At 73.8% G+C, this 57358-nt stretch carries 52 protein-coding genes and 1 pseudogene (1 of these 53 cut by a window edge); 40 read left to right on the forward strand and 13 right to left on the reverse strand.

Annotation, left to right across the window (positions count from 1 at the left end):
* The 7 genes and pseudogenes from amrb99_RS29795 to amrb99_RS29825 all read left to right on the forward strand — a co-directional run.
* Positions 1 to 324 (forward strand): annotated as a pseudogene (locus amrb99_RS29795) (cell division protein FtsZ); the annotation flags it as partial.
* Positions 321 to 1082, forward strand: coding sequence for a peptidoglycan editing factor PgeF (gene pgeF / locus amrb99_RS29800; RefSeq protein WP_190862280.1), 762 nt, complete (start codon positions 321 to 323; stop codon positions 1080 to 1082). The pseudogene amrb99_RS29795 and the gene pgeF, both read left to right, overlap by 4 nt.
* A complete protein-coding gene (locus tag amrb99_RS29805; protein WP_190862281.1) occupies positions 1079 to 1810 on the forward strand; it encodes a YggS family pyridoxal phosphate-dependent enzyme in 732 nt (243 codons plus the stop codon). The genes pgeF and amrb99_RS29805 overlap by 4 nt, the downstream gene beginning before the upstream one ends.
* Positions 1811 to 1914: 104 nt before the next feature.
* Positions 1915 to 2451 carry a cell division protein SepF gene (sepF, locus tag amrb99_RS29810; protein WP_190862283.1) on the forward strand — a complete coding sequence of 179 codons (537 nt, stop codon included), beginning with the start codon at positions 1915 to 1917 and terminating at the stop codon, positions 2449 to 2451.
* Between the two features lie 21 nt (positions 2452 to 2472).
* Positions 2473 to 2757, forward strand: coding sequence for a YggT family protein (locus amrb99_RS29815; protein ID WP_151547235.1), 285 nt, complete (start codon positions 2473 to 2475; stop codon positions 2755 to 2757).
* A 49-nt stretch (positions 2758 to 2806) separates the two neighbouring features.
* Complete coding sequence (locus tag amrb99_RS29820) at positions 2807 to 3757, forward strand: DivIVA domain-containing protein (protein ID WP_190862285.1); 951 nt, start codon at positions 2807 to 2809, stop codon at positions 3755 to 3757.
* A 139-nt stretch (positions 3758 to 3896) separates the two neighbouring features.
* The gene (locus tag amrb99_RS29825) at positions 3897 to 5378 is read left to right on the forward strand and encodes a hypothetical protein (RefSeq protein ID WP_190862287.1); all 1482 of its coding nucleotides are present in this window, start codon (positions 3897 to 3899) and stop codon (positions 5376 to 5378) included.
* A 99-nt stretch (positions 5379 to 5477) separates the two neighbouring features.
* On the opposite strand, the gene amrb99_RS29830 is transcribed toward amrb99_RS29825, so the two are convergent.
* Both amrb99_RS29830 and ileS read right to left on the reverse strand, forming a co-directional pair.
* The gene (locus amrb99_RS29830) at positions 5478 to 6257 is read right to left on the reverse strand and encodes a DUF1707 domain-containing protein (RefSeq protein WP_347256917.1); all 780 of its coding nucleotides are present in this window, start codon (positions 6255 to 6257) and stop codon (positions 5478 to 5480) included.
* Positions 6258 to 6510: 253 nt separating this feature from the next.
* Positions 6511 to 9687 (reverse strand): isoleucine--tRNA ligase, encoded by a 3177-nt coding sequence (ileS, locus tag amrb99_RS29835; RefSeq protein ID WP_190862289.1) that lies wholly within the window; start codon positions 9685 to 9687, stop codon positions 6511 to 6513.
* 898 nt (positions 9688 to 10585) lie between these two features.
* Here ileS and amrb99_RS51525 point away from each other — a divergent pair.
* The 3 genes from amrb99_RS51525 to amrb99_RS29850 all read left to right on the forward strand — a co-directional run bounded on the left by amrb99_RS51525 (position 10586) and on the right by amrb99_RS29850 (position 12584).
* Entirely contained in the window at positions 10586 to 10915 is a 330-nt protein-coding gene (locus amrb99_RS51525; protein WP_347256925.1) for a TraR/DksA C4-type zinc finger protein, read from the forward strand.
* Positions 10916 to 10983: 68 nt separating this feature from the next.
* The gene (gene lspA / locus amrb99_RS29845) at positions 10984 to 11649 is read left to right on the forward strand and encodes a signal peptidase II (protein WP_347256918.1); all 666 of its coding nucleotides are present in this window, start codon (positions 10984 to 10986) and stop codon (positions 11647 to 11649) included.
* Entirely contained in the window at positions 11649 to 12584 is a 936-nt protein-coding gene (locus amrb99_RS29850; RefSeq protein WP_190862295.1) for an RluA family pseudouridine synthase, read from the forward strand. The genes lspA and amrb99_RS29850 overlap by 1 nt, the downstream gene beginning before the upstream one ends.
* 63 nt (positions 12585 to 12647) lie before the next feature.
* Here the strand turns inward: amrb99_RS29850 and amrb99_RS29855 are convergent, their stop codons facing one another.
* Positions 12648 to 13043 carry a chorismate mutase gene (locus amrb99_RS29855; protein WP_190862297.1) on the reverse strand — a complete coding sequence of 132 codons (396 nt, stop codon included), beginning with the start codon at positions 13041 to 13043 and terminating at the stop codon, positions 12648 to 12650.
* Between the two features lie 475 nt (positions 13044 to 13518).
* On the opposite strand from amrb99_RS29855, the gene dnaE reads away from it, so the two are divergent.
* On the forward strand, positions 13519 to 17049 hold the full coding sequence (dnaE, locus tag amrb99_RS29860) for a DNA polymerase III subunit alpha (RefSeq protein ID WP_190862420.1): 3531 nt from the start codon (positions 13519 to 13521) through the stop codon (positions 17047 to 17049).
* 119 nt (positions 17050 to 17168) lie between these two features.
* Here the strand turns inward: dnaE and amrb99_RS29865 are convergent, their stop codons facing one another.
* On the reverse strand, positions 17169 to 17882 hold the full coding sequence (locus amrb99_RS29865; RefSeq protein ID WP_190862299.1) for a DUF6882 domain-containing protein: 714 nt from the start codon (positions 17880 to 17882) through the stop codon (positions 17169 to 17171).
* A 142-nt stretch (positions 17883 to 18024) separates the two neighbouring features.
* Here amrb99_RS29865 and amrb99_RS29870 point away from each other — a divergent pair, with 142 nt between their 5' ends.
* Positions 18025 to 18627 (forward strand): hypothetical protein, encoded by a 603-nt coding sequence (locus tag amrb99_RS29870; RefSeq protein WP_347256919.1) that lies wholly within the window; start codon positions 18025 to 18027, stop codon positions 18625 to 18627.
* Here amrb99_RS29870 and ybaK read toward each other — a convergent pair.
* Positions 18511 to 19023, reverse strand: coding sequence for a Cys-tRNA(Pro) deacylase (ybaK, locus tag amrb99_RS29875; RefSeq protein WP_190862302.1), 513 nt, complete (start codon positions 19021 to 19023; stop codon positions 18511 to 18513). The two genes, amrb99_RS29870 and ybaK, sit on opposite strands and share 117 nt — an antisense overlap.
* A gap of 82 nt (positions 19024 to 19105) precedes the next feature.
* On the reverse strand, positions 19106 to 19768 hold the full coding sequence (locus amrb99_RS29880; RefSeq protein ID WP_190862304.1) for an LON peptidase substrate-binding domain-containing protein: 663 nt from the start codon (positions 19766 to 19768) through the stop codon (positions 19106 to 19108).
* 200 nt (positions 19769 to 19968) lie between these two features.
* Between amrb99_RS29880 and amrb99_RS29885 the strand changes: the two genes are divergently transcribed.
* The 9 genes from amrb99_RS29885 (at position 19969) to amrb99_RS29925 (ending at position 27169) form a co-directional block, all read left to right on the forward strand.
* Positions 19969 to 20784: a PhzF family phenazine biosynthesis protein gene (locus tag amrb99_RS29885; RefSeq protein WP_190862306.1), complete on the forward strand. Its 816-nt coding sequence runs from the start codon at positions 19969 to 19971 to the stop codon at positions 20782 to 20784.
* 91 nt (positions 20785 to 20875) lie between these two features.
* A complete protein-coding gene (gene hisD / locus amrb99_RS29890; protein ID WP_190862308.1) occupies positions 20876 to 22183 on the forward strand; it encodes a histidinol dehydrogenase in 1308 nt (435 codons plus the stop codon).
* Positions 22180 to 23280 (forward strand): histidinol-phosphate transaminase, encoded by a 1101-nt coding sequence (locus amrb99_RS29895; protein WP_190862310.1) that lies wholly within the window; start codon positions 22180 to 22182, stop codon positions 23278 to 23280. Before hisD ends, amrb99_RS29895 begins: the two co-directional genes overlap by 4 nt.
* Complete coding sequence (hisB, locus tag amrb99_RS29900) at positions 23277 to 23870, forward strand: imidazoleglycerol-phosphate dehydratase HisB (protein ID WP_190862312.1); 594 nt, start codon at positions 23277 to 23279, stop codon at positions 23868 to 23870. Before amrb99_RS29895 ends, hisB begins: the two co-directional genes overlap by 4 nt.
* A gap of 2 nt (positions 23871 to 23872) precedes the next feature.
* Positions 23873 to 24058: a hypothetical protein gene (locus amrb99_RS29905; protein ID WP_190862437.1), complete on the forward strand. Its 186-nt coding sequence runs from the start codon at positions 23873 to 23875 to the stop codon at positions 24056 to 24058.
* Positions 24055 to 24693, forward strand: a complete 639-nt coding sequence (gene hisH, locus amrb99_RS29910) for an imidazole glycerol phosphate synthase subunit HisH (RefSeq protein ID WP_190862315.1) — start codon at positions 24055 to 24057, stop codon at positions 24691 to 24693. Before amrb99_RS29905 ends, hisH begins: the two co-directional genes overlap by 4 nt.
* A gap of 71 nt (positions 24694 to 24764) precedes the next feature.
* Positions 24765 to 25484: a bifunctional 1-(5-phosphoribosyl)-5-((5-phosphoribosylamino)methylideneamino)imidazole-4-carboxamide isomerase/phosphoribosylanthranilate isomerase PriA gene (priA, locus tag amrb99_RS29915; RefSeq protein ID WP_190862316.1), complete on the forward strand. Its 720-nt coding sequence runs from the start codon at positions 24765 to 24767 to the stop codon at positions 25482 to 25484.
* A 16-nt stretch (positions 25485 to 25500) separates the two neighbouring features.
* Positions 25501 to 26277 (forward strand): imidazole glycerol phosphate synthase subunit HisF, encoded by a 777-nt coding sequence (gene hisF, locus amrb99_RS29920; RefSeq protein ID WP_190862318.1) that lies wholly within the window; start codon positions 25501 to 25503, stop codon positions 26275 to 26277.
* A 31-nt stretch (positions 26278 to 26308) separates the two neighbouring features.
* Positions 26309 to 27169 carry a hypothetical protein gene (locus amrb99_RS29925; protein ID WP_190862326.1) on the forward strand — a complete coding sequence of 287 codons (861 nt, stop codon included), beginning with the start codon at positions 26309 to 26311 and terminating at the stop codon, positions 27167 to 27169.
* Between the two features lie 4 nt (positions 27170 to 27173).
* On the opposite strand, the gene amrb99_RS29930 is transcribed toward amrb99_RS29925, so the two are convergent.
* Positions 27174 to 28877 (reverse strand): CocE/NonD family hydrolase, encoded by a 1704-nt coding sequence (locus amrb99_RS29930; RefSeq protein WP_190862334.1) that lies wholly within the window; start codon positions 28875 to 28877, stop codon positions 27174 to 27176.
* 160 nt (positions 28878 to 29037) lie between these two features.
* On the opposite strand from amrb99_RS29930, the gene amrb99_RS29935 reads away from it, so the two are divergent.
* On the forward strand, positions 29038 to 29745 hold the full coding sequence (locus tag amrb99_RS29935; protein WP_190862336.1) for a hypothetical protein: 708 nt from the start codon (positions 29038 to 29040) through the stop codon (positions 29743 to 29745).
* Positions 29746 to 29775: 30 nt separating this feature from the next.
* Here the strand turns inward: amrb99_RS29935 and amrb99_RS29940 are convergent, their stop codons facing one another.
* The gene (locus amrb99_RS29940) at positions 29776 to 30930 is read right to left on the reverse strand and encodes an acyl-CoA dehydrogenase family protein (protein ID WP_190862338.1); all 1155 of its coding nucleotides are present in this window, start codon (positions 30928 to 30930) and stop codon (positions 29776 to 29778) included.
* A 154-nt stretch (positions 30931 to 31084) separates the two neighbouring features.
* Entirely contained in the window at positions 31085 to 32260 is a 1176-nt protein-coding gene (locus tag amrb99_RS29945; protein WP_190862340.1) for a winged helix DNA-binding domain-containing protein, read from the reverse strand.
* Positions 32261 to 32338: 78 nt separating this feature from the next.
* Between amrb99_RS29945 and amrb99_RS29950 the strand changes: the two genes are divergently transcribed.
* Positions 32339 to 32911 carry a 1-hydroxy-2-methyl-2-butenyl 4-diphosphate reductase gene (locus tag amrb99_RS29950; protein WP_190862342.1) on the forward strand — a complete coding sequence of 191 codons (573 nt, stop codon included), beginning with the start codon at positions 32339 to 32341 and terminating at the stop codon, positions 32909 to 32911.
* Between the two features lie 12 nt (positions 32912 to 32923).
* Here the strand turns inward: amrb99_RS29950 and amrb99_RS29955 are convergent, their stop codons facing one another.
* The 4 genes from amrb99_RS29955 to amrb99_RS29970 form a co-directional block, all read right to left on the reverse strand.
* A complete protein-coding gene (locus amrb99_RS29955; protein ID WP_190862344.1) occupies positions 32924 to 33373 on the reverse strand; it encodes a hypothetical protein in 450 nt (149 codons plus the stop codon).
* 75 nt (positions 33374 to 33448) lie between these two features.
* Positions 33449 to 34516, reverse strand: a complete 1068-nt coding sequence (locus amrb99_RS29960; protein ID WP_241756066.1) for a hypothetical protein — start codon at positions 34514 to 34516, stop codon at positions 33449 to 33451.
* Between the two features lie 473 nt (positions 34517 to 34989).
* Positions 34990 to 36771, reverse strand: coding sequence for an ABC transporter transmembrane domain-containing protein (locus amrb99_RS29965; protein ID WP_190862346.1), 1782 nt, complete (start codon positions 36769 to 36771; stop codon positions 34990 to 34992).
* Entirely contained in the window at positions 36768 to 38588 is a 1821-nt protein-coding gene (locus amrb99_RS29970) for an ABC transporter ATP-binding protein (protein WP_347256920.1), read from the reverse strand. The genes amrb99_RS29965 and amrb99_RS29970 overlap by 4 nt, the downstream gene beginning before the upstream one ends.
* A 164-nt stretch (positions 38589 to 38752) precedes the next feature.
* On the opposite strand from amrb99_RS29970, the gene amrb99_RS29975 reads away from it, so the two are divergent.
* The 17 genes from amrb99_RS29975 to gltB all read left to right on the forward strand — a co-directional run.
* Positions 38753 to 39433, forward strand: coding sequence for a TIGR03085 family metal-binding protein (locus amrb99_RS29975; protein ID WP_190862350.1), 681 nt, complete (start codon positions 38753 to 38755; stop codon positions 39431 to 39433).
* A 252-nt stretch (positions 39434 to 39685) separates the two neighbouring features.
* Positions 39686 to 39892, forward strand: a complete 207-nt coding sequence (locus amrb99_RS29980; protein WP_018657218.1) for a cold-shock protein — start codon at positions 39686 to 39688, stop codon at positions 39890 to 39892.
* Positions 39893 to 40029: 137 nt separating this feature from the next.
* Positions 40030 to 40413: a phosphoribosyl-AMP cyclohydrolase gene (gene hisI / locus amrb99_RS29985; protein WP_190862352.1), complete on the forward strand. Its 384-nt coding sequence runs from the start codon at positions 40030 to 40032 to the stop codon at positions 40411 to 40413.
* A complete protein-coding gene (locus amrb99_RS29990) occupies positions 40410 to 41120 on the forward strand; it encodes a TIGR02234 family membrane protein (RefSeq protein ID WP_190862354.1) in 711 nt (236 codons plus the stop codon). Before hisI ends, amrb99_RS29990 begins: the two co-directional genes overlap by 4 nt.
* Positions 41117 to 41776, forward strand: coding sequence for a winged helix-turn-helix domain-containing protein (locus tag amrb99_RS29995; protein ID WP_190862356.1), 660 nt, complete (start codon positions 41117 to 41119; stop codon positions 41774 to 41776). Before amrb99_RS29990 ends, amrb99_RS29995 begins: the two co-directional genes overlap by 4 nt.
* A 34-nt stretch (positions 41777 to 41810) precedes the next feature.
* The gene (locus tag amrb99_RS30000) at positions 41811 to 42266 is read left to right on the forward strand and encodes a DUF2752 domain-containing protein (RefSeq protein ID WP_347256921.1); all 456 of its coding nucleotides are present in this window, start codon (positions 41811 to 41813) and stop codon (positions 42264 to 42266) included.
* 133 nt (positions 42267 to 42399) lie between these two features.
* Positions 42400 to 43206 carry an indole-3-glycerol phosphate synthase TrpC gene (gene trpC, locus amrb99_RS30005; protein WP_190862358.1) on the forward strand — a complete coding sequence of 269 codons (807 nt, stop codon included), beginning with the start codon at positions 42400 to 42402 and terminating at the stop codon, positions 43204 to 43206.
* A 133-nt stretch (positions 43207 to 43339) separates the two neighbouring features.
* Positions 43340 to 44572, forward strand: coding sequence for a tryptophan synthase subunit beta (gene trpB, locus amrb99_RS30010; RefSeq protein ID WP_190862360.1), 1233 nt, complete (start codon positions 43340 to 43342; stop codon positions 44570 to 44572).
* Positions 44569 to 45381: a tryptophan synthase subunit alpha gene (trpA, locus tag amrb99_RS30015; protein ID WP_190862362.1), complete on the forward strand. Its 813-nt coding sequence runs from the start codon at positions 44569 to 44571 to the stop codon at positions 45379 to 45381. The genes trpB and trpA overlap by 4 nt, the downstream gene beginning before the upstream one ends.
* Before the next feature lie 178 nt (positions 45382 to 45559).
* The gene (locus tag amrb99_RS30020; RefSeq protein ID WP_190862364.1) at positions 45560 to 46048 is read left to right on the forward strand and encodes a vitamin K epoxide reductase family protein; all 489 of its coding nucleotides are present in this window, start codon (positions 45560 to 45562) and stop codon (positions 46046 to 46048) included.
* Between the two features lie 56 nt (positions 46049 to 46104).
* A complete protein-coding gene (locus amrb99_RS30025; RefSeq protein WP_190862366.1) occupies positions 46105 to 46887 on the forward strand; it encodes a thioredoxin domain-containing protein in 783 nt (260 codons plus the stop codon).
* Between the two features lie 137 nt (positions 46888 to 47024).
* Positions 47025 to 47825, forward strand: coding sequence for a thioredoxin domain-containing protein (locus amrb99_RS30030; RefSeq protein WP_190862369.1), 801 nt, complete (start codon positions 47025 to 47027; stop codon positions 47823 to 47825).
* Positions 47826 to 47931: 106 nt separating this feature from the next.
* The gene (gene lgt / locus amrb99_RS30035) at positions 47932 to 49371 is read left to right on the forward strand and encodes a prolipoprotein diacylglyceryl transferase (protein WP_190862371.1); all 1440 of its coding nucleotides are present in this window, start codon (positions 47932 to 47934) and stop codon (positions 49369 to 49371) included.
* Positions 49372 to 49380: 9 nt separating this feature from the next.
* The gene (locus tag amrb99_RS30040) at positions 49381 to 50118 is read left to right on the forward strand and encodes a VIT1/CCC1 transporter family protein (RefSeq protein ID WP_241756067.1); all 738 of its coding nucleotides are present in this window, start codon (positions 49381 to 49383) and stop codon (positions 50116 to 50118) included.
* 114 nt (positions 50119 to 50232) lie between these two features.
* Complete coding sequence (locus tag amrb99_RS30045; protein WP_190862373.1) at positions 50233 to 51030, forward strand: hypothetical protein; 798 nt, start codon at positions 50233 to 50235, stop codon at positions 51028 to 51030.
* A 33-nt stretch (positions 51031 to 51063) separates the two neighbouring features.
* Positions 51064 to 52428, forward strand: coding sequence for a hypothetical protein (locus amrb99_RS30050; protein ID WP_190862375.1), 1365 nt, complete (start codon positions 51064 to 51066; stop codon positions 52426 to 52428).
* A 398-nt stretch (positions 52429 to 52826) separates the two neighbouring features.
* On the forward strand, positions 52827 to 57358 hold the 5' portion of the coding sequence (gltB, locus tag amrb99_RS30055) for a glutamate synthase large subunit (RefSeq protein WP_190862377.1). It continues 25 nt past the right edge of the window; 4532 of the gene's 4557 nt are visible here — the first part of the coding sequence; it begins with the start codon at positions 52827 to 52829; its stop codon lies beyond the right edge, outside the window.

The raw sequence follows: 57358 nt of genomic DNA on the forward strand, positions 1-57358 counted from the left end.
CCCGAGGCCGAGCGCTCCCCGGGACCGGCCGGCGACGACCGGGCCGGCGGCCGCGGCGGGTCGCCTCCCGGCGACCCGTCCCGCTCCGAGCCCGCCCGCGGCGAGTCGCAGCCGTCCTCCCCGCCGGCGCAGCACGCCGACCGCGACCAGGGCTCCGCCGAGTCCGGCTCGCGCGCCCCCGCGCCGCGCCCGTCCGCCGAGTCGTCCCCCTCCCGGGTGCACGCCGGCGAGAACGACGGCGGCCCCGCCCCCGCCGGAGGACGCCGCCGTCCGGTCGTGTTCGACGAGGACGACGACCTCGACGTGCCCGACTTCCTGAAGTGATCACCACCGTCGCCCTGGGCGACGGCGTCGGCGCCGCCTTCACCGGGCGGTCCGGCGGCGTGAGCACGGCCCCCTACGACTCCCTCAACCTCGGCGGAGCGGTCGGCGACGACCCGGCCGCCGTCACCGCCAACCGGCGGCGCGCCGCCGCCGCGCTCGGCGTCGACCCCGCGCGCACCGTCTGGATGCGGCAGGTGCACGGCGCCGACGTCGCGTTCGTCACCGCCCCCGCCGACGCCGGCGACCACGGCCCGGTCGACGCGATCGTCACCACCGTCCCCGGCCTGGTCCTCGCGGTGCTCGTCGCCGACTGCGCCCCTGTCCTGCTGGCCGACCCCGCCGCCGGGGTGGCCGGCGCGGCCCACTCCGGTCGGCCCGGCACCGCCGCCGGCGTCGTCCCCGCGCTGGTCAAGGCGATGTGCGAGCGCGGCGCCGACCCCGCGCGCATCCGCGCCGCGATCGGCCCCGCCGCGTGCGGCGGCTGCTACGAGGTGCCCGCCGAGATGCGCGACGAGGTCGCCGCCGTGGTGCCCGCCGCGCACGCGACGACCGCGAAGGGCACCCCGGGCCTCGACATCCGCGCCGGGATCGCCGCGCAGCTCGCGGCGAGCGGGGTGGACGACGTCCGCGTCGACCCGCGCTGCACCATCGAGACGCCCGGCCTCTTCTCCTACCGCCGCGACGGCCGCACCGGCCGGTTCGCCGGATTCGTCTGGCTCGAGGACGAGGGCCGCTCCTCCACGCGAGGTGGCGCGTGACCTCCGGCGCGCCGAGCGGCGCTCCGGCCCCGGACGAGCGGCGCGCGGAGCTCGCCGAGAGCCTCGCGGAGGTCCGCGACCGGATCGCCGCCGCCTGCGCCGCCGCCGGGCGCGACCCCGCCGAGCTCACCCTGATCGCGGTGACCAAGACCTTCCCCGCCTCCGACGTGCGGCTGCTGGCCGGACTCGGCCTCACCGAGGTCGGCGAGAACCGCGACCAGGAGGCGCGGCCCAAGGCGGCCGAATGCGCCGACCTGCCGCTCACCTGGCACTTCGTCGGCCGGCTCCAGACCAACAAGGCCCGCGCGGTCGCCTCCTACGCCGACGTCGTGCACTCGGTCGACCGGTCCCGGCTGGTCACCGCGCTGTCGGACGCCGCCGTCCGGTCCGGCCGCACGCTGCGCTGCCTCGTCCAGGTCTCGCTGGACGAGGCCGAGCACCGCGGCGGCGCCGCCCCCGCCGACGTCCCGGCGCTCGCCGACGCGATCGCCGAGGCCGGCGGCCTGGAGCTCGGCGGGCTGATGGCCGTCGCGCCGCTCGGCGCCGACCCGCTGCCCGCCTTCGAGCGGCTCGCCGCCGTCGCGGCGCGATTGCGGCGGAACCATCCGGACGCCCGGATCGTCTCTGCGGGCATGAGCGGTGATCTGGAGCAGGCGATCGCGTGCGGCGCGACACACCTGCGCATCGGTACGGCGTTGCTCGGCGGCCGACGGGCAATCGTCAGGTAATGTCCCGGGAGTGGTACCTGCCGGAACGCGGGCCCACGTAGACGGATCGGTCCAGCGGTGCCGGAGGCGCCGGGGTGCCGCGGCCACAGGACACGGAGGGGCGTATGGCCAGCGCGATGCGCAAGATGGCGGTCTACCTCGGCCTGGTGGAGGACGACCGCTACGACGACAAGTACGGCGACGAGTACGACTACGAGCCCTACGACGACGAGACCGACCCCGGTCAGGGGCGCCGTCGCGAGGACGAATCCGGCGGTCAGCTTACCCGAGCCGAGGAGACCGCGGACCGGGAACGCGATCATCACGCGGTGTCACCCCCGGAGCGACGCTCCGTGGCGCTCTACGAGTCCGGTACCACCGACCTTGCGCGCATCACTACGCTGCACCCTAGGACCTACAACGAGGCGAGGACCATCGGGGAGCACTTCCGTGAGGGCACACCGGTGATCATGAATCTGACCGAGATGGTCGACAGCGACGCCAAACGGCTCGTCGACTTCGCGGCGGGTCTCGTGTTCGGCCTGCACGGGAGCATCGAGCGTGTTACCAACAAGGTGTTCCTCCTCTCACCCGCCAACGTGGAGGTGACCGCGGAGGACAAGGCCCGGATGGCAGAACGAGGGTTCTTCAACCAAAGCTGACAGCCACATGCGAGAGTGTCCGTGAACATCGTTGGACAGGTGCTGACGTACCTCCTGTACATCTTCCTGCTGTTCCTGATCGGCAGGCTGATCCTGGAGGTGCTGCAGTCGTTCGCCAGGCAGTGGCGTCCCAGAGGGGTGGTGCTCGTGATCGCCGAGGCGACCTACACCATCACCGATCCGCCGCTGAAGCTGCTGAGGCGTTTCATCCCTCCCATACGGCTGGGTAACGTGGCGCTGGACCTCAGTTTCACCTTCCTCATCTTTGTGGTGTGGGTCTTGATCATCTTCGTGCAGAGGCTCTGATCGGATACCGTCCTTTGGGACAGACTCCAAGCGCGCCAAGGAGACGAACATGCCGCTGACACCCGCCGATGTGCGGAACAAGCAGTTCAGTACCACCAGGCTGAGGCCGGGGTACGACGAGGAGGAGGTGGACGCCTTCCTCGACGAGGTCGAGGCCGAGCTCGACCGCCTCATCCAGGAGAACGAGGAGCTGCGGGCCAAGCTCGCCGAGTGCCTCCGTGGCAAGGTCCCCGCCATGGCCGCCCCCATCGTGGAGCCCAAGCCGGACGTTCAGAAGATCCCGGAGCCTCCCCGCCCCGAGCCGCAGCCGCAGCCCGAGCCGGAGCCCGTCCCCCTCGGCCTCGGCATGGCGCCGGCGCCCACGGGCGAGGACAACATGGACACCGCCGCGCGCGTGCTGGCGCTGGCGCAGCAGACCGCCGACCAGGCGATCGCCGACGCCCGCCGCGAGGCCGACGAGACGCTCGGCCGCGCCCGCCGCGAGGCCGAGGAGATCCTCGGCAAGGCCCGCCGGCAGGCCGACCAGATCGTCAGCGAGGCCCGCTCCCGCGCCGAGGCCCTCGACCGCGACGCCCAGGAGCGGCACCGCCAGGTCATGGGCTCGCTCGTGCAGCAGCGCGAGGAGCTCGAGCGCGAGGTCGACAACCTGCGCGCCTTCGAGCGCGAGTACCGCAGCCGCCTGAAGGTGTACCTGGAGGGCCAGCTGCGCGACCTGGAGGCCGGCAGCACCGAGACCGGCGCGTTCGCCGCCGTCCCGGGCGCGGCGCCCTCGATGGCGCAGCCGACCGGGCCGCAGCAGCCGTCCGTCTCGCAGCCCGCGCCGCAGCCGGGCCCGCAGAGCCAGCTGCCGCACAGCGAGAACCGCAACGGCGGAGCCGGCTCCAACCCCGCCGGGCCGACCTTCCCGTCGCCCGCCGAGCACACCCAGCAGGTGCAGCACTCGGCGACCGGCGCGTTCCACTCCGGCGGCGGTGACAACCCGCCGCACGAGAGGCGCTGACGCGGGCACCGCAGGCGATAGTGTCGTTCCGATCGCCGCGCCGAGGATGGCATCGCCGCCGTCCCGGCGGCGTCGGCGTGACACCTGGGCCTGAAGGGCGGCCCGGAGCCGAGCGGTCCGAACGAGGGGGAGAGACCCTGTGATCATCCTGAGTGGCGTTCTCGTGGTGGCGGCGATCGCCCTGCTGGTTGCGGGGATCGTCGCCGGCAACGGAGACAGCGCACAGGTCTTCGGCCTGGACGCGCTGGTGGTGATCTACATTTCGATCGCCGTCAGCATCGTCTCCGCGCTGTGCCTGGCCATCGGGGTGTTCCTGCGCCGCAAGGAGCTCTTCGGCACCGGGGCCCCCGCCGCGCCGGCCAGGAAGGGCGGGAAGGCCAAGCGCCCGCGGCCGGCTCCGCCGGTGCCCGCGGCCAAGAGCGCGTCCGGCGCCCCCGCGGCGACCCGGCCGGCCCTGGACGCCCCGGCCGAGCCCGACGACGAGGTCGAGATCCCCGTCCAGCCCGTCGACGTGCCCGACGACGCCCTGGTGTTCGTCGTGCGCGGACGCAAGCGCTACCACCTCGACACGTGCCGGCAGCTCGCCGGGCGCGACACCGAGGAGCTCACCTACGCCGAGGCCAAGGAGGAGGGGTTCAGCCCCTGCACCGCCTGCATGCCCGACACCGCACTGGCGGCGCGCGCCGCGGCGTCGGAACCCGGGTCACCCGGCCCGGGCAGGACGGTCACGGACGGCCCCGACCTCACCAAGCCCGGCGTGGAGCGCTCCGCGGCCGGTCCGGAGGGCGGCCTGGCCGGGCTGGCGAAGCCCGCGCACGCCGCTCCCTCCGCGCCCCACTCCGCGCCCCACTCCGCGCCCCCGCCCTTCGGCCCGACCACGGAGATCCCCCGCGTCCCGGAGCCGGGCGAGCCGGAGCACGACCGCCCGTCGGCCGGTCGCCACGCGGAGGCGCCGTCCGGCCGTGTGCCGTCCGCCTGGCCGTCCTCGCCCGCCGACCCCGACCCGGAGCCGGAGAGCGCCCCGGCCTCGTTCCGCAGCCCCGTCGGGCCGACGCTGACGGACATCCCCGTCGCCGGTCTGGCGCCGCGGGAGCCCGAGCGGGCCGAGGAGCCCGCCGACGAGCCGCAGGCGTCCGAGACGCCCGAGACGCCCGAGACGTTCGAGGCGCCCGAGCCGCCGGTGCGGGAGCCGGAGCCCGAGCGGGAGGCCCCGCACGCGGAGGAGCGGCCCGCCGGATCCGGGCCGACCGACGTGACCACCGACCTCGGCGCCGATCCGCTGAACCTGGGCGAGGCGGCCGCCCCGCGTCCCCGCGACGCCGACGAGGCGGCCGTGCCCGCGCCCGCCGAGCCCGCCGCGGACGAGCGGCCCGCCGACGACGACCACGACGGCCACGACGAGCCCGCCGAACCCGCCGAGGCGGCGGACGCCGACGACGACGGCCCGCAGGTCCGCATCCTCAGCGGCACGAAGCGCTACCACCGCACCGACTGCGCGCTCATCGAGGACATCGGCGACGAGGCCGACGACCTGGAGGCGCTGTCGCGCGCCGAGGCCAAGGCCCGCGGCTGCACGCCCTGCCTCGTCTGCCAGCCCGACCGGGAGCACGCGCGGGACTGAACGTCCCGGCACCCCTTCCGCACTTGCCGTGAGACGGGCCGCCCGGCGGCGTGACCGCCGTCCGGGGCGGCCCGCTCCCGTCGTCCGGGAGCGGGCGGGTCAGCGGTGGCGGCGGCGTTCGGCGCGGAGCTCGCGGAGGCGCTCGCGGCGTTCGTCGCGGCGCCGGTGCACGTCCGAGTGCCGCTCCAGCATCCGCTCGTGGTGCTCCTCCATCCGCTCCAGGTGCCGCCGGTGGCGCTCCAGGTGCCGGTCGCGCCGGGAGGGCCGCTCGCCGGCCTCGCGGCGGTGCACGTTGATCCCGCCGAAGATCACCATGCCGGTGAGCCGGATCAGCGGCGCGTCCGGGTCGGTGACGTCGTCGGGCAGGTCGGCGCCGCCGAACACCATCGCGGCGGAGTTGGTCACCCGCACGCCGGGCGGCACCGTGATGTCGATGCCGCCGAACAGGCAGCTGACGTTGACGGTGACCTCGCCCTGGCTCAGGACGGCCTGCCGGAAGTCCAGGTCGACGCCGCCGAACACGCACGAGACGTTGGTGGTCGGCTCGACGAGCCAGCGTCCCCGGCGGGTCACCCCGCTGAAGATCGCCACGAGGTTCGGCGACTGCGGGACGGGCGGCGGCAGCGGCGCCTCGTCCTTGTGGAGGCGCACCTTCGGCCGCGGCGCCTGCTCGGACGGCAGGTCGGCGAGGACCGGTTCGAGGTCGGCGTAGGTCTTGGCCCGGTAGACGGCGTCGATGCGCTCGGCGTGCTCCTCCGGCGTGATGCGGCCCTCCGCGAGGGCCTCGCGCAGACGGTCGGCGACCTGGTCGCGGTCGGCGTCCGAGGCGCGCATGCGCGCGGGGGCATCGGGCTCGGAGGGCTGCTCGGGAAGGTTCACGGGACCATCATCGCAAACGCGACAACCCAAACGCGATGTGTCGCGAAAAACCCGACCTTCCGACCCGGTCGAACACGTCGTGGAAGGCCGGACCCAGGCCACCGGCCACGGGCAGGCACGCGGAGCGAGCGCCAGCGAGCGCAGCGGGCCTGCCCGACGACTGACAGGCTGTTTCGCCGCGGAGCGTTGGCGGAGCGGCGAAACAGCCTGTCGGTCGCGACGGGGGTTCCAGGGGGTCGCCCCCCTGGGACGACTAAGACTTGCGGAGCCAGTACGTCAGGCCGAGCTCGTCGTCGCGGCCGGCGGTGAGGCCCTCGGGACGGCCCTCGGTGACGGACGTGGCGAGCACCTCGGCGCCGACCTCCTCGCCGTGGGCGCGCAGCGCCTCGGCGAGGTCGTCGCCGGCGGCCTGCCACCACAGCTCGATCCGGTCGGTGACGTCCAGCCCGGCGGCCTTGCGGGCCTCCTGGACGAGCCGGACGGCCTCCCGGACGAGCCCGGCGCGGCGCAGCTCGGCGGTGACGGTGAGGTCGAGGGCGATGGTCTCGCCCGCGGCGCTCTCCACCGCCCAGCCGCTGCGCGGCCGCTCGGTGACGATCACGTCGCCGGGCGACAGGCTCACCGCGCCGACCCCCTCGGCGTCGACCTCGGCGGCGCCGGTGTCGCGCAGCGCGTGCACGAGCGCGGCGGGGTCGGCGGACGTGACGGCCTTGGCGACCTTCGGGGTGTCCTTGGCGTACCGCTTGCCGAGCTCCCGGAAGTTCGGCTTGACCTCGTACTCGACGAGGTCGACGCCGATGGAGGACAGCTCCTCGAACGCCTGGACGTTCAGCTCCTCGGCGATCTGGGCGCGCAGCTGCTCGGGCAGCGCCGTCCAGCCGGCGGCGCCGACGAGCGCGCGGCCGAGCGGCTGGCGGGTGCGGACGCCGCTGGCGGCGCGCGCGGACCGGCCGAGCTCGACCAGCCGCCGGACGAGGGCCATCTGCGCGGTGAGGTCGGCGTCGAGGAGGTCCTCGTCCACCGCGGGCCAGTCGGCGAGGTGCACCGACTCGGGGCCGCCCTCGGGCCGGATGACGTCCCACACGTGGTCGGTGATGAACGGCACCATCGGCGCCATCAGCCGGGTGAGGGTCTCCAGGCACTCGTAGAGCGTCGCGAACGCCGCGGCGCCCTCGGCCGTCTCGGGGCCCTCCCAGAAGCGGCGGCGGGACCGCCGGACGTACCAGTTGGACAGGTCGTCGACGAACTCGGCGAGGCGGCGCCCGGCGCGGGCGGTGTCGAACTGCTCCAGCGACGCGTCCACCTCGCGGACGGTGCGGTGCAGCTCGGCGAGCGCCCAGCGGTCCAGCAGCGGGCGGTCGGCGGGCGCGGGCGCCTCACCGAGCCGGTCCGGCGTCCACGCCTTGCCCTGCGCCTGCGCCGCGTTCGCGTACAGGACGAAGAAGGACGCGGTGTTCCAGTAGGTCAGCAGGACCTTGCGGACGATCTCCTCCAGGGCGGCGTTGCCGACCCGGCGGGACGCCCAGGGCAGGCCGCTGGCGAGCATGAACCAGCGCAGCGCGTCGGCGCCGTGCTGGTCCATCAGCGGGATGGGGCGCAGCACGTTGCCGAGGTGCTTGCTCATCTTGCGGCCGTCCTCGGCGAGGATGAGGCCGAGGCACAGGACGTTCTCGTAGGACGACCTGTCGAACACCAGCGTCCCGACCGCCATGAGGGAGTAGAACCAGCCGCGGGTCTGGTCCTGCGCCTCGCAGATGTACTGGGCCGGGTAGGTGTTCTCGAAGACGTCGTTGTTGCGGTGCGGCGCGCCCCACTGGGCGAACGGCATGGAGCCCGAGTCGTACCAGGCGTCGATGACGTCGGGGACGCGGCGCGCCTCGGTGCCGCACTGCGGGCAGGGGAACGTGACGTCGTCGACGTACGGGCGGTGCGGGTCGAGGCCGGACATGTCGCTTCCGGCGAGTTCGCCCAGCTCCGTGAGGGAGCCGACGCAGGTGATGTGGTCCTCGTCGTCGCCGCACACCCACAGCGGCAGGGGAGTGCCCCAGTAGCGGCTGCGGGACAGCGACCAGTCGACGTTGTTGCGCAGCCACTCGCCGTACCGGCCGGTCTTGACGGTCTCGGGGAACCAGTTCGTCTTGTCGTTCTCCTCGAGAAGCCGGTCCTTGATCTGGGTGGTGCGGATGTACCAGGCGGGGAGCGCGTAGTACAGCAGGGGCGTGTGGCAGCGCCAGCAGTGCGGGTAGCTGTGCTCGAAGTGGCCGCCCCGGTACAGCAGCCCCCGCGCGCGCAGGTCGTCGGTGAGCGGCTCGTCGGCGTCCTTGAAGAACTTGTTCCCGACGAGGGGCACCTCGCGCAGGAACCGGCCGTCCGGCCCGATCGGGTTGACGATCGGCATGCCGTAGTTCTTGCAGACGGTCATGTCGTCCGCGCCGAACGCGGGCGCCTGGTGGACGAGCCCGGTGCCGTCCTCGATCGTCACGTAGTCGCCGAGCACGACGTAGTGCGCGTCGGGGATGTCGACCAGCTCGAACGGCCGCCTGTAGGTGGTGCGCTCCAGCTCGCGGCCCTGGTAGGTCGCGAGGCGCTCGGCGCCCTCGCCGAGGACCTGGTCGAGGAGCGGCTCGGCCACCACGAGGATCTCGTCGGACCCGGCGGGGCGGGCGGCGACGTAGGTGACGTCCGGGTGGACGGCCACGGCGGTGTTGGACACCAGCGTCCACGGCGTCGTCGTCCAGATCAGCAGCGCGGCGCCCAGCTCGGCGAGCGGGCCGGACGTGACCGGCATCCGCACGTACACCGACGGGCTCGACACCTTCTCGTACCCGCCGGGCTGGCCCAGCTCGTGGTCGGACAGGCCGGTGCCGCAGCGCGGGCAGTACGGGGTGATGCGGAAGTCGCGGAACAGCAGGCCCTTGTCGAAGACCTGCTTGAGGGACCACCAGACGGCCTCGACGTACTCGGGGTCCATCGTCCGGTACGCCTGGTCGGTGTTGACCCAGTAGCCCATGCGCTCGGTCATCTCTTCGAACGCGTCCACATGGCGCAGGACCGATTCGCGGCAGCGGTCGTTGAACTCCGCGACGCCGTACTCCTCGATGTCCTTCTTGCCGGTGAGGCCGAGCTCCTTCTCCACGGCCACCTCGACGGGCAGGCCGTGGCAGTCCCAGCCGGCCTTCCGGGGGACGTGGTAGCCCTTCATGGTCTTGAAGCGCGGGAAGATGTCCTTGAACACGCGCGCCTCGACGTGGTGGACGCCGGGCATGCCGTTCGCGGTGGGCGGGCCCTCGTAGAAGACCCAGGGGGTCCCGGACGCGGTGCGCTCCAGGGACCGCTCGAAGACCTTGCTCTCCCGCCAGCGGCGCAGCATGTCCCGCTCCATGGCGGGCAGATCGACCTGCGCGGGCAGCGGCCGGAAACTACGGCTCACTTGGGCGGACCTCCGGATCGGCGCGTAACTCGGCACGTGGACCGGAGGGACGAGACGCCTGCCCGGACCGGCCGAGCGGGGACCCGCGGTACCACCCTCCTTGACCGCGCGCCCGGTCGCCCGGACATGCGCGGCCCGCTTCGTTCGAGTCTCGGCTGCCGGGTCTACTGGGCCCGCGGACTAGTGGTCCGGGGCGGTTCTTCCGGCGGCTCCGGGGTGATCAGGCCGCCGGGCTCGCCCCCGGGCTCGCACCGTCCCCGGGTCGCTCATGGCCGCGTTCGGCGGCAGGTGTCCCCATCAGCGCCTGCCACAAGACTGCTCGTCACGACTCTAACGCACGCGGCCACCGTCCTCTTCCCGTTATCGCGTTCCGAGGGGGCTCGCCGGGGACCGGCCCCGGTGATGAGGTTCCTTTGCGATCTCCTGCTATTCGCTGGAGTTTCCTTGTGAGCGGGCGCCGGGCATAAGCGGTCGGTAACCGACCCAGGGTGTTTACCCGGCCCGCGAAAGGGGACTTATGCTGCCCGCACTGCCTGTCGAGGCGATCAGCGCTGAGGAGGCCACCATGGCCGGCGCGGGAAAGGGCGCGGTGCCCTCTGGCGAGACGGCGCCGTCCGGCGAGACGGGGTCGTCCGCGAGGACGGCGCCGGCCGGCAAGAAGGGCCGGAGCACGCGGCAGGGCGCGGCGAAGGCGCCCGCGGCCAAGGGTTCGGCGGGCACGGCGCCCGCGACCAGGTCCGCCGGCGGGTCCCGGGCGGCCAAGCCCGCCGCCAAGCGCGGGAAGGCCGCGGCCGGGTCCGGCCGCGGCGGGTCCGGCGGGGGCGAGGCCGCCGCGAAGGCCGCGGACCTCCCCGTCCGCGCGGGCGAGGGGCACTGGACGGCCTCGGAGCTCGCCGAGGTGCGGGCCGGGCTGGAGGAGCAGATCGTCGCGCTGCGCGAGGAGATCGCGGCGTCCGCGGTGCAGATCGCCGAGGGCGACATCAGCGAGGGCGCCGGGGACGACCAGGCCGACGCGGGCGCCAAGACGTACGAGCGCGAGCACGAGCTGGCGCTCGCATACAATTCACGGGACCTCCTGGCCCAGATCGAGCGGGCCGTCCAGCGAATGGAAGCCGGCACGTACGGGATCTGCGAGTCGTGCGTCGAACCGATCGGCAAGGCGCGCCTCCAGGTCTTCCCGCGTGCGACCCTGTGTGTGACATGCAAACAACGCGAGGAACGTCGCTGAGCGACCAAACGAACCCTGACGGAGGGGCCGGGGAATCCACGGGATCTCCCCGGCCGCGCCGCGTCGGCGTGCTGATCGCCGTGGCCCTGGCCGCGCTCGCCGCCGACATCGTGTCCAAGACCATCGTGGTGGCCACGCTGCAGGACCGGGCGCCGGTCCGGCTGCTCGGCGGGCTGCTGACGCTGCGCGAGACCCGCAACAGCGGCGCCGCGTTCTCGATCGGCACCGGCTACACGATCGTCTTCACCGTGATCGCCTGCGGCGTGGTGGTGGCGATCCTGCGCACCGCCCGCAACCTGCGCAGCCTGCCCTGGGCGGTCTGCCTGGGGCTGCTGCTCGGCGGCGCGATCGGCAACCTGCTCGACCGGCTCTTCCGCGCCCCGGCGCCGCTGAAGGGCCATGTCGTCGACTGGATCGAGTTCCCGCACTACCCGGTGTTCAACCTGGCGGACTCGGCGATCGTGTGCGGCGGCGTGCTGGCCGTCGTGCTCGCGGCGCGCGGCCTCCAGATCGACGGGACGCGCCTGGCCGGCAAGGACGGCGACGAGGACGGGGACGGGGGGCCGGACGGGGCCTCCGCCGAGCCGCCCGCCGCCGAGGAGCCGCCCGCGGCGAAGGACGCGAAGGCCCCCGGGACCGCGCCGCGCACCGGCGGCGAGACGCCCGCGCAGGACGGCACCGCCTCCCCGGCGGCCGGGGACGAGGACGTCCCGGCGCGCGAGGAGAAGCCCTGATGGGCGGTGAGGTGCGCAGCCTCCACGTGCCGGACGGGCTGGAGGGCGAGCGGGTCGACGCCGCGCTGGCCCGGCTGTTCGGGGTGTCGCGGGGCGGGGCCGCCGACATCATCGCCGCCGGCGACGTCCTGCTGGACGGCCGGGAGGTCGCGACCAAGTCCGAGCGGGTGCAGGCCGGCGCGTGGCTGGAGGTGACGCTGCCGCCGCCCCCGGCGCCGCCCGCGGCGGTCGCCGAGCCCGTGCCCGGCATGGGGATCCTGTACGAGGACGACGACATCGTCGTGGTGAACAAGCCGGTCGGGGTCGCCGCCCATCCGACGACCGGCTGGACGGGCCCGACCGTCCTCGGCGGGCTCCTCGGCGCCGGGCACACGATCGCGACCAGCGGCGCGTCCGAGCGGCAGGGGATCGTCCACCGGCTGGACGCCAACACCACGGGCGCGATGGTGGTGGCCAAGAGCGAGGTCGCCTACTCGCGGCTCAAGCGGGCGTTCAAGGAGCGCCGCATCGACAAGCGCTACCAGGCGCTCGTGCAGGGCCACCCGGACCCGTTCCGCGGGACGGTGGACGCGCCGATCGACCGGCACCCGTCGGGCGACGGCCGGTTCGCGGTCGTGGCGGGCGGCAAGCCGTCGGTGACGCACTACGACACCGTGGAGGCGTTCCGCGCCGCCACGCTGCTGGACATCGACCTGGAGACGGGCCGGACGCACCAGATCCGCGTGCACATGTCGGCGATCCGGCATCCCTGCGCGGGGGACATGGCCTACGGCGCCGACCCGACCCTCGCCGAGCGGCTCGGCCTGCGCCGGCAGTGGCTGCACGCCGTCCGGCTGGGCTTCGAGCATCCGACGCGGGGCGACTGGGTGCAGTTCGAGAGCCCGTACCCCGACGACCTGGCCCGCGCCTTGGAGATCGTCTCCAACGAGTCCTGACCGGCGGCCCAGGGGCGCGCGCGCCTCGCGCGCCCTGGGCCGCGGGCTGTCAGCGTTCCGCGGTCAGCGCTCGGCGGCGGCCAGGCCGGCCTCGATGACCGCGCTCATGATCTTCGCGAGCCCGTCGCGGCCGAGGGAGGGGGCGTGCTCGGCCATCGCGTCGACGATCGCGCGCTCCCGGTCCGGGTCGCGGCCCGCGAACCCGCCGACGGGCTTGAGTCGCTGGACGAGGGCGGCGACGGCGGCGCGGCGCTCCAGCAGCACGGCCAGCGCCGCGTCCAGCCCGTCGATCGCCGCGCGCGCCTCGTCCACGGTCGCCAGCTCCTCGACGGACGGCAGCGGCACGCGCAGCAGCGGGGCGGCCGCCTCCGCTGGGGCGCCCGCGGGCCCGCAGGCCGGGCAGGACGGCCCGGGGACGTCGGGGGTGCCGCCGGTGGCGTCGATGACCTGGTCGTGCATCTCGGTCTCCCTTCTCGCGGCGGCCGCGCCGTGCGGGGGTCCGTGCCCGGGGCCGCGTCCAATGGAAAAGGCGGAGCCCGAGTGGGTCTCCGCCTTGGCCGGCTCCGGGGTCGTCGCTCAGGTCGTCGTGCCGACCGGCTCGCCCGGAGCCGGCCGCGTAAACCCGAAATGGCGACGTTCCACGCGCCGATGGTACGGCGGAGCGCCCGGCCCCAGTCAAATCCCGGACGTCCGTCTCGGGTCGTGAGACGGCCCGGAGGGGGTGCGGCGGGCGCGGCCCCGAGTGCCGGATGTGACGCGGGAGACGGTGGGCGAGTCGGGGAGCGGACGGCCCCCGGACGGGGTTAGGCTCTCAGGACCGCGTCATCCCGGCGACCCCGCCGGGACGGCGTTCTTCCCCCGGGACCGATACCGCGACCACGTGCGGGCCACGCACGTGGGCGGTCGCATGCGAGCATCAGGAGGCGCAGCGGGCATGGCCGACTCTTTCGTTCACCTGCATGTTCATACCGAGTACTCCATGCTCGACGGAGCCGCCCGGTTGAAGCAGATGTTCGAGGAGGTCGGGCGGCAGAAGATGCCGGCGATCGCGATGACCGACCACGGCAACATGCACGGGGCCTACGACTTCCACAAGCAGGCCACCGCCGCCGGCGTCACCCCGATCATCGGCATCGAGGCGTACATGGCGCCCGAGTCCCGCTTCCACAAGAAGAAGGTCCAGTGGGGCGAGCCGAGCCAGAAGCGCGACGACGTCTCCGGCGGCGGCCTGATCAACCACATGACGCTGTGGGCGCGCAACAAGGCCGGCCTGCACAACCTGTTCAAGCTGTCGAGCCGCGCCTACACCGAGGGCTTCGTCTTCAAGTACGCGCGGATGGACGAGGAGCTGCTCGCCGAGCACGCCGAGGGCGTGATGGGCACGACCGGCTGCCCGTCCGGCAAGATCCAGACCCGGCTGCGGCTCGGCCAGTTCGACGAGGCGCTCAAGGCCGCCGCGACCTTCCAGGACATCCTCGGCAAGGACAACTACTTCCTCGAGCTGATGGACCACGGGCTCGACATCGAGCGCCGCGTCCGCGACGGCCTGATCGAGATCAGCAAGAAGCTGAACATCCCGCCGCTGGTGACCAACGACTCGCACTACACCCACGAGTCCGAGGCGACCGCGCACGACGCGCTGCTGTGCGTGCAGGTCGGCAAGCAGCTCGCCGACCCCGACCGGTTCCGGTTCGACGGGTCCGGCTACTACCTCAAGACCGCCGACGAGATGCGCGCGATCGACTCGTCCGACATCTGGGCCGAGGGCTGCCGCAACACGCTGCTGCTCGCCGAGAAGGTCGACCCCACGGGGATGTTCGAGCACCGCGACCTCAGCCCGCGCTTCCCCGTCCCCGAGGGCGAGACGGAGGAGAGCTGGTTCCGCAAGGAGGTCTGGAAGGGCCTGGAGCGGCGCTTCCCCGACGGCCTGCCCGAGGGGTACAAGGAGCAGGCCGAGTACGAGATGGGCGTCATCCTCGGCAAGGGGTACCCGTCCTACTTCCTCGTCGTCGCCGACTTCATCATGTGGGCCAAGGAGAACGGCATCCTGGTCGGGCCGGGACGAGGGTCCGCGGCGGGCTCGCTGATCGCCTACGCGATGGGCATCACCGACCTCGACCCGATCCCGCACGGGCTGATCTTCGAGCGGTTCCTGAACCCCGAGCGCGCGTCCATGCCCGACATCGACATCGACTTCCCTGAAGACCGGCGCGCCGAGGTCATCAAGTACACGACGGAGAAGTGGGGCGCCGACAAGGTCTCCTTCATCGCCACGTTCGGCACCATCAAGGCGAAGGCCGCCATCAAGGACGCCGGCCGCGTCCTCGGCTTCCCGTACGCGCTCGGCGACCGGATCTCCAAGGCGTTCCCGCCCGCCGTCATGGGCAAGGACATCCCGCTGTCGGGCATCTTCGACGAGAAGCACCCCCGCTACGGCGAGGCCGGCGAGCTGCGCAAGCTGTACGAGGAAGAGACCGACGTCAAGCAGATCATGGATCTGGCGCAGGGCCTGGAGGGGCTGATCCGGCAGACCGGCGTGCACGCCGCCGGGATCATCATGTCCGGTGAGACGATCACCGACCACGTGCCGATCATGCGCCGGGACGCCGACGGCGCGATCATCACGCAGTTCGACTACCCGACCTGCGAGACGCTCGGCCTGCTGAAGATGGACTTCCTGGGCCTGCGGAACCTGACGATCATCGACGACGCGCTCAAGGGGATCAAGAAGAACAAGGGCGTCGACGTCGACCTGCTCGCCCTCCCGCTGGACGACCAGCCGACCTACGACCTGCTCGCCCGCGGCGACACCCTCGGGGTGTTCCAGTTCGACGGCGGCCCGATGCGCTCGCTGCTGCGGCTGATGAAGCCGGACAACTTCGAGGACATCTCCGCCGTCGGCGCCCTGTACCGGCCGGGCCCGATGGGCGCGAACTCGCACACCAACTACGCGCTGCGCAAGAACGGCCAGCAGGAGATCACCCCGATCCACCCCGAGCTGGAGGAACCGCTCAAGGAGATCCTCGACACCACCTACGGCCTGATCGTCTACCAGGAGCAGGTCATGGCGATCGCGCAGAAGGTGGCGGGCTACACGCTCGGCAAAGCGGACCTGCTCCGCCGCGTCATGGGCAAGAAGAAGAAGGCCGAGCTGGACGCCCAGTACGTCGGGTTCGAGAAGGGCATGCTCGACAACGGCTTCTCGAAGGAGGCCGTCAAGACGCTGTGGGACATCCTGGTCCCGTTCTCCGACTACGCGTTCAACAAGGCGCACTCCGCCGCGTACGGCCTGGTCTCCTACTGGACCGCCTACCTCAAGGCGAACTACCCGGCCGAGTACATGGCGGGGCTGCTGACGTCCGTCGGCGACGACAAGGACAAGAGCGCCCTCTACCTGTCGGAGTGCCGCCGGATGGGGCTGAAGGTCCTGCCGCCGGACGTCAACACCTCCGAGGCCGACTTCACCCCGCTGGGCGACACCGAGATCCGCTTCGGGCTGTCGGCGGTCCGCAACGTCGGCCACAACGTGGTGGACGGGATCGTCGCGGCCCGCAAGGAGAAGGGCGCCTACACCGACTTCAACGACTTCCTCAACAAGGTCCCGTCGCAGGTCTGCAACAAGCGGGTCGTGGAGTCGCTGATCAAGGCGGGCGCGTTCGACGAGCTCGGGCACCAGCGCAAGGCGCTGCTGATGGTGCACGAGCAGGCGATCGACTCGGTCATCGACATCAAGCGCAAGGAGGCCGTCGGGCAGGACTCGCTGTTCGGCGCGCTGGAGGAGGAGGGCGGCGAGGACGCGTTCGCCGTCGCGATCCCCGAGGGCGAGGAGTGGGACAAGACCACCCTGCTGGCCTTCGAGCGGGAGATGCTCGGCCTGTACGTCTCCGACCACCCGCTGCTCGGCGTCGAGCACATCCTGGAGCGGGAGGCCGACTGCACGATCGCGGTGCTGAACGGGGGCGAGCGGCCGGACGGGCAGATCGTCGTCGTCGCGGGGCTGCTGTCGGGCCTGCAGCGCAAGGTCACCAAGCAGGGCAACTCGTGGGCGATGTTCCAGCTGGAGGACCTCGGCGGCTCCATCGAGGTGCTGTGCTTCCCGTCGTCGTACCAGCTGTGCTCCACGCTGCTCGCCGAGGACGCGATCCTGATCGTCAAGGGCAAGCTGGACCGCCGCGAGGACGTCGCGAAGATCATCGCGATGGAGGTCACCCAGCCGGACCTGACCATCACCGAGGGCACCGGCCCGCTGGCGGTGACGCTGCCGCTCGGCCGCTGCACGCCGCCGACGGTGTCGCGGCTGAAGGAGGTGCTGATCACCCATCCGGGCACGTCGGAGGTGCACCTGCACCTGCAGAACGGGCCGCGCACCACGGTCGTCCGGCTGGACGACCGGCTGCGCGTCGCCCCGTCCCCGGCGCTGATGGGGGATCTGAAGCAGCTCCTCGGCCCGTCCTGCCTGGGCTAGCCGCGTCCCGCCCCCTCCCGGCACCGGGAGGGGGCACCGGTGATGGTGTCCGGTAGCGGTCGGTGCGGACCCCGCGCCGCCGTGCGATCAGCCGGGGAACGACCGGGAGCGGTCGCCGGTCAGCCGCGGACCGCGGCGGGCGCCGCGTGCGCGAGGTCGGCCTGCCAGTCGACGAAGCGGCCGAGGCCGTCGAACAGCGCGCGGGCTCCACCGCCGCCGGGCAGCCGCATCTCGGTCAGCTCGTCGCTCTGCCGGTAGGCGATCCGGTGGTGCGACAGCAGCCCCGCGAGGGTGAGCCGCGGCTCGTGCGGGAACAGGCTCGTCGCCCCGGCCAGCAGCCGCGGGACCGGGATCGGGTCCCAGCCGGCCGCCGGCACCTGCGGGTCGTCGACGTGCAGGTAGGCCGAGCCGCCGTCGTAGCCCGCGCCGATGTAGCCGGCGCCGCGCAGCACCCCGCCCGCCGCCATCGCGATCAGCTCGCCGCCGTGCCCGGCGGGCCCGTCGTACCAGGACAGGTCGACCTCGGGCGTGGTGAACTCGGTGATGCCGAGCCGCTCGCCGAGCGCGCGGATCACCAGCGTCGGGACGACCGCGGGATGGGCGTCGCCGAACTGCGGGTTCGCCCACCCCCACAGCCAGGTGCGCTCGCGCGCGGCGTAGGAGCCGAGCAGCGAGACGCGGACGGTCACGCCGCCGCTGGTATAGGTGCGGGCGGTGAGGTCGGCGCTCCAGTCCTCGCGCGGGAGGAACTCGGCGAGCGTCTCCTGCTGCTGCAGGACGACGGCCGCCAGGGCGGCGCCGAGGCGTTCGAACGCGGGACTGAATCCGGACATGTCGGGCACATTATCCCAGTAACCGGGGCGGTCGCGGGCGTGAATCGAGACGGGAATGGGACACCATTCGATTGTCGATCGGCTGACCTGGGCAGGCTAGGCTTTCGCTGTCAGAGGACACTTCCATCGAGGAGCGTACGCAGTGCGGCGACCGACCGGCAGGCAGTTGACGACCTGGCTGGTCACCACCGCCATCGTGACGCCGCTCGGGCCGCTCGCGGGGCTGCTGTGGGCGAACACCATCCCCAAGGTCACATATGTGATCATCCAAGGTGAGCCGCTGATCGCCGATCCGGAAGGCGAGGGCCCGGTCGGGATCGACGGCAGGTTCGCGCTGATCGGGCTGGTGGCGGGCCTGCTCTGCGGCGTCGCCGCCTACGCCGCGCGCGGCCGCCGCAACGACATCGCGCTGATCCTCGGCATCGCCGCCGGCGGCGCGGCCGCGTCGCTGCTCGCCTGGAAGACCGGGCACCTGATCGGGCTCGGCCACTACGACGACGTGGTCCGGCACGCCCGCGACGGCGCCACCGTCACCGGCGTCGCCGACCTGCGCGCCAAGGGCGTGCTGGTGTTCTGGCCGGTCGCGGCGGTCGCCGCGTACGGGCTGCTGGAGGTGCTCGTCCGCCGGCTACCCCCGGGCGATCGCGGCGACGGTGGCGCCGGTGAGGGCGACGAGGTCGGCGGGGACGACCTCGATCTGGAGTCCGCGCCGACCGGCCGAGACGTAGACGGTCGCGAGGGCTGACACCGACGCGTCGATCACCGTCGGCAGCCGGCGCCGCTGGCCCAGCGGGCTGATCCCGCCGACCACGTAGCCGGTGGCGCGCTCGGCGTCGCGCGGGTGCGCCATCGCCGCCTTCTTCCCGCCCGCCGCCGCGGCCAGCGCCTTCAGGTCCAGCGACCCCGACACCGGGACGACCCCGACGGTCAGCCGCCCGTCCACCTCCGCCACCAGCGTCTTGAAGATCCGGTCGTGCGGGACGCCGAGCGCGTCGGCCGCCGCCGCGCCGTAGGACTCGGCGTCCGGAGCCGGCTCGTAGGCGTGCACGGTGAACTCGATCCCGGCCTTGGCGGCGGCGACCGTCGCGGGCGTGCCCTGGCCGCCCGCCTTCCCGCCCCCTGCCCCTGCCCGCTTGCTCATGGGGGACAGTCTGCCGTGATCTCCGGCCCCGGGCGCGACCGGCTCGGTGCCCCGCCGAGGGGACGGCCCCCGGGCTCCCCGGTCAGTTCAGGGTGAACGAGCCGTCGAGGAACTGCCCGGCCGGGATCATCGGCAGGGAGTCCAGGATCCGGTTCTCCCGGACCAGCAGCTCGCGCTCGGCGGCGAGCCGCAGTGCCGCGTCCTCGCATTCCAGCAGCCGCTGCTTCTCGTGCCCGTCGAGCACGACCGACGCCGCGATCAGGTACGACAGCGCGACCGGGTCGTCCGGCAGGGCCGGGTCGTCGACCGGGCCGGCGCCGGCGGCCGACAGCCGCTCCCGGTAGAGCCGGAACAGCCGCCGCACGCGCCGGGCGGCGGGCCCGGGGTCGGCGCCGGGCTCCTCCGGGAGGAACTCCACCTCGCCCTGCAGGTAGGGGCGGGACCGGTCCAGCTCCTTGACGCGGAAGCGGCGCGTCCCGGTGGTGACGATGTCGTAGCGGCCGTCCGGATGGCGCCGCGCCTCGCGCAGCTCGGCCAGGCAGCCGACCCCGGACAGGCGGTGCGCCGCGTCCTCGCCGACCTCGTGGCCGAGCTCGATGCCGACCACGCCGAAGCCGCGCGGCTCGGGCCGTTCGAGCAGGTCGCCGATGAGGAGCCGGTACCGCTCCTCGAACAGGTGCAGCGGGAGCACCAGGCCGGGGAACAGCACGGTGCCCAGCGGGAACAGCGGGAGCCGCTCGGTCATGTCGCCTCTTTCCCGCGCCTTCCCGCGCCGGCCGGGGACGCCCTCGACGCCAGCGTACGCCGGTGTCGATGATCTTGGTAAGGGGTGATTTTTCACAGTGTGAAGCGTGTGTCACGCTCTCGTCCAGTCCGGGGCGGCCGGGCCACTTCCGTCCGATTGGCCGTGCCGCCGCGGCGGGCGCCGCGGGTAGCGTCGGCGGCATGAGGATCCTCGTCGTGGACGCCTTCACCGACCGCCCGTTCGCCGGGAACCCCGCCGGGGTCTGCCTGCTGGACGCGCCCGCCGACGCCGCGTGGATGCAGCGGGTCGCGGCCGAGATGAGGCACTCCGAGACCGCGTTCGTCCGCCCCGTCGACGAGCCCGGCGCGGACTTCGAGCTGCGCTGGTTCACGCCGCTGGTCGAGGTGGCGCTCTGCGGGCACGCCACCATGGGCGCCGCGCAGGCCCTCTACGACACCGGGACCGTCCCGGCCGACCGCTCCATCCGGTTCCGGACGCTGAAGAGCGGCGTGCTCACCGTCACCCGGGACGGGGACGGCGGGCTGGCGATGGACTTCCCGTCCTGCCCGCCCGAGCCCGTCGTGCCCCCGGCGGGGCTGGCCGAGGCGCTCGGCACCGAGGTCGGCTGGACGGGCCGCAACGTCCAGGACGACCTCCTCGTCGAGCTCGCGGACGAGAAGACGGTGCGCGGGCTCGCCCCCGACATGGCGGCGCTCGGGAGGATCGACGGGCGCGGCGTGATCGTCACCGCCCGCGCCGACGGCGGGGCCGACGGGCACGACTTCGTGTCCCGGTTCTTCGCCGCCCGGGTCCTGCTCGGCGACGGCGAGGACCCGGTGACCGGGTCGGCGCACTGCGCGCTCGCCCCGTTCTGGGCCGAGCGGCTCGGCCGGGACGCGCTGACCGGCTACCAGGCGTCCGAGCGCGGCGGCCTCGTCCGCACCGCGCTGCGCGGCGACCGCGTGATCGTGTCCGGTGCGGCCGTCACCGTGCTGGACGGGACGCTGCGGGTGTGACCCGCGGCACGTCCCCGGACACCGGCGACACGGGCGTCTCGGCACGTGAGACGGTGCACGGGGGACCGGGGCCACTCCGTAGACTGGGCGCGTGATTTCCCGTATCGACCTGCGCGGCTCGCTCCCCGGCGACCCGCGCTCCGTGCTGCCCCGCGCCGAACTCGACGTCGAGGCCGCCCTGGACAAGGTGCGGCCGATCTGCGAGGACGTGCGCCATAGGGGCTCGCAGGCGGTGCGGGAGCACACCAAGGCGCTCGACGGGGTCGAGTTGGAGAGCACCCGGGTCCCGGTCAAGGCCGTCCACCAGGCCCTCGCGGGGCTCGACGCCGCCGTCCGCGAGGCGCTGGAGGAGAGCATCCGCCGCGCCCGCGCGGTGCACCGCGACCAGCGCCGCACCGACACGACCACGCGGGTCGTGCCCGGCGGCACCGTCACCGAGCGGTGGATCCCGGTCGGCCGCGTCGGCCTGTACGTGCCGGGCGGCCGCGCCGTGTACCCGTCCAGCGTGGTGATGAACGTCGTCCCGGCGCAGGAGGCCGGCGTCGGCTCCCTCGCCGTGACCTCGCCCGCGCAGAAGGAGTTCGGCGGCCTGCCGCACCCGACGATCCTGGCGGCGTGCGCGCTGCTCGGCGTCGAGGAGGTGTACGCCGTCGGCGGCGCCCAGGCGATCGCCATGTTCGCCTACGGCACCGACGAGTGCCGCCGCGCCGACCTGGTCACCGGGCCCGGCAACATCTACGTCGCCGCCGCGAAGCGGCTGCTCAAGGGCGTGATCGGCATCGACGCCGAGGCGGGCCCGACCGAGATCGCGATCCTCGCCGACGACACCGCCGACCCGGTGGACGTCGCCGCCGACCTGATCAGCCAGGCCGAGCACGACGTGCTCGCCGCCGCCGTGCTGGTCACCGACTCGGTGCGGCTCGCCGACGAGGTCGAGCGGGAGCTGAAGGCGCAGGTCGCGCGGACCAAGCACACCGAGCGGATCACCGAGGCGCTCGCCGGGCGGCAGTCCGGCATCGTGCTGGTGGACGGGATCGACGACGGCCTGAAGGTCGTCGACGCCTACGCCGCCGAGCACCTGGAGATCCACACCGCCGACGCGCCCGCCGTCGCCGCCCGCGTCCGCAACGCCGGCGCGATCTTCGTCGGCCGGTACGCGCCGGTGTCGCTCGGCGACTACCTCGCCGGGTCCAACCACGTGCTGCCGACCGGCGGATGCGCGTGCCACTCGTCCGGGCTGTCGGTGCAGACGTTCCTGCGCGGCGTCCATGTCGTGGAGTACGACCGCGACGCCCTCGCCCAGGCCACCGGGCGCGTCGTCGCGCTCGCCGAGGCCGAGGACCTGCCCGCGCACGGCGCGGCGCTCAAGGCACGCTTCGACTGGGAGATCCCTTCGTGACCTCACTGAACGACCTGCCGCTGCGGGACGACCTGCGCGGCCGGGAGCCCTATGGCGCGCCGCAGCTGGACGTCCCGTACGCGCTGAACACCAACGAGAACCCCTACCCCCCGTCCGAGCGGCTGGTGAAGGCGCTCGGCGAGGCCGTCATGGACGTCGCCGGGTCGCTGAACCGCTACCCCGACCGCGACGCCGTCGCACTCCGCACCGACCTCGCCGCCTTCCTCAACAGCGACACGCCCGGCATCGGCCTCACCGCCGGCCGGGTGTGGGCGGCGAACGGCTCCAACGAGATCATCCAGCAGATCCTGCAGGCGTTCGGCGGGCCGGGCCGCAGCGCGCTCGGCTTCGAGCCGTCCTACTCGATGCACCCGATCATCACCGGTGTGTCGGGGACCCGCTGGATCGACGCGTTCCGCGACGAGGACTTCGGCCTGGAGCCGGCCCGCGCGCTCGCGGCCGTGCAGGAGCACCGGCCCGACATCGTGTTCCTCACCTCGCCGAACAACCCGACCGGCACCGCGCTGCCGCTGGAGGCCATCGAGGCCGTCCTGGACGCCGCGCCCGGCATGGTCGTCGTCGACGAGGCCTACGGCGAGTTCCGCCGGGCGGGCACGCCGTCGGCGCTGACGCTGCTGGACGGCCACCCCCGGCTGATCGTCACCCGGACGATGTCCAAGGCGTTCGCGATGGCGGGCACCCGGCTCGGCTACCTGGCCGCCGACCCCGCCGTGATCGACGCGCTGCTGCTGGTCCGGCTGCCCTACCACCTGTCGGCCGTCACCCAGGCGGTGGCGCGCACCGCCCTCGCGCACGGCGAGGAGCTGCTCGGCACCGTCGAGGCGCTGCGCCGCGAGCGCGACGGCCTGGTGGCGTGGCTGCGCGCCGAGGGGTTCCGGGTGGCCGACTCCGACGCCAACTTCGTGCTGTTCGGGACGTTCCCGGACCGCCGGAGGATCTGGGAGGGGCTGCTGGAGCGCGGGGTGCTGATCCGCGAGGTCGGCCCGCCCGAGTGGCTGCGGGTGAGCGTCGGCACCCCCGAGGAGACGGCCGCGTTCCGCGCCGCCCTCAAGGACGTACTGGAGGAGAGCTCGTGACGCGCAAGGGACGAGTCGAGCGCGGGACCAAGGAGACGCAGGTCCTCGTCGAGATCGACCTGGACGGGACCGGCCAGGTCGACGTGGCGACGGGCGTGGGGTTCTTCGACCACATGCTGGCGCAGCTCGGCAAGCACGGGTCGTTCGACCTGACCGTCAAGACGGCCGGCGACCTGCACATCGACAGCCACCACACGATCGAGGACACCGCGATCGCGCTCGGCCAGGCGTTCCGCGAGGCGCTCGGCGACAAGGCCGGCATCCGCCGCTTCGCCGACGCCTCCATCCCGCTGGACGAGGCGCTCGCCCAGGTCACCGTGGACGTGTCGGGCCGCCCCTACCTGGTGCACGTGGAGCCGGAGGGCATGGCCCCGATGATCGGCCCCGAGTACGACACCACCATGACCCGGCACGTCTTCGAGTCGTTCGTGTCGAACGCCCAGGTGGCGCTGCACGTCCACGTGCCGTACGGGCGCAACGCCCACCACATCGTCGAGGCGCAGTTCAAGGCGCTGGCGCGCGCGCTGCGCGACGCGGTCGCGTTCGACCCGAAGGTGCACGGCATCCCGTCCACCAAGGGAGCCCTGTAGCCGTGGGCACCGCGGCTCTGGAAACGGGCGGACTGCACTTCACGTTCTTCAACGTCGCGGTCTTCGCCGTCGCGGTGTTCCTGCTCGCCGGCGTCTACAGCTTCCTCAAGCAGGGACTGAAGGGCGCGGCGCTGGTCGTGCTGTGCCTGGCGGGGCTGGCGTTCGCCGGGGGAGTGATGTGGCTGTGAACCCGAAGGTCGTCGTGCTCGACTACGGGTCGGGCAACCTGCGCTCGGCCGAGCGCGCCGTCGCCCGCGCGGGCGCGGACGTCACCGTCACCGCCGACTGGGACGCGGCGCTCGCCGCCGACGGCCTGGTCGTGCCGGGCGTGGGCGCGTTCGCGGCCTGCATGCAGGGGCTGCGGGCGGTGCGCGGCGAGCAGATCATCGGCCGCCGGCTCGCCGGGGGCCGGCCGGTCCTCGGCATCTGCGTCGGCATGCAGATCCTGTTCTCCAAGGGCATCGAGCACGGCGTCACCACCGAGGGCTGCGACGAGTGGCCCGGCACGGTCGACGGGCTGGAGGCGCCGGTCGTCCCGCACATGGGCTGGAACACCGTGGACGTCGCGGACGGCTCGGTCCTGTTCGAGGGGCTCGCGGACGCCCGGTTCTACTTCGTGCACTCCTACGCGGCGCGCCGCTGGGAGCTGGAGCCCGACCCGACCGGCACCCTCGAGCCGCCGCTGGTCACCTGGGCCGAGCACGGGGACCGGTTCGTCGCGGCGGTCGAGAACGGCCCGCTGTGCGCGACCCAGTTCCATCCGGAGAAGTCCGGCGACGCGGGGGCGCGGCTCCTGCGCAACTGGCTGTCCACCCTCTCCTGACCGCGCCTCTCCTGACCGCGCCGGCGCTCGCCCGCGCCGGGCACGTTCACCTGTATCGATAGGGTTTCCGCATGACTCTGACGCTCCTTCCCGCCGTTGACGTCGCCGACGGCCAGGCGGTCCGCCTGGTGCAGGGCGAGGCCGGCACCGAGACCTCCTACGGCGCCCCCCTCGACGCCGCGCTGGCCTGGCAGGACGCGGGTGCGGAGTGGATCCATCTGGTCGACCTGGACGCGGCGTTCGGGCGCGGCTCCAACCGGGAGCTGCTCGCCGAGGTGACCGGGCGGCTGGACGTGAAGGTGGAGCTGTCGGGCGGCATCCGCGACGACGCCTCGCTGGAGGCGGCCCTGTCGACCGGCTGCGCCCGCGTGAACATCGGCACCGCGGCGCTGGAGAACCCGGACTGGTGCCGCAAGATCATCGCCTCGCACGGCGACAAGATCGCGGTCGGGCTGGACGTGCGCGGCACGACGCTCGCCGCCCGCGGCTGGACCCGCGAGGGCGGCGACCTGTGGGAGGTCCTCGCCCGGCTGGAGGCCGACGGCTGCCCCCGCTACGTCGTCACCGACGTCACCAAGGACGGCACGCTCCGCGGCCCCAACACCGGGCTGCTGCGGGAGGTCTGCTCCCGCACCGACAAGCCGGTCGTCGCGTCCGGCGGCGTCTCGTCCCTCGACGACCTGCGCGAGCTCGCCAAGCTGGTGGAGGCCGGCGTCGAGGGCGCGATCGTCGGCAAGGCGCTGTACGCGCAGGCGTTCACGCTGGAAGAGGCCCTGGAGGCCGTGAGATGAGCGCGGAGGCCGTGAAGTGACCGTCGCCGTACGGGTCATCCCCTGCCTGGACGTCGACGCCGGGCGCGTCGTCAAGGGCGTCAACTTCCAGAACCTGCGGGACGCCGGCGACCCCGTCGAGCTGGCCCGCCGCTACGACGCCGAGGGCGCCGACGAGCTGACGTTCCTGGACATCACCGCGTCCAGCGCGGACCGCTCCACCACCTACGACGTGGTGCGCCGCACCGCCGAGCAGGTGTTCATCCCGCTGACGGTCGGCGGCGGCGTCCGCACCGTCGACGACGTCGACCGGCTGCTGCGCGCGGGCGCCGACAAGGTGTCGATCAACACCGCGGCGATCGCGCGGCCGGAGTTCCTGCGGGAGGCCGCGCACCGGTTCGGGTCGCAGTGCGTCGTGCTGTCGGTGGACGCCCGCCGCGCCGTGCTCCCGGACGGGCAGGGCACCCCCTCGGGCTTCGAGGTGACGACGCACGGCGGCCGCAAGGGCACCGGCATCGACGCCGTCGAGTGGGCCCGGCGCGGCCAGGAGCTCGGCGTCGGCGAGATCCTGCTGAACTCGATGGACGCCGACGGCACCAAGGCCGGCTTCGACCTGGAGATGCTGCGCCGCGTCCGCGAGGCCGTCACCGTGCCCGTCATCGCCAGCGGCGGCGCGGGCGCCGTGGAGCACTTCGCGCCCGCCGTCGCCGCGGGCGCCGACGCGGTGTTGGCCGCCAGCGTCTTCCACTTCGGCGAGATGACGATCTCCGAGGTGAAGGACGCGCTGCGCGCCGCGGGCGCCCCCGTCCGCTGACCCACCCCCCCGCCCGCGAGAAGGACCCCCGTTGACCGCCTCACCCCTGTGCGCCCTGGCCACCTGCGCCCACCTGCCCGAGGGCAGCGACGACGCGCGGATGCTCGCCGCCGCCCTCACCGGCCTCGGCGTCGCCGCCGACATCGCCGTCTGGGACGACCTGGCCGTCCACTGGTCCCGCTACGACCTCGTCGTCGTCCGGTCCACCTGGGACTACACCGACCGGCGCGAGGAGTTCCTGGCCTGGGCGGAGAGCCTCCCGCGCGTCCTCAACCCGGCGGACGTGCTGCGCTGGAACACCGACAAGCGCTACCTGCGCGACCTGGCGGCCGCGGGCGTCCCGGTCGTCCCGACCCGCTGGGACCCCGACGGCATCCCCGCCGACTGGCCCGAGTACGTGCTGAAGCCGTCGGTGTCGTCCGGCTCGCGCGACACGGCCCGCTGGGGCCCGGGCGAGGAGGACGCCGCCCGCGCCCACCTGCGCGAGCTGCGGGACGCCGACCGCACCGTCATGCTCCAGCCGTACCTGGAGGCCGTCGACACGGCGGGCGAGACCGCCCTGGTCTTCCTCGGCGGCGAGTACAGCCACGCGGCCCGCAAGGCGCGCGTCCTCAACCCCGGCGCCGGCGTCGAGGGCCTCGCCGGCCTCGGCGAGACCCGCGGCAAGGTCACCGCCACCACCGCGACCGACGCCGAGCTGGACCTCGCCCACCGCGTCCTCGACGCCGTCCCGGGCGGCCGCGACCTTCTCTACGCCCGCGTCGACCTGATCCCGGGCCCCGGCGGCGACCCGCTCCTGATCGAGCTGGAGCTCACCGAGCCCGCCCTCTACCTCGAACACGCCCCCGGCGGCGACGCCCGCTTCGCCAAGGCCGTCGCGGCGCGGCTGTGACGCCCTAGCCGGGCTCCTCCTCGGGCGCGGGCACCGCCGACTCCGGGGACCGGCCGGTGATCGGCAGGATGATCGCGGACGGGTGGTCCGGGTCGTGGAAGACCTCCTGGTCCGCCGGGACCATGCGGCTCGCGGTGGCGAGCGGCTCCCCGGTGCCGGGGTTCGCCGCGACCTTCGGGTGGGCGCCGCTGGCCACGTGCACGCGGACGCGGTGGCCGCGCGCGAAGCGGTGCCCGGCCGGCCACAGGTCGACCGCGATGCGCCGCACGCCCGCCGTGCCGACCGGCTTCTCGGCGAACGCCGGAAGCCGCAGCCCGCCCTCGCACACGTTCCGGGACGTCCCGTCCGGGGCGACGTCGCAGAGCCGGACGACGAAGTCGGTGTGCTCGCGGTCGGACCGGACGAACAGGTCGGCGCCGATCGGGCCGATCACGTCGAGCGGCTCGGTGAGCGGCGGCGAGGTGAACGACAGCACGTCCGGGCGCCGCTCCAGCGGGCGGTTGTCGACGGGGCGGGAGCTGCCGAGCAGGGTCGGGCCGCCGAGCGCGGGCGTCGGGTCGCCCGGGTCGAACCGGTACCGGCTCGGCTCGGACGGCCGCGGGCCGTCGGGGCCGAGGCCGCGGCCGGGGTGCAGGTGCCAGCGCTCCTGCCGGGTGCCGGGCGGCGGCCAGTCGGCGTAGTGCCGCCACTCGCGGGCGCCGGTGACGTACAGCCGGACGGGGTCGGCGCGCAGCCCGGACGGGTCGCCGCGCAGGTGCGCGCGGAACCAGGCGAGCGTCTCGCGGAACGACACCAGCCCGTGCCGGGCGTCGGTGTGCCACCAGGGGCCGATGGTGAGGTACGGGCGGTGCCCGGCGGAGCGCAGCGCCAGGTAGTCCCTGATCTCCCACGGCAGGAACACGTCGTACCAGCCGCCGAGCAGGGTGACGGGCGCCTCGACCTCGCCGACGGTGCCGCTGAAGTCGCGGCCGTCCCAGTAGCCCGCGTCCGTGCCGTGGTTGGTGAGCAGGTCCTGGTAGAACCGCATCCGCCGGCCGCCGGTCGCCACGTCCAGCTCGGCGAGGGGGCGGCCGGACCGGGCGGCGCGGACGGCGCGGCGGCGCGACAGCAGCGACGCGGTGAGCAGCCCGAACGGCTGCTGCTGCCGGTGCGTGAGGTCCGTCCAGGTGAGGGTGGACTCCAGCGCGAACGACCCGCCGACGTAGGCGGCGTCCCGGAACGACGACGCGGTGATCTGCAGCGACATCGCCTTCAGCTCCGGTCCGGCCTCGGCGGCGATCGCCCAGGCGGAGTAGCCGAGGTAGCTGGCGCCGTAGGTGGCGAACGACCCGCCGAACCACGGCTGCTCCTTCAGCCACGCGACGGTGGCGAGGCCGTCCTCGCGTTCGCCGCCGAGCGGGTCGAACTCGCCCCCGGAACCGAACGTCCCGCGCGCGCTCTGCACGACCAGCTGGAAACCGAACGGAACGAAGGGCAGGCCGTTGGCCAGTGCGGCGGGACCTCGCCGTCCGTAGGGAGTGCGCACGAGGATGGTGGGCGGCCGCCGCACCCCGACCGGGACGTAGCGGTCGGCGAGCAGCGTCACGCCGTCCGGCATCGTCACCGGCAGGTCCCGCTCGACCGTGTACCGCGGCAGCGGCGAGCGGGGCAGCCCGCGCGGGCGGCGCACGCGGATCGGCGGGGCCGGCAGGCGGTCCCTGAGGGCCATGCGACCTCCCACGGTTGCTACTGCCTAGTAAGGTAACCGCTCGCGCCCGGCCGACACCTCGGCGCCCTCACCAAGTCCCTGACGTGCGGGTCCGCGGTCTGGAAAGGTGGCGGCACGACACGGTGACGTTCGGATCGGGGGGACCGGGATGTGGCCGCGAGTGAACGCTCCGGAGGGGCCGGCGCCGCCCGCCCCGGCCTGGAGCACGCCGCCCGTCCGTCCCGCCGCGGGCTGGTACGCGGTGCCGGTCGCGCTGGTGGTGCTGGCCGCCGCGGGCCTGTTCACGACGCTCGCGCTGGCGCGGGGCGACACCGGCGCCGGTGCCGGGCCGGCCGTGTCGGGCGACGCGGCGTCCGGCGTCCCCGTGCGGCTGAAGGCGGGCCGCACCTACTTCCTCTACGTGCGGCGGGACGGCACGGCGCCGTTTGGATGCGCCGTCGAGCACGGCGGCGTGCAGGGCGGCGTGCAGGGCGGCGTGCAGGGCGGCGTGCAGGGCGGCGTGCAGGGCGGCGTGCAGGGCGGCGTGCAGGGCGGCGTGCAGGGCGGCGTGCAGGGCGGGGAGCGCGGCCGCGTCCGGCTGACCCGCAAGAACTCCTGGAGCGCGGCCGACCGGCCCGGCTATCGCTACACCGCCTCGCTGACCGCGCCGGTGACCGGGGCGGCCGTGCTGACCTGCCGGGGCACCGACGGGCCCCTGCTGGTGGCGCCGGACGGCACCGCCGGGTTCTACACCGGGCTGGCATTCCTCGCGGTGCTCGCCGCCTGCGTCGCCGCCGCGGCCGGGTTCGTCCTGACGCTGACCCGCCGCAGCCGCGCCGACCAGCGGGCGCGGCTCGGCGCCCCGGACCCGCCGGGCCGGCGCGCGTGACGGCCCGGCGGGCGTGACGGGCCGGCCGGGTCAGCAGGCGTAGCCGGCGTCGCGGGCGAGGTGGCGGCCGATCACCATCCGCTGGATCTGGTTGGCGCCCTCGAAGATCTGCAGCACCTTCGCCTCCCGCATGTACCGTTCCACCGGATGGTCGCGGGTGTAGCCGTCGCCGCCCAGCACCTGCACCGCGTCCGCCGTCACCCGCATCGCCGCGTCGGTCGCGGCGAGCTTGGCGATGGACGCCTGCCGCGCGAACGGCAGCCCGCGGTCCTTGCGCCGGGCCGCCTCCAGGTAGCAGGCGCGGGCCGTCTCCACGGCGGCGGCCATGTCGGCGAGCAGGAACGCGATCCCCTGGTTGGCGATGACCGGGCGGCCGAACTGGCCGCGCCCCGCCGCGTACCGGACGGCGTGGTCGAGCGCGCCCTGGGCGAGGCCGACGGCGCACGCGGCGATGCCGAGCCGCCCGGCGTCCAGCGCCGCCGCCGCGATCGGGTATCCGCAGCCCTCGTCGGAGATCCGCCAGTCCTCGGGCACCCACGCGCCGTCGAAGTGCAGCCTGGCCGTGGTGGACGCGGTGAGGGCCATCTTCCGCTCGGGCGGCCCGAACTCCAGGCCGTCCATGCGGCCCTCCACGAGGAAGCAGGTCAGGCCGCCCGGGTCGCCGGTCGCGCGGGCGAACAGCACGTAGAAGTCGGCCTCGCCGCCGTGCGTGATCCACGTCTTGGTGCCGGTGATCCGGTAGCCGTCGCCGTCCGGCACCGCGAGCGTGCTGAGCCCCGCCGCGTCCGGCCCCGCGTGCTCCTCCGCCAGCGCGTACCCGCCGAGCAGGTCGCCCTCCAGCAGCTCGGGCAGCTGCTTGCGCTGCACGTCGGTGCCGCAGGCGTACAGCGGGAAGCACGACAGCGTGTGCACGCTGACGCCGACCGCGACCGACGCCCACACCGCGGCGATCTCCTCCAGCACCTGCAGGTACACCTCGTAGGGCTGTCCGCCGCCGCCGAGGTCGGGCGGGTAGGGCAGGCCGAGCAGCCCGGCGCGGCCCAGCATCCGGAAGATCTCGCGCGGGAAGGCGCCGGCCTCCTCGGCGGGCGCGGCGCGCGGCGCCAGCTCGCGGCGGGCGATGTCACGGGCGAGCGCGACCACGTCCGCCGCCTCGGGCGAGGGGAGCATGCGATCTGCGGGCATGCCCCACATCATGGCTGATCAGAGCCCACGTCGCGGGCAGAGCGGAAATGGTCTCCGCTTTGTTCGGTTTGGTTCCGGGAACAAAAGCGCCCGAGCGTGGTCAACCTTCCGCGCCCGCGTTCGCCTCTCGCCGGCCTCATCGCGCGCGCCGCGGTCAGGCGGTGAGCTCCTTCTCCAGCGGGGTGCGGAAGCGGGGGATCGCGCGGACGTCGCCGTACCAGGCGGCGATCCGCTCGGCCTCCCGCGCGACGGCCGCCTCCGCCTCCGCGCCGGCGTCCTCCAGCAGCCGGACGGCGACCTCGCCGTCCTTGCGCTGCGCCCAGCCGCCGATGATCCGCCCGTCCCACCAGACGGACGGGCCGATGTTGCCGCTGCGGTCGAACAGCAGCGGGCCGTGGCCGCCGAGGAACCAGCCGCGCTCCTGCCAGCCCATCGGGGTGGCGTCGAGCGCGGGCAGCAGCGCCACCGACGGCTCCGCCGGCGGATCGGGCTCCAGGTCGTCGGCGAGGACGAGCCCGGTCGCGCCGCCGAGGTCGACCTCCACGGTGTCGACGAGGGCGAGGGCCTTGCCGACCTCCCCGGCCGTCCAGCCCGTCCACCACTTGAGGTCGGCGACCGGCGCCGGGCCGAACGCGCGCAGCCACCGCCGGACGACCTCGGCGCGCGCCTCGTCCACCGGGACCTCCGGGACGCCGCCGGGCAGCCACGTCTCGATCGGCGCCCACCGGTACTGGCTGCTGGTCCAGCCGCCGTTCGGGCGGCCCCGCACGATGAGCCCCTCGCAGCCGAGCGTCACCAGCACCCAGGTCGTCACGCCCGTCGGCCGCGAGTACGCCTTCCCGGGCGCGGGGTCGACCTGGGTGCGCAGCTCCGGCACCGCCGCGCTGAGCTGCGCGCCGGTCGCCTCACCGCGCGCCAGCAGCGCCTGGTGCGTCGCGTCCTCCACCCGGCGGAACCAGGCCGGGACGTCCGTGATGTCGCTGCCGCGCTCGATCAGGGTCCCGTACCGCCGGCGCTGCTTGGCGGCGAGCGCGGACGCGGTGGACGCCTGCAGGGCCGGGACGAGGTCGACGGGCGCGACGAACATCGTCCGGCGCATCGCCAGCATCCGCAGCAGCGTCCGGTCGTCGTAGAGGGCGCGCTCCACGTCGGACGGCTCGGCCGTGTCGCTGCGGGCCGCGACGGACAGGAACACCGTGGCCGGGTCGGTGGCGTGCAGCACCACCAGCGACCGGGCGATCTCCGCGACATCGCCGGTGCGGGCCTCCGGGGCCAGCCGGTGCCGCCGGACGAGCCTGGCCCGCCGCTCCGCCGTGCTGATCGAACGCATGAACGAATCATAGGGGCGCGCACCGCCCCGCGCACCCGGGAGCTGGATCTTGCGCCGCGCCCGTGCTGCACTGGGCGGATGACCGGTGACGAGGCGCCCGGCCTGGTCGTGTGCGCGGCGCTGCGGCTGGAGGCCCGCGCGGTCCGGCGCGGGCTCGCCCGCGCGCCCGCCGTGGTCGTCGGCTACCGCGCGCGGCACGCCGCCCGGCTGCCCGGCTGCCGCGCCGTCGCCGTCGTCGGGTTCGGCGGCGCGCTCGACGACGGGCTCGCGCCCGGCGACGTGGTGGTGGCGGACGAGATCCGCGGCGGCGGCAAGCCCGTGCCGTGCCCCGGCGCGCGGACGCTGGCCGCCGGCCTCGCCGGGGACGGCCTGCGCGCGCACGTCGGGCCGCTCGTCACCGCGGACCGGATCGTCCGCGAGGCGGAACGGCGGGTGTGGGCGGCGGACGGGTCCCGCGTCGTCGACATGGAGTCGGCGCGCGTCGCCGCGTCGCTCCCGGACGGCGTCCCCGTCGCGGCGCTCCGCGTCGTCGTGGACGGCCCCGGCCACCCGCTGCTGCGGCCCGGCACCGTCACCCGCGGCCTGGCCGCCCGGCGCGTCCTCGCGCGCACCGGACCCGCCCTCGAACGGTGGGCCGCGGCGCTCACCTGAGCGGAACCCGCGTCAGGAGTGGCTCATCCCGTGCATCTCGCCGGACATGATGTGCCCGCCCAGATCCTTGCGGAGCGACTGCAGGGTGGCGGGAGTGCTCACCGCCACCCAGCGCGTCCCCACCAGGTACGTCCCGCCCCACGGCTTCGCCTCGTCCAGCCACGACGTCATGTCCTGGTCGCTGTCGAAGCTCACCAGCACGTACTGGCCCCGCGAGTTCCGGCAGTTGCCCTGCTGCAACTGCTGCGCCTTGCGGCGGCCGACCAGGCTGCAGCCCGTCCGCGCGGCCAGCTCGTCGAGGTTCGCCGGCGCGGCGGCCCGGTCGGCGTCGCCCGACCCGCCGGACTTCCCGGCGGCGCTGCAGCCCGCCGCCAGCGGCAGCGCCAGCACGGCGGCGACCGCCAGCGCCAGACCGGCGCGGGAGACCCCCGCCGCACGTCCGAGGTGATGCGTGGAGCCCATGGCCCGTCCTCCCGGGATGAGATGCGCGGTACGACGGGCGGTACGCGCGCGGGCCCGGAAGGGTTCAGCGGGCGCTCAGACGGCGAGACGGGCGCCCGCCGCCGCCCGCACGCCGGAGTCCTCGGCGCCGTCGTGGTGCAGCCGCTGCAGCCGGATCCGGGTCTCCTCGGTCAGCGGCGCGAACCGGGCCGCCTCCGCGCGGACGCCCTCCTGGCAGTCCCAGAGGCCCTCGATCGTGTACGACTCGGCGGTGTGCGGAGCGGTACGGGTCAAAGCGGTCACAATACGTGGTCTGAGGAAAGCGTAGGGTGATTCTGTCCAAGCGGTCTTCAGCAGCGGGACGGCCTCGCCGGCGCGGAGCCTCCCGAGCCCCTCGATCGGCCCCGCGGCGGCCTGCCACTCCCGCTTCTCCAACGCATCCCGCAACTCCTCCATCAGCAGCGGGACGTCCTGCCGGGTCCCGTATCTCGCCAGCATGCTGATCCCCATGAACGCGCACCCGCCGCGCTCGGCGGCCCACGCCCGCGCCCACGGCAGCGCCTCCGGCCCGTACTCCCGCAGCGCCCGGCACACCGCGCCGCCGAACCTGCTCGGCCGCTGCGGCAGCAGCTCCTCCGCCAGATCCAGCAGCGCCGGCGTCCGCCTCCGCCCCAACTCGAAGATCGCCGCGATCGCCCCGTCGTCCCGCCGCCGCGCCAGCTCCAGCAACTCCGCGTCCGTCCGCTCCGCCCCGCCCGGCACCGCGCCGACCGGCCGCCGCGGCCGCCCCGCCTCCCGCCGCCGCGCCAGCGCCTCCGCTATCCGCGGCTGCCGCACCGCCCAGCTCTCCAGCACCGGATTCGGACCACCCGCCACCAGCGACCCGATGTCACCGTCGTCGCACCGCGCCGCCACCAGCTCGTCCAGCCCCTCCGCCAACCGCGGATCGCCCAGCTCCACCAGCTCGTCCAGCGCGTCGAACCAGTGCGCGCCCTCCTCGGCGTACCGGCGCAGCGGCACCGCCGCCTCCCGCCGGCTCAACCGCACCAGATGCCCCAGCACCTCCAACGCCAGCCGCACCCGCCACTCGTCGCCGTCCGCATGGTCCGACGGATCCGCCAGATGCTCCGCCACCGGCCACACCGGCAACTCCAGATCCACCATCAACCGGGCGTAGTACAGCCCTCTGGCCTCACATTGCCGATCCCACCGCGGATCCCTCCGGATGCAGTCATAGACGTACTCGCCCGCGCCGGGCCTGTCCGCCGCGCGCCGCGCGGCCCTACCGAGCCCCCGCTGCAGTTGACCCCGCAGCGTGCCCGCCGATTCCAACACGACCTCGTTGCTCACCCCAGCAGAATGCGCACCGGAACAGATAACGGGCAAGTGCTTTAGCTGTGTTTTCCCAGGGGGCGACCCCCTGGAACCCCCGTCACGGTTGAGGGGCTGTTTCCCGCTCCGCTAGCGCTCCGCGCGAAACAGCCCCTCAACCGGCGGGCAGGCCCGCTGCGCTCGCTAGCGCTCGCTCCGCGTGCCTGCCCGTGAGGTGGCTGGCCTTCAACCTGCCGGGGCCGGGGTTCGAGCCAGCCGGGGCCGGGGGCGCTGACCAGGCGGGTTGGGGTTTGGCCTCCCGGGGTTTACAGGTCGCGTTGGGCTGTCCAGGAGGCGTGGAGGTCGGCGTAGACGCCGGGGCGGGCGACCAGGTCGGCGTGGGGGCCGCGCTGGACGATGCGGCCCGCGTCGAAGACGATCACCTCGTCGGCGGCCTCGGCGGTGGACAGGCGGTGCGCGATGGAGATCGCGGTGCGGCCGCGGGTCGCGCCGTCCAGGGCCCGCTGGATGCGGACCTCGGTGGCCGGGTCGACGGCGGAGGTCGCCTCGTCCAGGACGAGCAGGTCCGGGTCGGCGATGTAGGCGCGGGCCAGCGCGACGAGCTGCCGCTCGCCCGCCGACAGGGACTCGCCGCGCTGCCCGACGGGGGTGTCCAGGCCCTGGGGGAGCCCTTCCAGCCAGTCCGCGAGGCCCAGTTCCGTCACCGCGAGGGCGAGGTCCTCGTCCGTGGCGTCCGGGCGGCCGTAGCGGATGTTGTCGGCGAGGGACGCGTCGAACAGGAACCCGTCCTGCGGGACCATGACGATCCGCTCGCGCAGCGAGGAGAACCGGACGCGGTCCAGCGGCACGCCGTCGACGAGGACGCGCCCCGACACCGGGTCCATGAGGCGGGTGAGGAGCTTGGCGAACGTCGTCTTGCCCGACCCGGTCTGCCCGACGATCGCGACGCGGCTGCGCGGCGCGATCGTCGCGTTCACGTCGTGCAGGACGGGCGGGCCGCCCGGGTAGGCGAACCCGACGGAGTCGAACCGCACCTCGATCGGGCCGCGCGGCAGGGTCTCGCCGGCGTCGCCGGGGTCGGCGACGTCCGGGACGGTGTCGAGGACGCCCAGCACGCGGCGCCAGCCGGCGATGGCGTTCTGCGCGTCGTTGAGGACCTCCGTCGCCGTCTGCATCGGGCTGACGAACAGGGTGACCAGGAACAGGAACGCGACCAGCTCCCCGGCGGTCAGGTGGCCGCCGATGCCGAGCAGCGTCCCGACGACGACCACGCCGCCGGTCGCGATGGCCGCGACCAGCTCGCTCACCGGGAACGTCAGCGCGACCATCGCCTGCGCGCGCGTCTGCGTGCTGCGGAACGCGTCGACGGTGTCGTCGACGCGGCGCCCGGTGCGCTCCTCGGAGGCGTGCGCGCGGATGACCGCCGCGCCCACCACCGACTCGCTCACCGCGGCGAGCAGGTCGCCCATGCGCTCGCGCACCTGCATGTACCGGGCGGACACGAGCCGCTGGAAGCGGCGCAGCGCGAACGCCAGCGGCAGGAACGCCGCCCACACCAGCAGCGCGAGCTGCCACGAGTAGACGAGCATCAGCACGCTCGCGACGAGCAGCTGCCCGATCGACACGATGAACATCAGCCCGCCGGACTGCATGAAGTTGCTGATCTGGTCGACGTCCGTCGTCACCCGCGACACCAGCGAGCCGCGCCGCTCGCCGCTCTGCGTCAGCATCGACAGGTCGTGGACGTGCCGGAACGCCTTGACGCGCAGCCCCGCGAGCCCGCCCTCGGACGTCTTGTACAGCCGGACGTTCATCGCGTACGCGCACAGGGCCGTGAGCAGCACGGCGACGGCGCACAGCAGCACCGCCGAGCGGATGAAGCCGATGTCGGGGCCGCCGGCCCGGTCCAGGCCCTTGTCCATGGTCTGCTGCACGGCGATCGGCACCACCACCCGGCCCGCCGTGGACAGCAGCGCCAGCACCAGCGTGCCCGCCAGCCCGGCCCGGAACTCGGGGCTGAGGCGCAGGCCGCGCCGCAGCGTGCTGAGGCCGCCCTCGGTGGCCGCCGCCTCGTCGATGACCGTCACGCCAGGGCCTCCTCGCCGCCGTCGAGCGCTTCCTGTTCCGCTTCCGCCCGCTCGTAGGCGTTGACGAGGTCGCGGTACCCCTCGGACGTCTCCAGCAGCTCCGCGTGGGTGCCGCGCCCGGTGACCCGGCCGTGGTCGAGGTAGACGACCTCGTCGGCCAGCGCGATCGTGGCCTTGCGGTAGGCGACGACCACGACGGTCGCGCCGCCGCCGTCGTCGCGCAGGGACTGGGCCTCCCGCAGGCTGTGCAGGATGCGCGCCTCCACCTGCGGGTCGACGCTGGACGTCGCGTCGTCCAGGACGAGCAGCCGGGGGCGCCGCACCAGCGCGCGCGCCAGCGCGAGCCGCTGCCGCTGGCCGCCGGACAGCGACGCGCCGCGCTCGCCGACGCGGGTGTCGAGCCCGTCGGCGAGGGCCGCGACGAACCCGTCGGCCTGCGCGAGCCGCAGCGCCTCCCAGACGCGCTCGTCGGGGACGTCCAGGCCGAGTGTCACGTTCCCGCGGACGGTGTCGTCGAACAGGAACGTCTGCTGCGGGACGAGCGCGGCGGTCTCCGCGACGCCGCCCTTGCGGACGTCCCGCAGGTCCACGCCGTCCAGCAGGACCGACCCGTCCGCCGGGTCGACCAGCCGGACCAGCAGCGAGGTGAGCGTCGACTTGCCGGACCCGGTCGGCCCGACGACCGCGACGGTCCGGCCGGGGGAGGCGGTGAACGACACGTCGTGCAGGACCTCGCGGTCGCCGTCGGCGCCCTCGTAGGCGAACCGGACGTCGCGGACCTCCAGCGCGGCGGCCTTGTCCTCGCCGAGCGCCGCGTCGCCGAACGGCAGCGAGCCCGTCGCGTCCAGCACGCCGCGGACCCGCTGCCAGCCGACGACGCTGCGCGGCACCTCCGCCAGCACCCAGCCGAGCGCGCGGATCGGCCACGACAGCAGCGTGAACAGGTAGGCGACGTGGACCAGGTCGCCGGCCGTCATCGCGCCGGACTCCAGCCGCACCGACCCGATCAGCAGGACGGCGAGCACGCCGAGGTTCGGCAGCGCCTCCAGGACGGGGTCGAACAGGCCGCGGATCCGGCCGACCGCGATGTTGGCGTCGCGCAGCTCGTGCGCCCGCTCCCGGAACCGCTCGGTCTCCGCCTCCTCGCGGCCGAGGGTCTTGACGACCAGGCCGCCCTCGAAGCTCTCGTGCGCGACCTCGCTGACCTCGGCGCGCAGCTGCTGCGCCCGGGTCGCGACGGGCGCGAGCCGGCGCTGGTACACCACGTTGATCAGCGCGATCGCCGGGAAGATCAGGAAGCCGACGGCGGCGATCGCGACGTCGGTGAGCAGGATCGACACGGCGGCGATCAGCAGCATGAACACCACGCCGACGGCCATCGGCAGCGGCGCGATCGGCGCCCACACCGCCTCGACGTCGGCGTTGGCGTTGGACAGCAGCTGCCCGGTCGGGTGCCGGTGGTGCCAGGCGAGCGGCAGCCGCAAATACTGCCGGGTCACCGACCGCCGGTAGGCGGCCTGCATCCGGTACTGCATCAGCCCCGCGTAGAAGCGGCGGCCCGCGACGCCGAGCGACTTCAGCAGCGCGACCCCGATGATCGCCGCCGCGGCGCCGGACAGCGCCCCGGCGGTGGTGCGCCCCTCCCGGAACGCCGGGAGGACGACGGTCTGGGTCGCCCAGCCGAGCACCTGGGCGGTCGCGACGGTCATCGCCGCGTAGACCGCGCTGGCGATCACCGAGACGGTGAACACCCGCGGTTCGGCGCGGACGGCGACCCACAGCACCCGCAGTCCTTCGCGCAGGACATGGGGGGACACGCGTCTGGACGCAGGCGGCACGGTTACTCCTCGATCACGGCACGGCGACCCGCGGTGATGCCCCCTGCGTGTGGGGATGTGGGGGTTCCGCGGGCCTGACTAGTCCCTACCATGCGGCCCTGACGCTTATTCCCGACCCGGCTCCCGCGGCCTACGATCATCCGATGAGCACGCCCGAGGACGACCCCGTCCGGCGCGAGCGCGGCCTGTTGGCCGGCGCCCTGGCCGAGGCGGGCGCCGACGCGCCCACCAGGTGCGGCGGCTGGGACGCCCGCGACCTGGCCGCGCACCTGGTCGTCCGGGAGGGGCGGCCGGACGCCGCGCCCGGAATACTGCTGCCGCCGCTGGCCTTCTACACCGAGCGCGTCCGGCGCCGCACCGCGCGGGCCGTCCCGTTCGACCGCCTGGTGGAACGGTTTCGGCAGGGTCCGCCGAAGTTCTCGCCGTACGCGGTTCCGGGTGTGGACAAAACTGCCAACGGTGTCGAGTTCTTTGTTCACCATGAGGACATCCGCCGGGCCAGGCCGGACTGGGAGCCCAGGGACCTGTCCGGTGAACTCGAGGAACTTCTCTGGAGACGGATAAAAATTGCCCGCTTTGTCCTAAGAAAAGTTCACGTCGAGGTAACGCTGGTGCGGCCCGATGGGAGGAGCGTCCGGGTCTCCGGCGGAGCCCGCGGACGGGGCCGGAGCGGGGGCGGCGGCGGCTCGGGCCCCGTGCGGGTCCACGGACCCGTAGGGGAGTTGGTCCTGTGGGCGCTCGGCCGTACGGACGTCGCGAAGGTCCGCCTCACGGGGCCCACGGACTCTGTCAAGACCCTGACCGAGACCGGTTGGAGTCTTTAACGGGCAGGTAACGGCAGGGTTCGCTGAGAGGCGAAACGCAAGCCTTCCCGCTCCTGCGTTTTACGCGGAACCGGTGATACGGTGGTGCGGTCGGTTGCAGTCGTGGTTCTCGATCGTTTGTCCAGACGCCCGCGGACTGATGGCAGCGGGCGTTTTGGCTTTTCCGGGACCGTACCGGGGGCGAGAGCGTTCCGCAGCGACCGCGCCGGGCCCGCGAGGTGTGGGCCCGTGTTTTGCCGCAAGGAGAAAGACATGCCCCAGCAGGGCACCGTGAAGTGGTTCAACGCCGAGAAGGGCTTCGGCTTCATCGCCGTGGACGGCGGCGGGCCGGACGTCTTCGTGCACTACTCGGCGATCCAGTCCTCCGGGTACCGCACGCTGGACGAGAACCAGCGCGTCCAGTTCGAGGTGACGCAGGGTAACCGGGGTCCCCAGGCCGACCAGGTCGTCCCCCTGTAAGACCCGCAGTCGTACGTCTGGGCCCGGTCTCCCCGGCAGGGGAGGGCGGGCCCTTTCGTGTCCCGCGGCGCGGGGGCCGCGCCCGGCGCCGCCGGGTCCGTCGCGGGTACCGGGAACCACCCGGCACAATGGACGTCATGTCCGTTCCCTCGTCCAACCTGGACCCCAAGATCGCCGAGCGGCTGAAGCGCGACGCCAACGGCCTGGTGCCCGCGATCGCGCAGCAGTACGACACCGGCGAGGTGCTCATGCTCGGCTGGATGGACGACGAGGCCCTGCACCGCACCCTCACCACCGGCCGCTGCACCTACTGGTCGCGCAGCCGCCGGGAGTACTGGGTGAAGGGCGAGACCTCCGGCCACCAGCAGTGGGTCAAGTCCGTCGCGCTCGACTGCGACGCCGACGCGATCCTGGTCAAGGTGGACCAGGTCGGCGCGGCCTGCCACACCGGCGACCGCACCTGCTGGGACGCCGACGTGCTCGACGCCGTGGTCGGGGAACGCCCTGACGCGCGCTCATGACCCCCGGGCGTGAGCGCGGCCTCACCGCGCTGCTGTGCGCCGCCGGGGCGGGCCTGGCCCTGCTCGCCGGCGGCCGCCCCTGGGCCACCGTCAAGGCCGAGGACGCCATCACGCCGTTCTCCCAGCACCTGACCGGCCACGACCTCGGCGGCACCGCGACCGCGCTCGCCTGGGCAGGCCTCGCCGGGCTCGCCGCCCTGTTCGCCACCCGCGGCCGCGTCCGGTCCGGCGTCGGCGTCCTCATCGCCCTGTTCGGCGCCGGCGTCGTCTACGGCTCCGCCGCCGCCGTCCAGCGCGCCCACGTGCTGTCGGTCGCCGGGGACAGGAGCGCCCTGCTGAAGATCGGCGCGCACCCCGCGCTGGACGTGAACCTGTGGTGGATGGCGTCGGTCACCGGCGGCGTCCTCCTCGTCGCCGGCGGCCTGGTCGCGGCGGCCCGCGGCGCCCGCTGGCCGGGCATGTCCGCCCGCTACGAACGGGACGGCGCCCCCGCGTCCCGCCCCGCCGCCCCCCGGAAGGACGCCGCGTCCGGCGCCCCCGAGCAGGACCCGTCCGCGCTGTGGAAGTCGCTCGACCGCGGCGAGGACCCGACCGCCCGCGACGCGGCCCGGGAGCCGTCCGAGGAGGAGCCCGGGAGCCCGGCGGCCGGGGAACCGGACGCCCGGAAGGCCGGTGACCCCGCCGCCCCCCGGAACGGCCGGCCGTGACCGCCGACGGCCTGGTCCTGGTCGCCGAGCACGATCCCGCCGTCGCCGAACTCCAGCGCCGCTACCTGGCCCGCGAGGGCTACGAGGTGCGGATCGAGGCCGACCCGAGCCGCGCGCCCGCCGCCGCCGAACGCGCCCGCCCCGACGTCGTCGTCCTCGACCTGTCCGCCAGCGCGCTGCCCGCCGACCTGTACCGCCGCGTCGCCGAGGCGGCCCTCCCCGCGCCCGTCGTCGCCGTCACCGGCCCCCTCGACCCGGCGATCGCCCGCCACCTCGGCGAGCACCGCGTGGAGCGCCCCTTCGGGCCCCGCGTGCTGGTCGCCGCCGTCGCCGACGCGCTGCGCCGCCGCGGCCCCCTGCCCGCCCCCGGGCCGCTGCGCGCCGGGCCCGTCGCCCTCGACCCCGACCGCCGCACCGCCGCGGTGAGCGACCACCGCGTCGCGCTCACCGTCACCGAGTTCGACCTCCTCGCGTTCCTCATGGCCAACCCCGGCCGCGTCTTCACCCGCGAGCAGCTCCTCGACGCCGCCTGGGGCCCCGGCGCCGGCGCGGGCAGCCGCACCGTCGACGTCCACGTCGCCCAGCTCCGCGCCAAGCTCGGCCACGACAACCCCATCCGCACCGTCCGCGGCGTGGGATACGTGCTCGACGCATAGCGGACTTCCAGCGGAGCGGCCTTATGGTGGGGGCGTGAGCCGTCCCGCCGTCCACGCGCATCCCCACCCGGCCGGTGGAGGCGAGCGCAAGAGCCCGGTGCGGGCGCTGATGCCGCACGGGATCGTCCTGGCCGGGGCCGCCGCGGCGACGGCGCTGGTCGCGGTCGTCGACCCGAACCAGCCCGGCCACTACCCCACGTGCCCGTTCCTCGCCATGACCGGCTACTACTGCCCGGGCTGCGGCGCGATGCGGCTCGTCAACGCGCTCGCGCACGGGCACGTCGGCACCGCGTTCGGGTTCAACCCGCTGCTGTTCCTGCTGCTGCCCGTCCTCGGCTACCTGTACGTCCGCTGGACGGTGCTGAGCGTCCGGGGCCGGCCGATGTGGTCGGCGCTGTTCCGGCCGGTCGCGGTGTACTCCTTCGTCGGCGTCGTGGCCGTCTACTGGATCGTGCGGAACCTGCCGTTCGCGCACGCCCTGGCGCCCTGACCCGCGGGCGGCGCCGCGGACCGCGGGACCGCCGCGCCCCGCGGACGTCCCGGACCCCTCCCGGGTGCGAGGACCGTCGGCGGGGGCGGCTACGATCGGTGCACGGATCGACCTGAAATAGGGGGCCTACCACTTGAGCGTCTTGGACGAGATCATCGACGGCGTCCGGGCCGATCTCGCCGAACGGCAGCGGGAGGTGCCGCTCGGCGCGCTGAAGGAGAAGGCCGCCGCCGCCCCGGCCCCCCGCGACGCCCTCGGCGCGCTGCGCGGGCCCGGCGTGTCGGTCATCGCCGAGGTCAAGCGCAGCAGCCCGTCCAAGGGCGCGCTCGCCGCGATCGCCGACCCCGCCGCCCTCGCCCGCGACTACGAGGCCGGCGGCGCGAAGGTGATCAGCGTGCTGACCGAGCGGCGCCGCTTCGGCGGCAGCCTGCAGGACCTCGCGGACGTCCGCGCCAACGTCGACGTCTCCGTCCTGCGCAAGGACTTCATCGTCACCTCCTACCAGCTGTGGGAGGCGCGCGCGTACGGCGCCGACATGGCGCTGCTGATCGTCGCCGCGCTGGAGCAGGACGCGCTCGTGTCGCTGGTCGAGCGGGCCGAGTCGATCGGGCTGCTCCCGCTCGTCGAGGTGCACACCGAGGAGGAGGCCGCCCGCGCGGTGGACGCGGGCGCCAAGGTCATCGGCGTGAACGCGCGCGACCTGCGCACCCTGAAGGTCGACCGGGGCGTCTTCGCCCGCGTCGCGCCCGCGATCCCCAAGCCCGTCGTGAAGATCGCCGAGTCCGGCGTGCGGGGCCCGCACGACCTGCTCGCCTACGCCTCCAGCGGCGCGGACGCGGTGCTGGTGGGGGAGAGCCTGGTCATCGGCCGCGACCCGCGGACCGCGGTCGCCGACCTGGTCGCGGCCGGCGCGCACCCGGCGCTGCGGCAGAGCGGCTGACCGGTGCCGGCGGGAACTCGGTACGCTACGGTCATGCCCGCAGAGCCGCTCCACGAGCGATGGCGGGGCCTCGCCGCATCTCACTGAGACTGTCCGACGCAGGCCCCTTACGCATGACAGGACGCGTTTTCCCATGACCATCGACAGTGCGGCGCGCGCTGCCGCCGTGCCCGACGCCACCGGCCACTTCGGCCGCTTCGGCGGCCGGTTCGCCCCCGAGGCGCTGATGGCGGCCCTGGACGAGCTGACCCGCGAGTTCGAGACCGCCAAGAAGGACCCGGCCTTCACCGCCGAGCTGGACGACCTGCTCGCCAACTACGCGGGCCGGCCGAGCCTGCTGACCGAGGCGAAGCGGTTCGCCGAGCACGCGGGCGGCGCCCGCGTGCTGCTGAAGCGCGAGGACCTCAACCACACCGGCTCCCACAAGATCAACAACGTGCTCGGGCAGGCGCTGCTCACCCGGCGGATGGGCAAGACCCGGGTGATCGCCGAGACCGGCGCCGGCCAGCACGGCGTCGCGACCGCCACCGCCGCCGCCCTGCTCGGCCTCGACTGCACCGTCTACATGGGCGAGGTCGACACCGAGCGGCAGGCCCTCAACGTCGCGCGGATGCGGATGCTCGGCGCCGAGGTCGTCCCGGTGCGGACCGGCAGCCGCACCCTCAAGGACGCCTGCAACGAGGCGTTCCGCGACTGGGTCGCGAGCGTGGAGGACACGCACTACTGCATCGGCTCGGTGATGGGCCCGCACCCGTTCCCGATGATGGTCCGCGACTTCCAGCGGATCATCGGCGTGGAGGCGCGGCGGCAGTGCCTCGAGCTGACCGGCGCCCTGCCGGACGCGGTCGTCGCGTGCGTCGGCGGCGGCTCCAACGCCATCGGCATGTTCCACGCCTTCGTCCCCGACGAGTCCGTCCGGCTGTACGGGTTCGAGGCGGGCGGCGACGGCGTCGCGTCCGGCAAGCACGCCGCGACGCTCGTCGGCGGCTCCCTCGGCGTCATCCACGGCATGCGCACCTACCTGCTGCAGGACGACGACGGCCAGACCCTCGAGACCCACTCGATCTCCGCCGGCCTCGACTACCCCGGCGTCGGCCCCGAGCACTCCTGGCTGCACGACTCCGGCCGCGCCGAGTACCGCGAGATCACCGACGCCGAGGCGATGGAGGCGTTCTCGCTGCTGTGCCGCACCGAGGGCATCATCCCGGCGATCGAGTCCGCGCACGCGCTGGCCGGCGCGCTCAAGGTCGGCAGGGAGCTGGGCCCGGACGCCGTGATCGCGGTGTGCCTGTCCGGCCGCGGCGACAAGGACATGCACACGGCCGCGTCCTTCTTCGGCCTGATGCCCGAGGGAGAGGCGCAGTGACCGTCAAGGACGCCTACGACAAGGCCAAAGCCGAGAATCGCGCCGCGCTCGTCGGCTACCTGCCGGCCGGCTTCCCGTCCTTCGAGGGCGCGATCGAGGCCGCGAAGACCATGGTCGACGCCGGCTGCGACGTCATCGAGATCGGGCTGCCCTACACCGACCCGATGATGGACGGCCCCACCATCCAGGACGCCGTCCACCGGGCCCTCGTCGGGGGCGTCCGCGTCGCCGACGTGTTCCGCACCGTCGAGGCCGTCGCCGCCACCGGCGTCCCGACGCTGGTCATGACGTACTGGAACCCCGTGGACCGGCACGGCGTCGGCGCGTTCGCCCGCGACCTCGCCAGTGCCGGCGGCGCCGGGCTGATCACCCCCGACCTCACGCCCGAGGAGGGCGGCGAGTGGCTCGAGGCCGCCGACGAGCACGGCCTCGACCGGGTGTTCCTCGTCGCGCTCAGCTCCACCGACGCGCGCATCGAGGCCATCACCGCGCAGTGCCGCGGGTTCGTCTACGCGGCGTCGCTGATGGGCGTCACCGGCGCCCGCAACGCCGTCGACACCGGCGCGCCGCGGCTCGTCGAGCGCACCCGGGAGATCATCGGCCGGTCCGGCCGGGACCTGCCGGTCGGGCTCGGCCTCGGGGTCGGCAACGGCGCGCAGGCCGCCGAGGTCGCCGGCTTCGCCGACGGCGTGATCGTCGGCTCGGCGTTCATCCGCCGGCTGCTGGACGCCCCGGACCTCGCCACCGGCCTCGCCGGCGTCCGCGCCCTCACCGGGGAACTGGCCGAGGGCGTCCGCAAGGGCCGCTGAACCGCCCTCCGGAGAACGATCATCGAGAACGTCCGCGGAGACGGGTCCCGCCCGTCTCCGCGGACGTTTTACCTCGTTCCGGGAACTCCCCGTCACCGCCGTCCGGTTCATGCTTGAGACGGCCTCCCGCTCCCGTAAGGTGTTTTCGCCGGCGGAGGCCGTCCCGGAAGGATCCACGATGACGCAAGAGATGACGGCGCGGGAACGCGCGACGGCGGCGGCGCCCGTCCCGGCCGCGTGGTACCAGGCCCTCGCCTGGCTGCTGACCCTCGCCGGGCTCGGCATCTCCGTCTACCTGACGATCACGCACTACGACCAGGGCGCGCTGGTGTGCTCGGCCACCAGCACGGTGGACTGCCACGCGGTCACCACCAGCGAGTACTCCGAGCTCCTCGGCATCCCCATGCCGCTGTACGGGCTCGCGTTCTTCGTCGGGTTCGGAGCGCTGATCACCCCCTGGGCGCTGCGCTCGCCGTGGCCGCAGCTGCGCTGGGCGCGGCTGGCGGCGGTGTCGGTGGGCGTGCTCTTCGTCGTCTACCTGGTGACGGTCGAGCTGGCGGTGCTGCACAAGATCTGCCTGTGGTGCAGCGGGGTCCACGCCATCACTATCCTGCTCTTCGTTCTCGTTCTGTTCGACGAGTTCCGGCGGATCGGTCAGGTCGACTAGTCCCGCCGGACCCGCGCCGCACGCAGCACGCGCGGCCCCCATTCCTAGGAGTCCCAATGAGCAAGGCCGCACGGGAGCGGTCCGCGAGAGAGCGCCTGGCCGCCGAGCGGCGGCGGCAGGCGGCGCGGGCCAAGCAGCGGCGTCTGCTGTCCATCGTCATCGGGTCGGTGGTCGCGGTTGCGGTGATCGTGGTGGCGACCGTCCTCGTCATCGACCACAAGAACAAGAACGGCCGCGCCGAGGTCCACAAGGGCGCGCTGGCCCCCCTCAGCCGCCAGGCCGACGGCTCGATCGTGATGGCCAAGGCGGGCGTCACCAAGCCGGAGCTGGAGATCTTCGAGGACTTCCAGTGCCCGAACTGCAAGGAGTTCGAGAAGAACACCGGCTCGACCGTCGAGCAGCTCGCCGCCGAGGGCAAGGTGAAGGTCGTCTACCGGCCGTTCCACCTGTTCGGCAACAGCCCCGACCCGGTCAAGACGAACTCGCTGCGCTCCGCCGAGGCCGCGCTGTGCGTCCCCGCCGACAAGTGGATCTCCTACCACGACGCGCTGTTCCGCTTCCAGCCGGCCGAGGGCTCGAAGGGCTTCTCGCCGAAGGACCTGGTCAAGTGGGGCAAGGACATCGGGGTCTCCGACGCGAACTTCGAGAAGTGCGTCAAGGACGAGCAGAAGAAGTCCCAGGTCGACACGATGACCAACTACGCGCTGCAGACCCGCGGGGTCGACAGCACGCCGACGGTCTTCCTCGACGGGCGCAAGCTCGACACCAACGTCGTCTTCACCCCCGACGGCCTGAAGGCCGCGGTCACCGCCGCCGGCGGCGGCGCGGCCGGGAAGTGACCGTCCGCCACCCCGTCCATCGCGCCGTCCACCGCCCGAACAGCTGAACCCTCCGTGCGGCCTCACCGCGCGGGACGCCCCTCCCCACTACGCTCAGACGTGCTCGGTAACACATCGTCACGGCCGTTGGGGGATCGATGAGCAAGGCCGACAGGGAGCGTTCCGCGCGGGACCGGCTCGCGGAGGAGCGGCGGCGGACGGCGGCGCGGCAGCGGCGCAAGCGGCTGCTCGTGGTCGTGCTGGGCGCGGTGGCCGCGGCGGCCGTCGTGGTCGTCATCGTCGTCGTCGTGGTGGGGAACAACGGGGGCGGCGGCCCGTCCGCCGTGAAGTACACCGGCCCGATCGCGCCCGCGACCCGGCAGCAGGACGGCTCGGTCGCCATGGCCAACCCGGGCGTCACCACGCCCGTCCTGGACGTCTTCGAGGACTTCCAGTGCCCGGCCTGCAAGGCGATGGAGGCCCGCGTCGGCGGCACGATGAAGAAGCTCGCCGCCGAGGGCCGCGTCAAGGTCGTCTACCGGCCGTTCCAGCTGTTCCAGCAGGACCCGCTGATGTCCAACTCGCGGCGCGCCGCCAACGCCGCCGCCTGCATGCCCGCCGACCACTGGGTGAAGTACCACGACAAGCTGTACGACGAGCAGCCGCCCGAGGGCGACAAGGGCTTCGCCAACGCGGACCTGATCAAGTGGGCGGGGCAGCTCGGCGTCACCGACCCCTCGTTCGCCGCGTGCGTGAACGGCTCCCAGAAGATCGGCCAGGTCGACCAGGCCACCGCCTTCGCCGGCAAGGCGGGCGTGACCGCGACCCCGTACCTCGCGCTCAACGGCAAGCAGCTCGGCAACGACGCCCTCGCGTCTCCGGACGCCCTGCAGAAGACCATCACCAAGGCGGGCTCCGGCACCCCGCGGTCCGCCGGGGAGGCCCCCGGGCAGGGCTGAGGCGCGCCCCGCATGGTCTCGTACCGGTGTCCGTAGCGCGGCGATCGGCTGTCGGTGACGCGGACGTTTCCGTCCCATGCCGCCGGAGGCGGTAACGTCAACGGTCATGCACCCGGTCGCCTTCATCCCGAGCCCGTCGCAGGGCGTCTGGCACCTCGGACCCATCCCGCTCCGTGCCTACGCGATCATGATCATTCTCGGCATCGTCGCCGCGGTCTGGGTCGGCGAGCGACGCTGGGCGGCCAAGGGCGGCGCCCCCGGCACGATCATCGACGTGGCCGTCTGGGCGGTGCCGTTCGGCCTGGTCGGCGGCCGCCTCTACCACGTGGTCACGGACGCGCAGCGGTACTTCGGCAGCGGCGGCGACCCGGTCCGGGCCCTGGAGATCTGGAAGGGCGGCCTCGGGATCTGGGGCGCCATCGCGCTCGGCGCGGTCGGCGCGTACATCGGCTGCCGGCGGCGCGGCATCTCGATCCTCGCGCTCGCCGACGCCTGCGCGCCCGGGATCGTCCTCGCGCAGGCGATCGGCCGGTGGGGCAACTACTGGAACCAGGAGCTGTACGGCAAGCCGCTGCACACCTTCTGGGCCCTGAAGATCGACCCGAGCCACCGCCCGACGCTCGGCGACGGCCCCGCCCTGGACCCCAAGTACGAGAACATCGGCACCTACCACCCGACGTTCCTGTACGAGTCGCTGTGGTGCATCGGCGTCGCGATCCTGATCATCTGGGCCGACCGCCGCTACAAGCTCACCCACGGCCGGGCGTTCGCGCTGTACGTCGCCGCCTACACGGTGGGACGCGGCTGGATCGAGGCGCTGCGCATCGACGACGCGCACCACTTCCTCGGCCTGCGGCTGAACGACTACACCTCGATCGTGGTCTTCCTCTGCGCCGCCGCCTACCTGTACCTGGCGCGCAACAAGACCGGCCCCGAGGCCGTCGTCGGGAACGCGCCGGGGACCGCCGCACCGGCCGGTGACGCCGCGGTGGACGCGCCGGCCGGCGACGCGCCCGCGAAGGACGGGCCCGCGAAGGACCGGCCGGCGGATTACGCCGCCGAGGACGAGGACCCGAAGGCCGAGGAGGCCGGCGGAACGGCGGACGAGGCGGCCGCGGAGGCGGCCGGCCAGGACTCCGAGGAGCCCGCCCCGGACAAGGTCGAGTCCGAAAAGGCTGACTCCGAGAAGGCCGAGGCCGAGGAGGCCGAGCCCGCGTCCGCCGAGGGCGAGGCGGCGGAGCCGGATGACGCGGGCCGGTCCGCGGACGCCGTGGAGGACGCGCAGCCCGCCGAGGAGGCCCCCGCGGACGCCACCGGGACCTCGGAGGCGGAAGCGGCCCCCGAGGCGGCGGAGGAGCCCGCTGAGCGCCCGGAGGCGGCGGCGGAGCCCCGGCCGGAACCCGCGCCCGACCCGGCCTCCGCTCCGGAGCCCGAACCGGGACCCGGCGTCGCGGCCACCGTCGTGAGCAGGGAGAATGAACCGGACGGTGCCCCCGACGCTGCCGAGCGGGCAGGGAAGGGAGAGCCCGTCAAGGACGGGAAGTAGGACGACACGATGTCCGGTACGGGGGAGATGACCGGGGAGAAGTCCGGCCAGACACCGGAACTGCACCACCAGCACCGCGACGTCAGCGGCGGCTGGCTGCGGCCCGCGGTGTTCGGCGCGATGGACGGCCTGGTCTCCAACTTCGCGCTGATCGCCGGGATCGCGGGCGGCCACCAGGACCCGAAGATCGTGCTGCTGGCGGGCCTCGCGGGCCTGGCGGCGGGCGCGTTCTCGATGGCGGCGGGGGAGTACATCTCCGTCGCGTCCCAGTCGGAGCTGGCGCTCGCCGAGATCGAGATCGAGCGGCTGGAGCTGGCCCGCAACCCGGTGGCCGAGCAGCGCGAGCTGGCCGGGGTGTTCGAGGCGCGCGGCGTCGATCCGGAGACCGCCGCGGAGGTGGCGCGGCAGCTGTCGCGCAACCCCGAGGGGGCCCTGGAGGTGCACTCCAAGGAGGAGCTCGGGGTGTCCCCGGGGGACCTGCCGTCGCCGCTGCTGGCGGCGGGCTCGTCGTTCCTGTCGTTCGCGGTCGGGGCGCTGCTGCCGGTGCTGCCGTACCTGCTGGGCGCGTCCACGCTGTGGCCGGCGGCCGCGGTGGCGGCGCTGGGGCTGTTCGCCGCCGGCGCGCTGGTGTCGCGGGTGACGACGCGGGCGTGGTGGTTCGGCGGGGCGCGCCAGCTGCTGTTCGGCGCGGCGGCCGCCGCGATCACCTACGGCGTCGGCGCGCTCATCGGCACCAACGGGCTGTGATCCCGGCGGTCCCGGCGCGGTGCGAGCGCCCGCGGGCCGCCGGCCGCGCAACGAATGCGGATGAATCGCCCTTTTGGGCGCGGCGGGTGCGGCCGGACCGCTAAGCTCCGGGGCGTGATCGAGGCCCGTGACACTGGTTCCCCCGCGGCCGGACGCGACGGCGCAGGGAAGGACTTCTGGCCGGAGGACAAGCCCCGCCGGAACGTTCCGAACCCCAAGCTGCTGTACGGAGGGGCGGCCGCCGTGGTCGCCGTCGTCGTGATCGCGGTCGTCGCCGTGGTCGTCCTCGGCGGCGGAGGCGGCGACGACAAGCCCGCCGAGAAGGCGATGCCGACCGCCTACACGCCCGACTTCAGCGGCGACGGGTTCGCCAAGATCGCCCAGCGCACCGCCGACAGCCGTCCGATCACGGAGGGCGAGGCGTTCTCGGCGGACTCCAAGACCCTGAAGCAGGGCAAGTACACCCTGACGCTCGCCGCCTCCGACCTGACCTCGGACTGCAAGAGCGCGAGCTGGGGCGCGCGGCTGCAGGGCGATCTCGCCAAGTACGGCTGCTCCCAGGTGGTCCGCGCCGCCTACGTGAGCCCGGACAAGAAGTACGTCGGCCAGTTCATGGTCGTGAACCTGGCGAGCCAGGACGGCTCCGCGCAGGTGCTGCGCGACCTCGACCGGGCGACCGGCGCGGGATGGCTGACGCCGCTGCAGCCCAAGGGCGTCGCGACGTTCGGGCCGGGGTTCACCGCCGCCTACGCCAGCGTCTACGGGCACTACGCCATGGTGACGTGGGTGGAGCGCGCGGGCGGGGCGCGCCCCGACTCGCTGAACGAGATGATCGACGTCAGCCTGGTCGTCGAGAACGCCGGGGACTTCCTCTACCAGCGGCTCGACCTGGCCGGGAACGGGGCGTCGTAGCGTGCGCCCCGGGCCGCAGTAGTCCCCGCCGCCGTGGAACCCGATGACCGCGGCCGCTCTGGCGGCCGCCCGAGGCGCGCGCCGGCGAGCCGCTCAGGCCGCCGGCAGCCCGCCCCGCGCAGGGGCCAGGGCCGGACGGGCGGGCCCCGCCGGATCGGCTCGCCGCGCGACGGCGGCGCCCGGCAGGAACGTTCCGGAGGCCGCCGCCGAGGCGCCCAGGGCCACGCCGGTCCTCCCGAGCAGCCGCCCGCCGAGCAGCCCTACGCGGACGAGCCGTACGCGGATCAGCCTTACGGGGATCAGCCCTACGCCGACCCGGCCTACGCGGATCAGCCCTATACGGATCCGGCCTATGCGCAGCAAGCGTCCTACGAGGAACCGCCCTACGTAGAGCAGGGCTACCCCGAGGGCGACCCCTACCAGGGGGATCCCGCGTACCAGGACGTCCCCCACGGCGCCGAGGCTCCCGTGCGGGACGAGACGCCGGACGCCCCGTCCAGACCTGGCAGGCCCAAGAAGGCCCGGCGCCCCGGCGGGCCCGGAAGGACCGGCAGGCCCGGCAGGACCGGGATGTCGCGCCGCCGGGGCACGGCGGGCGGCAAGGGCACCGGGGGCGCCAAGGGCGCGGGGGGCGGGAAGGCCGCTCCCGGCGCGAAGCTCTACTTCGGTGCCGCCGCGGGCCTCGCCGTGCTGGTGGTGATCGGGCTGATCGCGGCCGTGGCGTTGAGCGGCGGCGGCGACGGCGGCGAGGGCGGCGACGGCGCGGCCGGCGGCGCGCCCGGCAAGCCGGCGGGCACGGCGGCGGGCAACGGCAGTTCGCCCGAGTCCTATTCGAGTTCGCCGTCGTCCTCCGCGTACGCGGGCATCGCGTCCCGGAAGACCGACGCCAAGCCGCTGACGAGCGGGGAGGCGTTCCCGTCGTCGTCCGCGAAGCTGACGGTGGACGGCACGAAGCTGCGGCTCACGATGGAGGCCAAGAAGCTCGACGGCGACTGCACCGCCGCGGTGTGGGGGCAGTCGGTGGCCGCCGATCTCGCGCGCGGCGGCTGCACACAGGCCGCGCGGGACATCTACGCCGACAGCCGGCACGGGTACGGGCTGGCCGTCGCGGTGTTCAACCTGGCGTCCTCGGCGGACGCCGACCGGTTCGTCGGCCTGCTGGACCACACGCTCGGCGGCGGGTTCGTGGTGCCGCTGCCGGCGCCCGCGCCGCTGGACCGGTTCGGGCAGGGCTTCGGGATGGCGCGGGGCCTGGCGATGGGCCACTACGCGGTGGTGTCGTGGGCGCAGCGCCTGGACGGCAAGGGCGACGCGTCGGACGGCAACCTGCTGTCGCTGCTGATCGAGGGCGGGAAGGCGCCGTCGGTGCTGGGCCGCGCCGCCGCCGCCTCCCACTGAGCCGCGCCGCCGCGTCCCACTGGGCGGCCGCGCCACCGAGCCGCGGCGTCCCACTGAGCGGGAGCCGCGGCGCCGCGCCGGCCGCGCCGGCCGCGCCCGGGAATCCTCCGGATACCCGCGCGTGTTTCAGCCGTGTTGCGTTCTCCGCTCCGTAAACCTCCCCGCCCGGTGATGATCCTCACCAGGTCAGGGCGTTATGCAACTTTCACGACCCGGTAGCCTGGTCTAAACCACTCGGAGATGACGCGCAGCCGATCGCCCCGGAGAAGTTTCGCGATCTGGTCCAGTCGGGCATGATCCCGGCAGTGATGTAATGTCATCTCACCGCAGCAGGGCCAACGTCGTCCCGGACTGCACTGACACGAAGCAGTGACACACCGACGACGACGGGAGGGTTGATGGCTGCTGCTGCCCTCACACCGGGCCGCCCCGGACCCCAGGGGCTCTACGACCCGGCGAACGAGCACGACGCCTGCGGCGTCGGCATGGTGGCCGACCTGCACGGCCGCAAGAGCCACGACATCGTCCAGAACGCCCTGACCGTCCTGAAGAACCTGGACCACCGCGGGGCCGTGGGCGCGGAGCCGGACGACGGCGACGGCGTCGGCATCCTCGTCCAGATCCCGGACGCGTTCTTCCGCGAGGAGTGCGGCTTCGCGCTGCCCGAGGCCGGCGCCTACGCGGCCGGCATCGCGTTCCTCCCCGCGGACGCCGAGGAGCGCGCCGCCGCGGTCGCGCACATCGAGACGCTGTGCGCCGAGGAGCACCTGACGGTGCTCGGCTGGCGCGAGCTCCCGCACGACCCCGCGTTCACCGGCCCGGCCGCCCGCCGGGTCATGCCGCACTTCGCGCAGCTGTTCGTCGCGCCCGCCGCCGGCGGCCCGCACGCGGGCAAGACCGGCCTGGAGCTGGACCGCGCCGTGTTCTGCATGCGCGAGCGCGCCGAGCAGGACGTCCGGGTGTACTTCCCGAGCCTGTCCAGCCGGACGATCGTCTACAAGGGGATGCTGACGACCCCGCAGCTGGAGCCGTTCTTCCCCGACCTGTCGGACCGCCGGTTCAGCAGCGCGATCGCGCTGGTGCACTCGCGGTTCTCGACCAACACGTTCCCGGCGTGGGAGCTGGCGCACCCGTACCGGTTCATCGCGCACAACGGCGAGATCAACACCGTCCGGGGCAACCGGAACTGGATGCGGGCCCGCGAGGCGCTGCTGAAGTCCGACCTGATCCCCGGCGACATCTCCCGGATCTTCCCGGTGATCGACATCGAGGCGTCCGACACCGCCTCGTTCGACGAGTGCCTGGAGCTGCTGCACCTCGGCGGCCGGTCGCTGCCGCACGCGGTGCTGATGATGATCCCTGAGGCGTGGGAGAACCACGCCGAGATGGACGCCGAGCGCCGCGCGTTCTACGAGTTCCACTCCACCCTGATGGAGGCGTGGGACGGCCCCGCCAGCGTCAGCTTCACCGACGGCACCGTCGTCGGCGCGGTGCTGGACCGCAACGGGCTGCGCCCCGGCCGCTACTGGGTGACCGACGACGGCCTGGTCGTGCTGGCCAGCGAGGCCGGCGTGCTCGACATCCCGGCCGACAAGGTGGTCCGCAAGGGCCGCCTGCAGCCCGGCAAGATCTTCCTGGTCGACACCGAGGCCGGGCGGATCGTCGAGGACGACGAGGTCAAGGCGGAGTTGGCCGCCGAGCACCCGTACGCGCAGTGGCTGCACGAGGGCCTGGTCCGGTTCGAGGAGCTGCCGCAGCGCGAGCGGGAGATCCCGACGCACGACACCCTCGTCAAGCGGCAGCAGACCTTCGGGTACACCCTGGAGGAGCAGCGGATCATCCTCGGCCCGATGGCGCGGACCGGCGCCGAGCCGATCGGGTCGATGGGCACCGACACCCCGATCGCGGTGCTGTCGGAGCGCCCGCGGCTGCTGTTCGACTACTTCAAGCAGCTGTTCGCGCAGGTCACGAACCCGCCGCTGGACGCCATCCGCGAGGAGCTCGTCACCTCGCTGCAGTCCACGCTCGGCCCGGAGGGCAACCTCCTGGAGCCCGGCCCGGACTCGTGCCGGCGGCTCGTGCTGCCCACCCCGATCCTGGACAACGACGAGCTCTCCAAGATCATCCACATCGACGACGAGGGGTCCCTGCCGCACCTGCAGGCCCACGTCGTGCACGGCCTGTACGAGGTCGCCGGCGGCGGCGAGGCCCTGGAGACCCGCCTCGAGGAGATCAACTCCGAGGTGAGCCGGGCCATCGAGGCCGGCGCGCGGATCATCGTGCTGTCGGACCGCGGCGCCGACTCGGCCCGCGCCGCGATCCCGGCGCTGCTGCTCACCGGCTCCGTCCACCACCACCTGATCCGGGAGAAGACCCGCACCAAGGTCGGCCTGGTGATCGAGACCGGCGAGGCCCGCGAGTGCCACCACATGGCGCTGCTCATCGGGTACGGCGCGTCCGCGATCAACCCGTACCTGGCGATCGAGACCGTCGAGGACATGATCCGCGGCGGCGGCCTGCCCGGCGTCGAGGCCGGCAAGGCCGTGCGGAACCTCGTGAAGGCGTACGGCAAGGGCGTCCTGAAGATCATGTCGAAGATGGGCGTGTCCACGGTCGCGTCCTACACCGGCGCGCAGATCTTCGAGGCGATCGGGCTCGGCGAGCGGGTCGTGTCCCGCTGCTTCACCGGCACCACCTCCCGGCTCGGCGGCGTCGGCTTCGACGTGCTGGCCCGCGAGGTCGCCGAGCGGCACGCCCGCGCCTACCCGCCGGGCGGGAACGAGGCCGCGCACCGCACGCTGGAGATCGGCGGCGAGTACCAGTGGCGCCGCGAGGGCGAGCCGCACCTGTTCAACCCGGACACGGTGTTCAAGCTGCAGCACGCCACCCGCACCCGCCGCTACGAGATCTTCAAGGAGTACACCTCCAAGGTCGACTCGCAGTCGCAGAAGCTGATGACCCTGCGCGGGCTGTTCAAGCTCAAGGAGGGCGCGCGGCCGCCGGTGCCGATCGAGGAGGTCGAACCGGTATCGGAGATCGTCAAGCGGTTCTCCACCGGCGCGATGTCGTACGGCTCCATCTCCGCGGAGGCGCACGAGACCCTCGCGATCGCGATGAACCGGCTCGGCGGCAAGTCCAACACCGGCGAGGGCGGCGAGGACCCGGTCCGGTTCACCCCGGACGCCAACGGCGACCTGCGCCGCAGCGCGATCAAGCAGGTCGCGTCCGGCCGGTTCGGCGTGACGTCGGAGTACCTCACCAACGCCGACGACATCCAGATCAAGATGGCGCAGGGCGCCAAGCCCGGCGAGGGCGGGCAGCTGCCCGGCCACAAGGTGTACCCGTGGATCGCCAAGACCCGGCACTCCACGCCCGGCGTCGGCCTCATCTCGCCGCCGCCGCACCACGACATCTACTCGATCGAGGACCTCGCCCAGCTCATCCACGACCTGAAGAACGCCAACCCGGCGGCGCGCGTGCACGTCAAGCTCGTCGCCGAGGTCGGGGTCGGCACGGTCGCGGCCGGGGTGTCCAAGGCGCACGCCGACGTGGTGCTGATCTCCGGGCACGACGGCGGCACCGGCGCGTCCCCGCTGACGTCGCTGAAGCACGCCGGCGCGCCCTGGGAGCTCGGCCTCGCCGAGACCCAGCAGACGCTGATGCTGAACGGCCTGCGCGACCGCATCGTCGTGCAGACCGACGGGCAGATGAAGACCGGCCGGGACGTCGTCATCGCCGCGCTCCTCGGCGCCGAGGAGTACGGCTTCGCGACCGCGCCGCTCGTGGTGTCGGGCTGCATCATGATGCGGGTCTGCCACCTCGACACCTGCCCGGTCGGCGTCGCCACCCAGAACCCGGTGCTGCGCGAGCGGTTCTCCGGCAAGCCGGAGTTCGTGGTGAACTTCTTCGAGTTCATCGCCGAGGAGGTCCGCGAGTACCTCGCCGCCCTCGGGTTCCGGACGCTGGACGAGGCGATCGGGCACGTCGACATGATCGACACCCGGGAGGCCATCGAGCACTGGAAGGCGTCCGGGCTGGACCTCGCGCCGGTGCTGCACGCGCCCGAGACCCCGTACGGGGACGCGCCGCGCCGCGTCGCCGCGCAGGACCACGGGCTGGAGAAGGCGCTCGACAACACCCTCATCCAGCTCGCCGAGGGCGCCCTCGCGTACGGCGACAAGGTCACCCTCGACCTGCCGATCCGCAACGTCAACCGGACGGTCGGCACCATGCTCGGCCACGAGGTGACCAAGAAGTGGGGCGGCGCGGGCCTGCCCGACGGCACCGTCGACGTCACCTTCACCGGCTCCGCCGGCAACTCGTTCGGCGCGTTCGTCCCGCGCGGCATCACGCTGCGGCTGGTCGGCGACGCCAACGACTACGTCGGCAAGGGCCTGTCCGGCGGGCGGCTCACGCTGCGTCCCCCCGCGGACGCCGCGTTCGCCGCCGAGGAGCAGATCATCGGCGGCAACGTGATCCTGTACGGCGCCACCTCGGGCGAGCTGTTCGCCCGCGGCGTCGTCGGGGAGCGGTTCTGCGTCCGCAACTCCGGCGCCACCGCCGTCGTCGAGGGCGTCGGCGACCACGCCTGCGAGTACATGACCGGCGGCCGCGCCGTCATCCTCGGCCGCACCGGACGCAACATCGCGGCCGGAATGTCCGGCGGCATCGCCTACGTTCTGGACCTGGTGGCCGACCGCGTCAACCGCGAGATGGTCGACCTGGAACCCCTGGACGAGGGCGACGAGGCGTTCGTCAAGGGCCTGGTCGAACGGCACCTCGCCGAGACCGGCTCGGCGGTCGCCGAGCGGCTGCTCGCGGACTGGAACGCCGCCGCGACCCGCTTCACCAAGATCATGCCGCGCGACTACCGGCGCGTCCTGGAGGCGATGGCCGAGGCCGAGGCGCAGGGACGCGACGTCGACGAGGC

Origin of the sequence: Actinomadura sp. RB99 (assembly GCF_014706005.1) — a bacterium.
Lineage (GTDB): Bacteria > Actinomycetota > Actinomycetes > Streptosporangiales > Streptosporangiaceae > Spirillospora.

Excerpts from the sequence above, each read along its gene's own strand:
- amrb99_RS30020 (WP_190862364.1), top strand. The coding sequence starts at position 45,560 with ATGACGCAAGAGATGACGGCGCGGGAACGCGCGACGGCGGCGGCGCCC.
- amrb99_RS29885 (WP_190862306.1), top strand. The coding sequence starts at position 19,969 with ATGAGGATCCTCGTCGTGGACGCCTTCACCGACCGCCCGTTCGCCGGG.
- sepF (WP_190862283.1), top strand. The coding sequence starts at position 1,915 with ATGGCCAGCGCGATGCGCAAGATGGCGGTCTACCTCGGCCTGGTGGAG.
- amrb99_RS29940 (WP_190862338.1), bottom strand. The coding sequence starts at position 30,930 with ATGCCCGCAGATCGCATGCTCCCCTCGCCCGAGGCGGCGGACGTGGTC.
- amrb99_RS29980 (WP_018657218.1), top strand. The coding sequence starts at position 39,686 with ATGCCCCAGCAGGGCACCGTGAAGTGGTTCAACGCCGAGAAGGGCTTC.
- amrb99_RS29955 (WP_190862344.1), bottom strand. The coding sequence starts at position 33,373 with ATGGGCTCCACGCATCACCTCGGACGTGCGGCGGGGGTCTCCCGCGCC.
- lgt (WP_190862371.1), top strand. The coding sequence starts at position 47,932 with ATGCACCCGGTCGCCTTCATCCCGAGCCCGTCGCAGGGCGTCTGGCAC.
- amrb99_RS29975 (WP_190862350.1), top strand. The coding sequence starts at position 38,753 with ATGAGCACGCCCGAGGACGACCCCGTCCGGCGCGAGCGCGGCCTGTTG.
- amrb99_RS29960 (WP_241756066.1), bottom strand. The coding sequence starts at position 34,516 with ATGGTGGATCTGGAGTTGCCGGTGTGGCCGGTGGCGGAGCATCTGGCG.
- amrb99_RS29865 (WP_190862299.1), bottom strand. The coding sequence starts at position 17,882 with ATGTCCGGATTCAGTCCCGCGTTCGAACGCCTCGGCGCCGCCCTGGCG.
- amrb99_RS29820 (WP_190862285.1), top strand. The coding sequence starts at position 2,807 with ATGCCGCTGACACCCGCCGATGTGCGGAACAAGCAGTTCAGTACCACC.
- priA (WP_190862316.1), top strand. The coding sequence starts at position 24,765 with ATGACTCTGACGCTCCTTCCCGCCGTTGACGTCGCCGACGGCCAGGCG.
- amrb99_RS30030 (WP_190862369.1), top strand. The coding sequence starts at position 47,025 with ATGAGCAAGGCCGACAGGGAGCGTTCCGCGCGGGACCGGCTCGCGGAG.
- ybaK (WP_190862302.1), bottom strand. The coding sequence starts at position 19,023 with ATGAGCAAGCGGGCAGGGGCAGGGGGCGGGAAGGCGGGCGGCCAGGGC.
- amrb99_RS29945 (WP_190862340.1), bottom strand. The coding sequence starts at position 32,260 with ATGCGTTCGATCAGCACGGCGGAGCGGCGGGCCAGGCTCGTCCGGCGG.
- amrb99_RS29930 (WP_190862334.1), bottom strand. The coding sequence starts at position 28,877 with ATGGCCCTCAGGGACCGCCTGCCGGCCCCGCCGATCCGCGTGCGCCGC.
- amrb99_RS29850 (WP_190862295.1), top strand. The coding sequence starts at position 11,649 with ATGGGCGGTGAGGTGCGCAGCCTCCACGTGCCGGACGGGCTGGAGGGC.
- amrb99_RS29950 (WP_190862342.1), top strand. The coding sequence starts at position 32,339 with ATGACCGGTGACGAGGCGCCCGGCCTGGTCGTGTGCGCGGCGCTGCGG.
- amrb99_RS29855 (WP_190862297.1), bottom strand. The coding sequence starts at position 13,043 with ATGCACGACCAGGTCATCGACGCCACCGGCGGCACCCCCGACGTCCCC.
- amrb99_RS29990 (WP_190862354.1), top strand. The coding sequence starts at position 40,410 with ATGACCCCCGGGCGTGAGCGCGGCCTCACCGCGCTGCTGTGCGCCGCC.
- amrb99_RS30040 (WP_241756067.1), top strand. The coding sequence starts at position 49,381 with ATGTCCGGTACGGGGGAGATGACCGGGGAGAAGTCCGGCCAGACACCG.
- trpB (WP_190862360.1), top strand. The coding sequence starts at position 43,340 with ATGACCATCGACAGTGCGGCGCGCGCTGCCGCCGTGCCCGACGCCACC.
- amrb99_RS30025 (WP_190862366.1), top strand. The coding sequence starts at position 46,105 with ATGAGCAAGGCCGCACGGGAGCGGTCCGCGAGAGAGCGCCTGGCCGCC.
- dnaE (WP_190862420.1), top strand. The coding sequence starts at position 13,519 with ATGGCCGACTCTTTCGTTCACCTGCATGTTCATACCGAGTACTCCATG.
- amrb99_RS29880 (WP_190862304.1), bottom strand. The coding sequence starts at position 19,768 with ATGACCGAGCGGCTCCCGCTGTTCCCGCTGGGCACCGTGCTGTTCCCC.
- hisI (WP_190862352.1), top strand. The coding sequence starts at position 40,030 with ATGTCCGTTCCCTCGTCCAACCTGGACCCCAAGATCGCCGAGCGGCTG.